The organism is Flavobacterium aquidurense (assembly GCF_001404985.1).
GTDB lineage: Bacteria > Bacteroidota > Bacteroidia > Flavobacteriales > Flavobacteriaceae > Flavobacterium > Flavobacterium aquidurense_B.
This window is the reverse complement of sequence record NZ_JRLF01000010.1, coordinates 57,672-115,342: the sequence shown is the minus strand read 5'-3', so window position 1 is coordinate 115,342 and position 57,671 is coordinate 57,672. Positions and strand designations below refer to the sequence as shown.

The following is a 57,671-nucleotide window of genomic DNA, read 5'->3' as shown; positions in this document are numbered from 1 at the left end:
AATAAAATTGATTTGAATAATCAACTATTGGATTTTGATACTTTCGAATTAAAAAATCTAAAAGGAAACTTACGTTTAGGTGCTAAAGACAAACAAATCAAAACGCCCAGTTTAGATTCAACTGCAATTAAACAAGCAGGATGGAAAGTAAAATTGAATGATGTTAATATAGAAAATATCGCTTTCAAATTTGATGATATGCAATCAAAACCAGTTTTAAAAGGAATTGATTACAGTCACCTGGATTTAAGTAAATTCAATTTTAAAGCAGAGAAATTATATTATGGAAATGATACGATTTATGGAAATATAAAAGCATTGGCTGCAATTGAAAAAAGCGGGTTAAATATTCAGTCCTTAAAAACAAATTTCTTTTATGGGCCTAAAAACGCTTATTTAAATGATTTGTATTTAAAAACACCACAAACATTACTTCAAAATAAGGTTAAAGTTGCTTATTCTTCGATTGCATCAATCTCTAAAGACTTAGGAAACCTTTCTGTAGATGCGAATTTAAATCAGTCGAAAATAGGTTTTAAAGATATTTTGCTTTTTGCTCCTGATTTGCAAAAAACAAACCCGTTTAAGAGTAATCCAAATGCGATTTTATATTTGAATACACGTTTGAGCGGAAAAATAAAAGATCTTGATATTCCGCAGTTCGAAATGAGCGGAATAGGAACTACAAGAGTTTCGCTTTCAGGAAAAATAAAAGGTTTGCCGGATGCCCAAAAAGCATATTACGATCTTGATATCAGAAAAGTTTCGAGTACTTCTAAAGACATTTATTCGTTTATTCCTGCCGGAACAATTCCTAAAAATATTCAGTTGCCATCGCAGTTGAATTTACAGGGAAAATTTAAAGGTTCGGTTCAGAGTTTTAAAACAAATCTGGCTTTAAACAGTAGTTTTGGAAATGCGAAAGTGGATGGATTATTTGATCAGCGCGTTAAGAAAAAAGAAAAATATGACGCGACGGTTTATTTATTAGATTTCGATTTAGGACGTTTGATCAAAAATGATTCTATCGGAAAAATTACACTTAAAGCAAAGGTAAAAGGAAATGGATTAGACCCAAAAACGGCTCAGGCACAATTTGACGGATTGGTTCAAAAAGCAGTTTTTAACAGATATACGTATAAAGATCTGGCTTTAAAAGGAAATATAGAAAACGGATCATTTGCAGTAAAATCAGGAATGAAAGATCCTAATTTGCATTTTGATCTTGTAGCAAGCGGAAATACAAAAGATAAATATCCTTCGGTAAAATTAAAACTGAACCTGGATATTGCTGACTTAGAAAAACTGAATCTTCATGCAGGACCAATGAAAATTCGCGGAAATGTTGATGCAGATGTGGCTAATAGTAATCCTGATTTTCTAAACGGAAAAGTATTTCTTTCAAACATTCAGATTTTACAAGACGCAGAACCAATTGTCTTAGATTCTGTACGCGTAATCGCTTTTGCTGATAATAATCGAAATAACATCAAATTATCATCTCAGTTTTTAAAAGCTGAAGTAGACGGAAAATACAAATTGACGACATTAACTTCGGCAATAAAAAAATCACTATCCAAATATATTGATTTAAAAAATCCAAAAGTAAATGGAGAATCAGATGAACAGCGACTGGCATTTACCTTAAAAATTGATAATGATCCCATACTTTTTAAACTGGTGCCAAAATTAACAGGTTTAGAGCCTATTACCATAACCGGAAAATACAATAATGTAACAGATTCATTAGAAGTAAAAGGAACGATCCCAAGAATTGTTTATGCAGATAATACTATTGCAGATGGGAAAATAAATATCGAAGCCAAAGAAAATGCTTTAGAATATATGGTTTCTGTTGCAACGGTTGAAAGCGGCTCTTTAAAAATTCCGTTTACGAGCTTATCAGGAAAAGTCGAAAATAATATTTTGACTTATGCACTTGAAGTAAAAGATACTAAAGACAAACAACAGTATTTTATTGCGGGTGAATTTAAAGCAGAAGATTCTAAAAACATCTTTAAAATCGATGCTGAAAATTTTGTGCTGAATTATGATAAATGGGCTGTAGATCCTGAAAATGCAATTGAATTTGGAGGGAAAAGACTTTATATCAATAAATTTTATTTATCTAATTCCGGTAATGAATTAAAAATTCAGTCTCAGGGAAATCAGGATAACGCACCATTGCAAGTTGATTTTGTAAACTTCAAAATCGAGACGATTATGAACATTGTTAAAAAAGATAAACTTTTAATGCAAGGTTTGATTAATGGAAATGCTGTTGTAGAAAATGTGATGACGAAACCCACTTTTACATCTGATTTAAAAATTGATCAATTTGCATTTAGAGGCGAGCCTGTTGGTGATATTGCCATAAAAGTAGATAATAAAACCAATAATCTGTTAGCGGCAGATGTTAGACTTAGCGGTGAAGGCAATGATCTGAACCTGACTGGTAATTATAAAATTAATGATGGTAATCTTGATTTTAATCTTGATTTAAACAAATTGAACATTAAGAGTATTCAAGGCTTTAGTATGGGTAATATTACTGAAGGAACAGGTTTTTTAACCGGAAATTTTAAAATTACGGGAAATGCAAGCGCACCAAAAGTAAATGGAGAATTAAATTTTAAAGATACAGGTTTCAGAGTAAAAAAACTGAACTCATTCTTTAAGACCCAAGACGAAAAAATCACGCTTCAAAATGACGTTATTACTTTCGATAAATTTACTTTTCATGATGAGAATGATAATGAGCTGACCATAAACGGAACCATAAAATCTGCTGATTACAGCAATTTTGATTTTGGATTAACTGTCGTGGCAGATGATTTTAGAGCCATACATTCTAAAGAAGCAGACAATGATTTGTTTTATGGAGATTTGATTCTGGATACCAAATTAAATATTAAAGGAACACTTGAGAATCCTGTCATTGGAGGAAATATCAATATAAATAAAGACACTAAGTTTACGGTTGTTTTGCCACAATCTGATCCTTCTATCGCAGACAGGGAAGGTATTGTAGAGTTTGTTGATGAAGATAATATGTATCTCAAACAAACTATTGCAATGGAAAACAAACTCAATCAATCAGAATTGGTTGGTATGGATGTAAGTGTTGAAATCGCGATAGATAAAGAAGCTGAGCTTACATTGGTAATCGACAAAGGAAATGGAGATTATCTAAACCTAAAAGGAGAAGCACAACTTACAGGAGGAATTGATCCGTCAGGAAAAATGACCTTAACCGGTAAATATGAGTTTTCTGAAGGAGCTTATGAAATGAACTTTAATATGATTCGCAGAAAGTTCGATATCCAGAAAGGAAGTTATATTATCTGGAATGGAGAACCTACAATGGCGAGTTTGAATATTACGGCAGTGTATAAAGTAAGTACCGCACCTATTGATTTGCTTGGTAATCAGTTGCCAACAGATAATCCTACGGTGAGAAATACATACAAGCAAAAAATTCCGTTTCAGACATTATTAAAAATGAATGGTGAACTTTTAAAACCGGAAATCACTTTTGATATTGTACTTCCAGATGGGAATTATGATGTTTCTACAGATGTTGTATCGCTTACTCAAACAAAACTGGAACAATTACGACAAGAACCGGCAGAATTAAACAAACAGGTTTTTGCGCTTTTATTGTTGAATAGATTTATTGGTGAAAACCCTTTTGCAAGCGAAAGTGGCGGAACAAGTGCAGAATCTCTTGCCAGACAAAGTGTGAGCAAGATACTATCGCAACAATTAAATGATCTTGCAGGAGAATTAATTACCGGAGTTCAATTAGAATTTGATCTTGAATCTACAGATGATTATACAACGGGAACAAAGGAAAACAGAACAGATTTGAATGTTGGGGTTTCTAAAAAACTGTTAAACGACAGATTAAAAGTAACCGTAGGAAGCAGTTTTGCGGTCGAAGGCCAGGAACGCGCTAACGAAGAAAGTACGAATATTGCAGGTGATGTAGCATTAGATTATCAGCTTACAAAAGACGGGCGTTATATGGTTCGCGCCTATCGAAAAAACGAATATCAGGTCGCAGTAGAAGGACAGGTTGTTGAAACCGGAGTAGCTTTTATTATCACTATGAGTTACAATAAATTCAGAGAGCTTTTTCATCGTAGTGCAGCAGAAAAAGAAATGATAAAAGAAGAAAAAATCCGCAAGGAAAAGAGAAAACTCAAAGAAAAAGAAGAAAAACAAAAAGAAGAAAACGAAGAAAATCAAATTGAAGGAAATGAGCAAAAGACATAGCAATATGAAAATTAGATATGTAAAATATTTTATAGCGCTCTCCTTATTTTTTGTTTTTGGATGCAGCAATACAAAATATTTAGCCGAAGGAGATTTACTGTATACAGGAGGTACTGTGACAGTAAAAGATTCTATTATAAAAAAGAAAGACAGAAAAGAACTGGAGAAAGAACTCGAAGGTTTACTGCGTCCAAAACCGAACAAGCAAATACTAGGATTACGTCCTAAATTATGGATTTATAATCTTGCTGGCGAGCCTAAAAAGAAAAAAGGAATTAGATATTGGCTTCGCAACAAAGTAGGAGAAGAACCGGTACTTTTTAGCAAAGTCGATTTAGATTATAATGCTTCGGTACTTAGAAGTTTTACTGAAAACCGAGGTTATTTCAAAAGCCGTGTCAGTGCTGATTCTACAGTGAGAAACAAAAGAGTAACCGCAGAATATACCGTTATTCCTAAAAAACAATATATTATTAAAAGCGTAACTTTTCCTGATGATTCTCTGGCAATGTCAAGAATAATTGGAAGATCAAGCCGAAGAAGTTTATTAAAAGTAGGAAAACCATATGACCTTGATGTTATAAAAGCCGAAAGGGAAAGGATAGATGCAAGGCTTAAAGAAAAAGGATATTTTTATTTTAATCCGGATTATATTTTAGCTCAGGTAGACAGCAGTAAAGGCGATCATGAAGTAAAAATTAAACTGGTAATAAAAGCGGATGCGCCACCAAAAGCCCTTACGGCATATAAGATTAATAAAATTGTGGTATATCCTAATTTTACAGTTTCTAAAGACAGCGTAAAATACACCCAAAAAGATATTGTCAAGTACAAGGATTTTACAATTATTGATACAGCAAATACTTTTAAGCCAAGAGTTTTTGACAGGGCAATTTATTTTAAAAAAGGAGATTTATATAATAGAAAAGATCATAATCTGACTTTAAATCGTTTTGTGAATTTAGGAACTTTTAGCTTTGTTAAAAATGAATTCAAACCATCAGACAGTTTAAAAAACAGCTTAGACTCCTATTATTATTTAACACTTTTGCCTAAAAAGTTTATTCGTGTAGAGGTTTTAGGAAAGACAAATTCAGCGAGTTATACCGGAACAGAAGTAAATGTAAACTGGAATAACCGAAACTTATTTCGTGGTGCCGAATTGCTGACAGTTTCTGTTTTTGGCGGTGCTGATTTTCAGCTTTCAGGAACCAATAACGGCAAGAATATATACAAGCTGGGAACTGAAACCAGTTTGACATGGCCACGATTTATTATTCCATTTTTTCATGTGGAAGGTTCGAGTGAATATGTTCCAAGAACGAAAGCCACTGTGCGATACGAATTTCAAAACAGAACACAATTGTATGCTTTGAATTCTTTTAAAACCTCTTTTGGTTATCAATGGAAAGAGAATATTAGAAAAGAACATCAATTGAATATTCTTGATGTGACGTATGTAAGTCCAAATAATGTAACAGCAGAATATAAACAGGATATTCTTGAAGATGCTTCGCTGGGAAAAGTGATCGAAAAACAATTGATTTTTGGTCCAACGTATTCGTATACCTATACCAATACGATGCAAAAACGTAAAAAAAACACATTCTATTTTAATGGAGAATTAGACTTGGCTGGAAACATTACAGGTTTGGTTACAGGTGCAAACGTAAAAAAGAACGATACTATTAAAATATTTGATGTTCCGTTTAGCCAATTTGTAAAGTTAAAAGCAGACTTCAGGCATTATTTAAAATTAAGCAAAGAAAGCGAATTAGCCAGCAGAATTATTGTAGGAGCCGGACTTCCATACGGAAATTCAGGTGCATTGCCAACATCAAAACAATTTGTTGTGGGAGGAACTAATAGTATTCGTGCCTTTAGGGCAAGATCTCTTGGTCCAGGAAGTTATTTGAACACGGAAACAACAAATAATTATTTGCCTGATCAATCTGGAGATTTAAAATTAGAATTTAGTACAGAATACAGGGCTAAACTTTTTAGTATTGTTCGTGGAGCTTTATTTGTTGATGCCGGAAATGTCTGGTTGATGAATGCTGACCCCAATAAACCCGGAGGACAGATTACCAAAGATTTTATGAAAGATATCGCCGTTGGTGCGGGAGCAGGATTACGTTTTGATTTGTCATTTCTGGTTTTAAGAACCGATTTAGCTTTTCCGCTTAGAAAACCATATTTACCGCAAGGTGAAAGATGGGTTATCGATGATATTAATTTTGGAAGCGGACCCTGGAGAAAAGACAATTTAATACTTAATATCGCAATTGGATATCCATTTTAGAAAAAGTTTGTCACATTTTTTTGCAACGAATTTCACTAATTTTCACTAATGCTTTGTGTATAATTTATTAATGACGTGAATTTTAAATTTGTGAAATTGATTATTATACGCAAGCATATGTATTATTCTAAATTCGTGACCCGAGCGATAGCGAACTGGCGAAGCAAATTCGTGGCGAAAAACTTCGTAACGAAAAAACTTTTCAGCTCTTAAAAAAAGAAGTAAATTGGTCTAATAAAATAAAGGAATGCAAAATTTAATAAAGAGAATAATAGTTTTAGCCGCGCTCGTACTTGTTATAGTTCTGGCTTTCAAATATTGCGAGTTCAAAAAAGAAGACGATTCTACTATTGATTACAACACCAATCTAATTCAGCAGCAAATTTTAAATGTTGGTAAATTAGTAGTTACAGAGGGGCATTTTTCAGAAGTTATAACCTATAAAAATCAACAGAAATATTTGATGGATATGGTTTCTTTTGAGAAGAAAGCGCTTGTAGTTGTAAATGCAAATGTTACAGTTGCCTACGATTTGCACAAAATGAAATATGATATTGACGAAAAGAATAAAACAATAACGATTTTAAACATTCCAAAAGAAGAAATTACAATCAATCCGGATATTCAGTTTTATGATGTAGAACAAAGTAAACTAAATCCTTTTACCGGAGACGATTACAATAAAATCAATAAATCTGTAAAAGCAAACCTGGCCAAGAAAATCGAAAAATCTACTTTGAAAACGAACGCTCAAAACCGTTTAATAAGCGAATTGTCTAAGATTTTAATTCTGACAAATTCAATGGGCTGGAAATTACAATACGAAGGAAAAACAATAGAATCTGATAAAGATTTTAATGAAGATCTAAAATTGTAGAGGAAAGGTACAGAGGTTCAGAGTGACGGAAGTTCAAAGTTTTTTTGCCGCAATCTTGTGATTTCGACCGAAGGGAGAAATCACACTCGTAAATCGACAAAGATTGAAGGCTTTCTTTGCGGAGTTTCTAGTTTGATTTCTCCCTTCGGTCGAAATGACAGAAAATAAGAAAAAATTTTGCGATTCAGCGACTTTTCGAGATTAAAAAATCTCCGTGCATCGGCTTGAATCTGTCAAATCTGCGTGAAAAAAAATAAAAATTTTAGTGACTTTGTGGCAATGAATTATTAAAAATCAAATCTAAACCACCAGCAATTAAATGTGCCACTTCAAGGCGTTTCACTTTCAACTGATCAAGATAAACAAGCACTTCCTGTAAAAGTTGATCTTCATTTGAATCTTTTAGAAGTTCTGCGATTTCAACAGAAAGCAGCCAATCGTTAGGATGATTTTGTTTTAATTTTTCAAATACAGATTTCAATTCAGATTTAGCATCTTTATTTTCTCTGATCATGCGAACCGTTTGATACAGAATTTCAAGATCATCACGTTCGTCTGTATGTTTTGCTTTTATAGTGGTTGTTTTAGGCACTGAATTAATCAAATCAAAACTGTTTACATCGGCTGGACCGGAAAATGCAGAAACTACTTTTTTACCAATTGCCATGTCATAATTTCCCCATTCAGGCTGAAACAAAACCTGTTCGCCATGTGTCACGGTGCAATTTCTAAAACTAATCAGAATAATTTCTCCGTGTAAGTTTCTTGACCCTGTAATGATTTCTCCTTCAACAATAATATTGCCTTCAAATTCAAGTTTTACGGTTTCATTCTCAACGATGCTGTAAGCTTGTAAATCCTTCGGACTCATATCTTCAATCGCTAAATTGAATCCTTTCAGTTTCCCAATCGGGCTTCCAAAACCTTCCGGATGCGTCAAAGTTCCATGACCTACCAATTCTTTTTCACGATATGATAAAGCTGTTTTTCCTGTGGTTTGAATGTAAACAGGTTTTCCTTCTTCTTCAATCACATTTGTAAAAACACCTGAAATTTGTAAACCCGTACTTAATTCAATTGTTCCTAAAGCATTCGAATGGATCAATTTCTGAATACCTGAAAGTCCTCCCGTACGTAAAGCCATTTTATTGGCAAACTCTTCAAGAATCAAACTTAAATAAGAGAAATTTGGTGTTACGTAAAGTTGAGGTTGCAACTGCGTAATATCAAAATTTTGATTTGCAGCCGAGATATCATAAGGAATTTTCTTCACGTTATCTGTCATGCACCAGGCACTTTCACCAATAGACGAAAGTAATCCTGCGCCGTATATTTTCGGATTTTCAACTGTTCCAATAAGACCATATTCAACCGTCCACCAATGTAGATTTCGAATTTGTGCCATTTCAGATAATTCACCCATATTATTTTGTAAGTCGGCAACCGCTTTTTCAGCTTCGTCTATTTTTTCCTGAGGCGTATCTTCGGCTTCTTTTAAAATAGAAAGCAATCGAATCGCTTCGTACATCTGATAATCTTTATGAGAGGAGATTGCTTTACAGCCAATTTCACCAAAACGGCGTAAATATTCAGCATATTCAGGATTGGCAATAATAGGAGCGTGGCCGGCACCTTCATGAATAATATCCGGTGCGGGTGTATATTCTATGTGTTCTAATTGTCGAATGTCTGAAGCAATAACTAATACATTATACGCTTGAAATTCCATAAATGCATTTGGCGGAATAAACCCGTCAACGGCAACTGCAGCCCAGCCTATTTCGGTTAAAATACGATTCATTCCGTACATACTTGGGATAGAATCAATTTCGATTCCGGTTTTGCGTAAACCTTCCAGATACGAGTGATGTGCAACTTTTGATAAATAATCTACATTTTTGCGCATTACATAGCGCCAAACCGCTTGGTTTATAGGACTGTAGTCGCTATAATCCTGAGGTTTAATAAATTGCTTTAAATGTTTTGGCAATCGCTCTAATAACGGGTTTGTTTCAATACTTGCATTCATTTCGAAAACGTTGTAGATTAAGAATGTAAAATTACGAATTTAGAGTACTAAAATAATTTTTTTTGCCATAGATTTTTAAAAATAAGATCGTTTTATTACACAATCTTTAATTTATTTCTTTTAAACTAAAATTAAATAACAATCTGTTTTCTTTGCTTTAAAAATAAAATACAACTGTTGGATAATAATAAATTTAGTTAGTTTTACAGACAGTATTTTTTGGATCTATATTAGTATGAAAGTTTTTTATATCATTTTAGCAATCGTTATTTTAGTCATTTTAGCGATTAGGTTTTTTCTATTTAAAATAGGAAAACCTGTAAACTTAAAAATTTCAAATTCCTATTTTCATCATTACAGAAAAAAACTAATTGTTTACTCACCATTAGGAAACTGGTTTGAGTTAGGATATTTTGAATCTACTGCAGATGTTGCAACTTTTCAGCCTTTAAATCAAGATTTTGGGAAAGATAAAAATAGTGTTTTTTGGAAAGGAAGAAAACAATTGGTTGATTGTAATACTTTTGAAATTGATGGTTTTATCATAAAAGATAAGAATTATGTCTATAATACTAATGGTAATAAATTTGATGAGCTGGAAATTATTAAGGATGCTGACCCAAAAACATATCAGTTATTAGATTCTTCTATAGAAAATTACCAACGTATTAATTGGTTTAAGGATATTAATGCTGTTTATTATAAAAATAAAAAAATCGAAGGTGATCCTCATACTTTCAAACCTTTAAATGATGCGATTGCTATTGATGCCAATTTTATTTATGCGATTATAAATTATCGTGGTGAAGGAATTGAAATGTTGGAAGTAAATCAGGTTATCAGAAAACATAAAATGATAGATGGTGAAATTCGTCCAATAAATGAAACCTATGTTCAAATTGGCAATTCGGTCGTTTCTGCTTTTACAAAAGCTGAATTTGAACTGCATGTATTCGATTCTATTACAACAGTAAAAACGATTGATTATTGGAGCATAATTGTCGATAATGTTTTAATCTGCAAAGGAATTATATTTCCAGATGTTGATGCACATACATTTGAAGTTTTAGATTATAATTTTTCAAAAGACAAGAGCAGTATTTATTATGATTGCGAAAAAATCAATCACGCTGATTATTCAAGTTTCAAAATCATTTCTGATGAATATTCGAAAGATGCTAAACAAGTTTATTTTAAGAATAATGTCGTAAAAGGAGCAAATCCTGAGACCATCAAATCGAGTTCAGAATATGGTATTTGGGAAGATGAAAATAACAAATATAAAAATGGGGAAGTTTTATCTTCGGATAAAGCTTAGAAATTTATTTTTCTAAATTTCTAAAGTAGTCAATTTTATAATTAAACATATAAGCCATATTTGCAGCACGAACTTTTGCTTCTTCAGCTAATTTACCAACAAATAAACCATCAACTGTTGCTGTGAAAATTTCCATCCAGCGATCAAAATGAAGTTGATTTACAGGAAGTTGTTTATGTGGCGGAAAAGGACTTCCGGAATAAGTATGTTCTTCCAGAAGTAAAGTTTGCCAAAAACGATACATTTTTTCTAAATGCTCCGGCCATCTTCCTAACATTCTTTCATTGAATATAGGACCAATCAAATCGTCTTTTTGTACTTTATCGTAAAAAGTGTTTACCAAAAGTTTAATATCATCTATATTCGAAATGTCTTGAAGTGCCATATTTTAATATTTAAAATCAATTGCAAAAATACAATTTAAAGAACTTTTTATTGGCTGATATTTATCATTTTCACTCCATCTTTTTTATTCCATAATTATAAACAAGGCAATTAGTAAATAATTTTAAAGGCTTTGTGTGGTGTTTTTTATGATCGTAAAAATTAAAGTAAGATTTTTAGTAAGATTTTTATTTTTATGTTGTTGTATGTCAATATGTTGAAATTTTACCAGATAAGTTTTTGTAAAGGTGAAATTTTGATATGATGTGTATTTGTAAAGTTTAAAAATTATAGATTCAGGATAAATTAACATAATATTGATGTGAATTAATAAAATTAATCTTAAAAAATAAGAAAAATTTAATTATTAAAAACTCAATAAAAATGAAAAAAACTACCCAAAATCGAACCAACCAAATGAACTTTACAATAATGATGTACTTCATTGTTATTGTCTCATTTACTATTAAGATGAATGCGCAAACTGTAACGCCGTGGATAACCAGCGCAGATCAAACAAAATTATTACAGCAGCAAGCTACTGTAAGTTTCGGAGCTAATTCCGGAAGCAACTCCTCAACAGTCACTGTGAATGCAGGAACAACTTATCAAACTATGGATGGCTTTGGCTATACTCTTACCGAAGGAAGTTGCGAAGTAATTAGCGGAATGGCTGCTACTCAGCAAAATCAACTATTAAATGATTTATATAATCCTGTTACGGGTTTAAACGCGAGTGTAGTTCGTATTAGTATCGCTGCTTCAGATTTAAGCAGTTCTTCGTATAGTTATAATGAAACTTCCGGTGATGTAAATATGAATAACTTTAGTCTTAACGGACCGGATTTGACGTATTTGATTCCGATTATAAAAAAGATACAAATTATTAATCCAAACATAAAAATTTTAGCAACTCCGTGGTCAGCGCCAAGATGGATGAAAACCAACAATTCTTGGGTTGGCGGAAGTCTACAGACACAATATTATGCTGCATATGCAAGATATTTTGTAAAGTATTTTGCAGCAATGCAGGCACAGGGAATTTCGATCTGGGGAATCACACCTCAAAACGAACCTGAAAATCCAAACAATGAGCCAAGTATGTTAATGAATTCGACAGAGCAAAAGAATTTCATTAATACCCAGCTTGGTCCTCAAATGGCAGCAGCAGGTTATGGAAATATAAAAATTATAGCTTTTGATCATAATTGCGATAATACCGCTTATCCTATAGATGTTTTAAACAATAGCAGTTATGTTGACGGAGCGGCGTTTCATTTGTATTTAGGAAATATTTCAGCGATGTCGACTGTGCGAAATGCAACCAATAAAAATGTTTATTTTACAGAACAATACACAGGATCAGGTGGTAGTTTTGGCGGAGATTTTGGCTGGCACATGCAAAACGTTGTCATTGGAAGTACGAATAACTGGGCAAAAACAGTTCTGGAATGGAATGCGGCAAATAATTCAGGTTTAGGGCCGCGTACTCCAGGCGGATGCAACACTTGTCTGGGTGCAATTACCGTTAATAACAGTACAAGTTATACAAAAAATGTAGCGTATTATATTATTGGACAAATTTCAAAATTTGTTAAACCGGGAGCTTTAAGAATCAATTCTTCCAGTACAAACGGCACTATCCTTTCATCTGCATTTAAAAATCCAGACGGATCGATTGCACTTGTAATTTATAATTCAGGATCATCAAATACAATCAAAATTGTTTCCGGATCATCAGCGTTTAATTACACAGTTCCAGCTTCATCTGCTGTTACTTTTAATTGGTCAGCGGGATCTTCATCTACTTTACCGGGATATTATAACATCATTTCAAGAAATAGCAATAAAGGATTAGATGTTGCCGATAATTCGACTACAAGCGGTGGACGCATTCAGCAATATGATATTACAAATGGAGGAGGAAATAACCAACGCTGGAAGTTCGTTCCTGACGGAAGTGGTAATTATTACATCATTGTAAAATCGACCGGATTGTATTTAGCGACTGAAAATAATAGCACAGCTGATGGAATAAAAGTGCAGCAAAGAACATTTGCATCTTCAAATGAATTTAAGTGGACCGTTGAAAGTCTTGGAGGAGGTTATTATAAAATTATTAATGTAAATAGCGGGAAATCATTAGATGTTGAAAATGTTTCTACCGCTAACGGAGCGAATATCCAGGTTTGGAGTTATACTGGAGGATTGAACCAGCAATGGCAATTAGTACAAGTTGAAGCTTCTGCGGCTAAAAAAGTTGCGGTAGAAGAAGTTACTGGTTCGCAAGATTTCTCTCTTTACATTAATCCGACTAATGAATATTTAAAAATTAATACACCAAATTCAGGTTCCGGTCAAGTTGAAGTTTACAATGCTTCTGGCCAAAGTGTTTTAAAAAGAACCATTGATTTTATAAGTGGAAATGAAGCGGAAATCGAAATTTCGAAATTACCAAAAGGACTTTATGTTGTTAAAGTTAGCGATAGTGAGAGATCCTATTCTAAAAAAGTGCTGAAGCAATAATTATAAATTTTGGGAATTTAATTAGTAATTTTATTTCTCATTTAAAAAGGCTGTCTGATGTAATATCGTGACAGCCTTTTGTTTTTTATCCTATTAATTGTGTAAATAAATCCTGATTATCATTTAGGTATTGAAATTCAAAACCATTTTTTGTCATATTCATCTTAATGGCGAGAATGTCATTTTTGTTTTTCAATTCTAAGCCTACGACTACTGAACCTACTTCACGACTGTTTTTCTTGGCAAATTGAAAATAAGTGATATCATCATCCGGACCTAAAATGTTATTGACGAATTCTTTTAAAGCTCCCGGTCGCTGCGGAAACTGAATCATGAAATAATGCATCAATCCTTCGTAGAGTAAAGAACGTTCTTTTATCTCTGCAGTTCTTTCGATATCATTATTGCTTCCGCTTACTATGCAAACTACATTTTTACCTTTTATTTTGTCTTTATAAAAATCTAAAGCAGCAATTGTCAAAGCTCCGGCAGGTTCAACAACCATTGCTTCTTCATTGTACAAACGTAAGATCGTAGTGCAAACTTTTCCTTCAGGAACCAGAATTATATCTTCAAGATTGTATCGGCAGATTTCAAAAGTCATATCGCCAACTTGTTTTACAGCAGCACCATCTACAAATTTATCGATTGTTTTTAAAGCAGTATTTTTATTTTCTTCGATAGAAGTTTTCATCGATGGGGCACCTTTTGGTTCTACACCAATAATTTTTGTATTTGGGCTCAAATGTTTAAAAACTTCAGATAATCCAGAAGCAAGTCCACCGCCGCCAATTGGTACAAAAACATAATCGATGGGTTCTTTGTAGCTTCCCAGAATTTCTAAACCAACTGTTCCCTGACCTGCAATTACTTTTTCATCATCAAAAGGGTGAATAAATATTTTATGGTTTTTTACCGCATCAGCGGTTGCTGATGCATAAGCGTCATCAAAAGTATCTCCGGTTAAAACAATCTCTACAAACGATTTCCCAAACAATTGAACTTGTTTTACTTTTTGTTTGGGAGTTGTTTTTGGCATATAAATTTTACCCTGAATTTGCAAAAGATGACAAGAATAAGCGACACCTTGCGCATGATTTCCGGCACTTGCACAAACAATCCCTATCGCTTTTTCTTTTTCATTCAACGAAGAAATCTTGTTATAAGCGCCTCTGATTTTATAGGACCGCACAATTTGTAAATCTTCCCGTTTTAATAAAATAGTTGATTCAAATTCTTCAGAAAGATTTAAATTTTGGGTGAGTGGAGTAGCGGCAACTACATTTTCGAGTTGCTTTTTGGCAGCAAGAACTTCGTTAAATAGATCCATAATTTTTGTTTTTTTGTCACGAATTAGCACTAATTTTTATTCTTTAATAGGGTAAAAATAATTCGGGCTAATTCGTGAAATTTGTGACGACTTTAATCCTCGTTAAATAAAAAAACCTCCCGATGTGGGAGGTTTGATAAATTGTATTTTGTTTACTTATTTATATAATACCTCACCATTATTGCTGAATTGCAATAATATTAATAGAGATAATAATGATATTTAAGTTTTTCATTTCAGATATTTGAAAGGCAAATGTATTAATTATTTTGTGAAGTAGTCAATAACTTTTTTTAGTTTTTATAAAAAACTGAGAACTGTGACTGAAAACTATTTTTTAACCGGCGGATATTGCGCTAAAACTTTTGATACAATTTCTTTTACCTTAGCATCTTTTTTATCTACATTTTTGGTTAAAGTTCCAACTCCTTCACCTTGCCAAATCATTTCTTTCTTTTTAGCGTCGATCAAATCAATAAACAAAGTTCCTTCTGTAGAAGTAGATACTGTAGTTTGATTTCCTCCATACATCATGTAAGGATTCCATCCCCAGCCCCAACCGTAACCCCAACCAGCGCTAAATTGGTTCACGTTTACTTGTTCTCTTGATTTAGTAAAAATATTTACTAATAAATCCGGGTTTTCACTTTTTGTAAAACCTTTGGCTTGCATTTCTTCTTCTATAGCATGCAGAATACGTCTTTTATCCAAATCAGAAATTTCGACCTTATCAATTCCGGGCTTAAAGAAAGCATAAGTTTTATAAGGTGCAAAATCTACGTTTTTATCGTAATCAGAATAAACACTTACCGTGCTGCATGAGGCTAGTATTAAAAGCAAAAAAACGGGTACTAATTTGAATGTTTTCATATGTTTAAAATTTTTAATGTTCTCATTTTCTATGTCTAAAAAAGATTTTCATCTACAATATTAGGCAAAGTTACTTTTAATAATGGCTGAACTTCCATTGCTCTTTTTATGGCAAAAATGGCTTCGTCATTTCGGGCCCAGCTTCGTCTTGAAATTCCGTTGTTAACATCCCAAAAAAGCATTGATGCTAAACGTTTTGACGCTTCTTTAGAGCCATCAAGAACCATACCAAATCCACCATTTATAACCTCTCCCCAGCCAACTCCGCCGCCATTATGAATAGAAACCCAGGTTGCACCTCTAAAGCTGTCACCAATCACGTTTTGAATCGCCATATCTGCCGTAAAACGAGATCCGTCATAGATGTTAGACGTTTCTCTGTAAGGAGAATCAGTTCCAGAAACGTCATGATGATCACGCCCTAAAACAACCGTCCCGATTTCGCCTTTAGCAATTGCCTGATTAAAAGCCTCTGCAATCTTGATTCGCCCTTCAGCATCAGCATAAAGAATTCTTGCCTGAGAACCTACAACCAGTTTGTTTTCCTGTGCGCCTTTGATCCATTTAATGTTGTCCTGCATTTGCTGCTGGATTTCATTTGGAGCCGTTTTTGCCAATTCTTCTAAAACCTGACTTGCAATGGTATCTGTTTTTTGCAAATCTTCCGGTTTTCCTGATGTACAAACCCATCTAAAAGGCCCAAAACCGTAATCAAAACACATTGGCCCCATAATATCCTGAACATAACTTGGATATTTAAAATCGATATTATTTTCGGCCATTACATCTGCTCCGGCGCGGGAAGCTTCAAGTAAAAAGGCATTTCCGTAATCAAAAAAGTAAGTTCCTTTTGCGGTATGTTTGTTAATTGCTTTAGCTTGTCTGCGTAAAGATTCCTGAACTTTTTCTTTGAACAATTCAGGATTGTTTGCCATCATTTCATTCGCTTCTTCAAATGAAGTTCCAACCGGATAATAACCTCCAGCCCAAGGATTATGAAGTGAAGTCTGATCTGAACCTAAATCAATTTTGATGTTTTCTTTATCAAAACATTCCCAAACATCAACGATATTTCCTAAATAAGCAATCGAAACGACTTCTTTATTGGCTTTCGCCAAAGTAACTCTTTTGACTAATTCATCAGTCGAAGTTACAATTTCATTAATCCATCCTTGTTCGTGGCGAATTTTGGTGATTTTTGGGTTTACTTCGGCGCAGACCGTAATACAACCCGCAATATTTCCTGCTTTTGGCTGTGCTCCTGACATTCCGCCAAGACCTGAAGTTACAAATAAATTACCTTCAGGATTTAATTTTATTTTTCTAAAACCATTCAAAACTGTAATCGTAGTTCCATGTACAATTCCTTGTGGACCAATATACATATAACTTCCCGCTGTCATTTGTCCGTATTGCGAAACGCCCAAAGCATTCATTTTTTCCCAATCGTCCGGTTTAGAATAATTTGGGATCACCATTCCGTTGGTAACCACAACCCTTGGTGCTTCAGCATGTGAAGGAAATAATCCCATTGGATGTCCTGAATACATTGTTAAGGTCTGCTCATCTGTCATTTCAGACAAATATTGCATAGTCAATAAATATTGTGCCCAGTTCTGGAACACAGCTCCGTTTCCGCCATACGTAATTAATTCATGCGGATGTTGCGCCACAGCATAATCAAGATTGTTTTGGATCATGTGCATAATTGCTTTTGCCTGTATCGATTTTCCGGGATATTCGTCAATTGGTCTTGCGTACATTCTGTAATCAGGACGAAGGCGATACATATATATACGTCCGTATTTTTCTAATTCTTCAGAGAATTCTACAATTAATTCTGCGTGATGTTTAGCTTCAAAATAACGTAATGCATTTTTTAAAGCCAGTTTTTTTTCTTCTGCCGAAAGGATTTCTTTTCGTTTTGGTGCGTGATTAATGGCTAAATCATATGCTGCCTTTGGAGGTAATATTGAAGGAATTCCTTGTTGTATTTGTTCTTGAAAAGTCATTTTTTTTAGAGATACTAAGTTGCTATCCCGAAGCCTCGGGACTAAGTTGCTAAGATAATTTAGCAAGATTAACAACAGATTAATTTTTTGTTTTTTAAATTATGCCGCCCCGCTAGGGCTGAAATTCTGATCGATAAATTCTGTTTCTATAAATATTACAATCCTAAAGGATTTTTTTAGCTATAAATATTACACTCCTACGGAGTTAATCTAAGCCTTGGAAAGGCGATATATTTATAGAAAATAATAATTACCCAATACAAAAGCTCCATAGGAGCGAAATATAAAGTCAGTATCAAAAGAATTATCTAATTATCAAATTGACACATTTTCTAATTTAGATAATTTCCTAATTAAAAACTAGGGATAACGAATATCCGACCTGTGATAGGATTTATGAATCCTAATCCTGAATTTTCTTGAACGGATATCCATATACTTTTAGATTATTGTTTTTAAAATTATCTCATTATCTAAATTGGCATATTCTCTAATTGCCCATTTTTCTAATTAATAAACTTCCTCATTTACACAAAACGGCATTTTTTTATTCTCATAAAGGGCTATTATATTTTGTGCAGCACAAATTGCCATTGCATTTCTAGCTTGGTATGTTGCTGAACCAATATGTGGAAAAATACAACAATTTGGCAATGATAACAGCAGATTGTCATGATTCATTGGTTCCGGATTGGTAACATCAAGTCCGGCGCCCCAGATTATATCATTGGTCAGGGCATAAAACAAATCATCTTCATTATGAAATTTTCCTCTTGCTGTATTGATAAAAATGGCGTTTCGTTTCATTTTAGCAAAAGTGCTTTTATTAAAAAGTTCGTTGTTTTCTTCACTATAATTAGAATGAATACTCAAAACATCACTTTGTGAAAGTAACGTTTCAAAATCTACAAATTTGGCATCAAGTTCCTTTTCAGCATTTTCATTATGAGAACGATTGTGGTAAATTATATTCATTCCAAATGCGGCTTTACATTTCTGTGCCATTTCAAAACCAATTCTTCCCAAACCAAATATTCCAAGTGTTTTACCGTAAAGTTCCTGACCTAAATTTTCTAATGCATTAAAAGTTCCCCATTCTCCGTTTATAATTTTTTTATGATTATAAAATGACTTTCTGGCAACACTTTGCATCAATAAAAATGCAACATCTGATGTCGCTCTGCTTAAAACATCAGGCGTATTTCCAACAGGGATTTTTCGACTATTGGCTGATGCAATATTGACGGAATCAAATCCTACAGAAAATAAGGCGATACCTTTTAAATCAGGACATTGCTGAAAAAAATCTTCATCTAAGTTATTGGCTCCAACATTCAGAAGAACATCATTTTCCTGACAAATTTTTATAAATTCCTTTCTTGATAATACATTCTCTGTTGGATTTATGGTAAGATGTATACCTTTTTCCTGAAGTAATAAAATGCCGGCCTCTGGTATATTTTTATTTATAAAAACGTTCATTTTTGTTTAGATTTCTAGATGTTAGATTGTTAGACTTCTTAGATTTTTTTGAAGTTGAAAATCATATCCATCTTTAATGAGGTTAATTTAATTTAAAGTTCATTTTCAATAATTATCTAATTATCACATTGGCACATTTTCTAATTAGATTATTTCCTAATCCTGCCTGTTTTTTTATCAAAGCCATAAGGACAATGTCGGCAACCACTTTTGCAGCAATAACCGCGTTTAAGGTGGTGTTTTTCAGTAAAGCATTTATAACCTTCGGGAGTATAATAAAAATCTTCGCCTTCGATTAGTTTATTTTCATTACTTTGCTCTTTCATAAATCTGCATTGGTTTTCAGGTTCTCTTTTTAAAATCAAATTGATTGTGATTTTAATGAAATTGAACATTTTTTATCTACAAATTTATAAATTTTACAGCTAATGTTTCTGATTGTTGCTAAATATTTAATTCCGAAAGGATATCGCGGAATGGCTGTTTTTCCGTTTGTGGTTCTAAAATACGATTTTGATAAAAACAATCCTGTTTTTGTCAATCATGAAAAAATTCATTTAAGACAACAACTAGAATTACTTGTTTTACCTTTTTACTTTTTTTATGTTTTAGAATATTTAATCAGATTGTTACAATATAAAAACAAAGACTTGGCGTATCGAAATATAAGTTTTGAAAGAGAAGCTTATGCGAATGAAACGGATTTAAATTATTTGAAAAAACGATCTTACTTTCGGGTTTTTAAATACATAACTTTAAAATAAAATATAGATTTTGAACCAGGAAATTCATATTAACTTTCCAAACGATATTTCCCTTACAATAAAACGCGAAGATTTGATTCATCCGTTTGTTTCGGGTAATAAATTCAGAAAGCTAAAATACAATTTACTTCAGGCAAAAGCCGAAAATAAAGAAACTGTACTGACTTTTGGCGGAGCATTTTCAAATCATATTGCTGCGGTAGCATATGCCGGAAAAGAACAAGGTTTTAAAACTATTGGAATTATTCGCGGAGATGAACTTTTTGATAAAATCGAAGAAAATCCAACCTTGAAATTTGCCCAGGAAAACGGAATGCAGTTTGAGTTTGTTTCCAGGGAAGATTACAGACTTAAAAGTGAAATCTCTTTTATCGAAAAATTAAAAGATAAGTTTGGTGATTTCTATTTAGTTCCCGAAGGCGGAACAAATGAATTAGCGGTAAAAGGCTGCGAAGAGATTTTGACAGAAGAAGATGGTGTTTTTAATTACGTTTGCTGTGCAGTTGGAACTGGCGGAACGATTTCAGGATTAATCAATAGTGCATCACCAAATCAGAAAATTTTAGGGTTTCCGGCGTTAAAAGGTGACTTTTTAACCGATGAAATTCGTATTTTTGCAAAACAAGATAACTGGAATTTAATTTCTGACTATCATTTTGGAGGATATGGTAAGGTAAATTTAGAATTAATTGAATTTATCAATACTTTTTTTGAAGAAACAAAAGTGCCTTTAGATCCAATTTATACAGGAAAGATGGTTTTTGGCGTTATAGATTTAATCCATAAAAACTATTTTCCTGATCATTCAAAAATATTACTCCTTCATACCGGCGGATTGCAGGGTATTGCCGGGATGAATATAAAATTGAAGCAGAAAAAATTACCAATACTTAAAAGCAATGTTTAAAAAAATTATAATAGCTTTCATAATCGCAACATTAGCAAGCTGTTCGTCTAGTAAACCTACTATTGCAACGACCAGAAAAGCGGCTGCGGTTCAGAGGCCCAGAGTAGCAACGACCAAAAAGCAAACTCCGGTTAAACCTATTGGTAAAAACTACCCTTCTACAAACAATACAACTGAGGTAATACAATCGACTTCAAAAACAGTTGTAACCAGCGATTTAATCAACAATTATATTTTACAGTTCAAAGATATTGCAATGGGAAATATGCAGAAATACGGCATTCCCGCAAGTATTATTCTGGCACAGGGAATCTTGGAATCCGGGGCTGGAAGAGGAGATCTGGCTGTAGAAGCAAACAATCATTTTGGAATAAAATGCCATAAAGACTGGTTGGGAGAAAGCGTTCGTCACGATGATGATTCTGCTCAGGAATGTTTTAGAAAATATCCCGAAGCTTCAGAATCATACAGAGATCATGCTTTGTTTTTGGTAGGGAAAAATCGATACGCCACTTTATTTACTTACGAAAAAGATGATTATAAAGCCTGGGCAAAGGGATTGAGAGCAGCAGGTTATGCTACAGATCCTAATTATCCGGATAAATTGATAAGCTATATTGAGCGTTACAATTTACATCAATATGACTGTCAGGTTACAGGAAGAAATTATGTTCCTATTAATAAAACGGTTCCAACAAAAAGTGTGTCGACTCCGTCGAAAAGTTCTTCAAACTCAAATTCAAACGATCCTAATTTATACGAAGTACAACAAGGAGATACGTTGTACTCGATTTCAAAAAAATTCAACGTATTGGTTGATGACTTAAAACGAAAAAATAATCTTTCAGACAATGCCATATCAATTGGACAAAGATTGAAGGTGAAGTAAGTTTTCAGTCTCAGTTTTCAGTTTTGAAATTCATCTAAAATCAAATTTTAAAATAAAGTTCAAGGTTTATAATTTAAAATCGGAACTCAAAAATCTAAAATCTAAATGATCTATAAAAGAAGTAGTCAGCTTTTTGCTGAAGCAGAAAAAGTAATTCCGGGAGGAGTAAATTCACCAGTAAGAGCCTTTAAAGCGGTTGGAGGAACTCCTATTTTTGTAAAAAGTGCCAAAGGTGCTTATTTATATGATGAGGACGGAAATAAATTAATAGATTACATTAATTCATGGGGACCAATGGTTTTGGGCCATGCTTATCAGCCGGTCGTTGATGCCGTAATCGAAAAAGCAAAACTGGGAACTTCATTTGGAATGCCAACAGAACTGGAAACTCAAATTGCTGCTTTGGCGGTTTCTATGGTTCCGAATATTGATAAAATAAGATTTGTAAATTCAGGTACAGAAGCTTGTATGAGCGCCATTCGTTTGGCTCGCGGATTTACGAAAAGAGATAAAATAATAAAATTTGCCGGTTGTTATCACGGACATTCGGATTCATTTTTGATTCAGGCAGGAAGTGGGGCCGTAACTTTTGGATCGCCAAATAGCCCGGGAGTTACAGAAGGAACTGCAAAAGATACTTTGTTGGCAAAATACAATGACTTAGAGAATGTAAAAACTTTAATCGAAGCGAATAAAGGCGAAATTGCAGCAATTATTATTGAAGCAGTTGCCGGAAATATGGGTTGTATTCCGCCTCAAAAAGGTTTTCTGGAAGGATTAAGAGAATTATGTACCGCAAACGGAATTTTATTAATTTTTGATGAGGTTATGACAGGTTTCCGTCTGGCTCGCGGAGGAGTTCAGGAATTGTATAATATCAATGCTGATATTGTAACTTTCGGGAAAGTAATTGGCGGAGGTTTACCGGTTGGGGCTTTTGCTGCACGCGAAGAAATCATGAACTATTTAGCACCGCTTGGTCCTGTTTATCAGGCAGGAACTTTATCAGGAAATCCTTTAGCAATGGCGGCAGGATTAGCAATGTTGCAATCTCTTGATAATGATCGCGAAATCTTTACCCGTTTAGAAGAAAAAACAGCTTATTTAGAAGCGGGAATTGACAGGGTTTTAAAAGGAAATAATGTTGACTTTACCATTAATAGAGTAGGTTCGATGATTTCTGTTCACTTTGATGCAAATCCGGTTACAGATTTTCAAACCGCTGCAAAAGGAGATAATGAAACTTTTAAGAAATTCTTTCACGGTTTATTGCAGGAAGGAATTTATATTGCACCATCTGCATATGAAACATGGTTTATTACAGATGCATTAACGTATGAAGATTTAGATTTTACAATTAATGCAATTGATAAAGTGTCAAAGACGTTTTAAATCTTAAAAACTAAAATATACTTTTCAATTAAGGTTCAGCTTTTTAATTAAAGCTGAACCTTTTTTATTTCGCTAATTTTAATTAGTTAATGAAAAGTTAATAAGGGGGTTTTTCTTCCTATAATTAGAATAAAAATTATTTTTGTTTGTTGAATAACCACTAAACCTACAATAAATGAAGAAATTTTTCATTTTTATTACAATGGCAGTTTTCATGCTGTTTTCTACCAAACAATTTGCGCAATCTAAAAAGAAAGATCCCAAAAAAGGAGAACCCGCAGTTGCCCCGCCAGAGAAAAAATCAGAATCTACAATTAAAGATTACAGTAAAGTGATTACTAAAGATGCTGTTTCTGATCCGGGACTTTTCACTGTTCATAAAGTCGATAAAAAATACTACTTCGAGATTCCAAATAAGTATTTAGATAAGGACATGCTTTTAGTAAGCAGACTTTCAAAATTACCTTCAAATTTAGGCGGAGGATATGTAAATGCCGGTTCTGAAACTAATGAGCAATTAATAGTATGGCAGCGTTTTCAGGATAAAATTCTGATCAAATCAAAATCTTATAATGCGGTTGCAAATGATACTTTGCCAATTAGTATTTCGGTAAAATCAAACAATTATGAACCAACATTGTTCGCTTTTGATATTGTAGCTTTTAGCAAAGATTCAGCAAATACCGTTATTGATGTTACTAAATTTTATAGTACAGATGTTAAGGCAATCAGCGGAATATCTGCAGAAATGCGCGAAACGTATAAAGTAAAAGGACTTGATGATTCGAGAAGTTTTATTAACACGATCAAAAGTTTTCCTATGAATATCGAAGTGATTCAGGATATGACGTATAATGCTTCGAAACCATCAATGTTAGAAGATACAGAATCTATAAGCATACAAATGAATCAATCAATGGTTTTATTGCCGGAAGTGCCAATGAAACCAAGATTAGCAGATCCCAGAGTTGGATGGTTTACTGTAAGTCAATACGATTACGGAAGTAATGAATTAAAATCTGATCTTAAAACATACATTCGCCGCTGGAGATTAGAGCCTAAAGATCCTGAAGCTTATAACAGGGGAGAGTTAGTTGAGCCTATAAAACCAATTGTGTATTATTTAGATCCTGCAACGCCTGAAAAGTTGAGAAAATATATTAAACAAGGAATCGAAGAATGGCAAAAACCTTTTGAAGCTGCTGGTTTCAAAAATGCTATTATTGCAAAAGATGCTCCAACAAAAGAAGAAGATCCAGATTTTAGCCCTGAAGATATCCGTTATTCGGTAATTCGTTACGTTGCAAGTACAACCCGAAATGCCGTTGGACCAAGTGTTTCTGATCCCAGAACCGGAGAAATTATCGAAAGTGATGTTATCTGGTATCACAATCATTTGCGATCGTACAGAAACAGATATTTGTTAGAAACCGGAGCAGCAAACCCGTCAGCAAGAACTTTGCAAACCAGCGATGAAGAAATGGGAGAGATGATGCGAATGGTAATTGCTCATGAAGTAGGTCATGCTTTGGGTTTTCCGCATAATATGGGAGCAAGTTGTGCTTACGATGTCGAGAGCTATAGAAATGGTGATTTTACACAACAAAACGGAATCTCTGCAAGTATTATGGATTATGCGCGTTTTAATTATATCGCACAACCGGGAGATAAAAATATTCGTTTTGTTCGTAAAATGGGAGCGTACGATCAATATGCAGTAAATTGGGGATACAGAGTAATTCCGAATGTGAAATCTCCACAAGATGAAATTTCAACTTTAGACAAATGGATTTTGGAGAAAGCGGGAAATCCGTTATATAAATTCGGAAAACAAAGCAGTGTTTTTGATCCTACAACCCAAACAGAAGACATTGGGAATAATTCGATGAAAGCGAGTTCCTACGGTCTTAAAAATCTGGAATTTGTAGCAAATCATTTAAATGAATGGACCAGCAATGTGACCAATGATTACGGAGATTTAGATGAATTATATAAAGAAATGCTGGAAGCCTGGAGCAGATATGTAGGTCATGTTGTAACCAATGTTGGCGGAGTTTATGAAAATACTAAAAAACCAAATCAAACCGGAAACATTTATGAAGTTGTTCCAAAAGCAAAACAGACAGAAGCAATGAACTGGCTTCAGACAAATGCTTTTGCGTCACCAACCTGGATTGTAAACGTGAATACTTTAAAAAATACAGATGTTGCAGGTTATACAGAAAGGTTTAGGGCTTTGCAGATTAGGCATCTGAATAATTTATTGAGTATTAGCAGAATTGGTCGATTAATGGATAATGAAATCCTTGGTGCAGATACTTATAAAGCTTTGGATTTAATGAGAGATACACGAAAAGGAATCTGGAAGGAAGCTGCTACGCCGGCGAATGTAACGATATACAGAAGAAATTTGCAACGCGGTTATATTGACAGAATGGGCACTTTAATGACCGAAGAAATTAAACCAACAGACAGATCTGTAATTTATTATAATGTAGCACAATCTGATGTAAGAGCTTTGGTTCGTGGAGAATTAACTGCATTAAGAAGTACACTTTTGGCAGCAAAAGCAAAACCGGTAAACACAGAAACAAAATACCATTATGAAGATTGTATTAAAAGAATCGATTTGATTTTAAATCCGAAATAAGATTTCATAAAAATAAAAAAGAGGCTTTTTAAAGCCTCTTTTTTTTTGGATCTCAATTACATTTTATCTTTTCGGTGATCTTTCATTTTGTCTTTGTGCTCTTTTTGAATTGCTGTCCATTTTTTATATTGATCTGCATTCAAAATAGATTTCATTTTAGCGTCAGTTGCTTTGTGATCTTCTTCCATTTGTTTTTTCATGGCAGCTTTTTCGGCATCAGTTGGTTTTGCATCACCTCTGCTTTTTCTAAGCGTTTCCATTTTAGTGCTTCTGTCAGATAAAAGCTAGCTAACTTGTTTTTGCTGATCGGCATTTAAATTTAGCTCAGTTGTTAGCTTTTGTAAATGTGTCTGATCGCGTTCTTGTGGAGATTTCATATCTCTTTTACCTCTGTGATCGCCTTTATGATCTCTATGTTCTTTTTTAAGGGCGGTCCATTTTGTGTACTGATCGGCGTTTAAAATTGCTTTCATTTTAGCATCGTTTGCTGCTTTTTCAGTATCCATTTGTTTTTTAAAAGCTTCTCTCTCTGCGGCAGTAGGTTTCGTTTTACTGTCTTTTTTGGCATCTCTGAACTTTTCTGCTTTGGCACTTCTTTCTGCTAGTAATTGTTTTACTTGCTCTTGTTGTTTTTTATCTAAACTCAATTCAGAAGTTAATTTTTGTAAATGTTTCTCATTACGCTGTTCCGGAGTTAATTTTTCTCTTTGATCACGTGTAGGTTTCTGATTGATGTCTTGTGCAAAACTTACTATTCCAACGAACAATAAAGCTGCGATAAATAATTTTTTCATAATTCGTTTTTTTAAAGGTTTATAGCAATTAGACTTCAAGAAGTTTGCTAAGTTTAATGGCATTGTCGGATTTATCTTTTAATTAACAGAAAGTATTAAGGAAAACATAATAACATTCTAAAATAAAAAAGAGGCCTAAATGACCTCTTTTTGTAAACTATAATTAGTTGTTTTCTTGTTTGTATTCTCTCATTTTTTCTTTTGCTTTATCTCTTTTTTCTTCCTGAATAGCGGTCCATTTTTTATATTGGTCAGCATTTAGAATTGCTTTCATTTTAGCATCATTAGCATCTTTTTCAGCTTTCAATTCATTTTTAAAAGCTTCTTTTTCAGCAGCAGTTGGTTTTGTGTTGCTGTCTTTTCGATTTTTACGTTCTTCTCTTAATTTTTCTGCTTTGGCACTTCGTTCTGCTAAAAGTTGTTTTACTTGTACTTGCTGATTGGCATCAAGATTTAATTCTGACGTAATTTTTTTTAACTGCTTTTCATTGCGTTGTTCCGGAGTTAATTTTTCTCTTGGTTCTCGTGCAGGTTTTTGATCCGCTTCTTGTGCAAAACTCGCTATTCCAACGAATAACAAAGCTGCGATAAATAATTTTTTCATGAGGTACGTTTTTTAATTGTTATAGCAATTAGACTTTATTGAATTCAATAGGTTTAATCTGATAATCAGAATTGTAGTTTATTTAACAAACGAAAAATTGTTTGGCAATATTGTTTATTGATTTTACAAGAGTTTTTTAATTGTTCTAATTGCGTCTGATTATGATGTTTTGCGAGAATAGGTTTTTAAATTTGTATTTTATATTAAAGATTAAAAGATAGAATTACCAAAATATATGGAGCATTTATTTAATAAGAAAAATAAAAATCGCGTTTTAAAGGCAGTAAATAGAGAGATATCTTATCAAAAATTAACTGCAGCCGAATTGCATCAATTTGTTCAGCATTGGTATTATGATGACGGACTGGATCCCTTTGAATGGATTATAAAACAAAAACATCTTGATAAAGGAACGGCGCTTTGTTTGTATTGGATGTTGCAGCCCGATTATTTCTGCAAATTCAAAAATGAAGATGAAATAAAAGAAGATTCTAATTATGAGACTTATTTATTATTAAAAGAAATTGAAGAAAGATATGTTTCCGGTTTTTATGAAGAGGAGAATTTTTCTTTTGATCCAAAGGAGGAGTTTCTTGATGAAAATTCTAACACAAAATGTATTCCTGGGCAAATGCTCGTAAAATCATCAGGAACTGTTTTTGAGCGAATAGATATTGAGTTTGCTTTTTTAAGAAGTCCAAACGAAAAAGAATTAAAAACAATCAATACAAAGATTGCAGACGCCATAAAAACCATTCAAATTTCGAATCCTGATTTTCTGTACAATCAAACAGATGATGCAATAAAAGCCATAATAGAAAGTGTTGAATATTGGAAAGGAAACGAATTAGGGAAAGTAAAAATTAATAATTTATCGTATTTATGGATGGATTGCATTCATAAAGAACACAACTGGAACTGGATTATTTGGGATTGGGAAACGGGAAATAATGTTGGTGTAACTAATACTACAAAAGAGCTCACTTGTTTGTCTGATACCATTATAAATCATACCATAGATGGATTTCAGCAATCGTCGATAATTTCAGATTTATATCAAGATTTGGCAGGAGTAAATAATTTCTATGATTTAAAAAAGGATCCTTACAGCGGAATTGGTTTACTGTTTAGTACTGATTATTTAAAATTTAGAGAATAAGGGAAGAGTTTCGATAAAAGAGTTTCATTTGAGACTCTTTTTTTTATTATCAGAAATTTACTTCAGAATTAATTGCGTAATTTAGTGAAAACTGAATTTAAGAACCCGAAACGAATTATTATGAGTTTAGACATAACATCAAATAACAATAAAATTGCTTTTTTTTCGACGCAGCCTTATGACAAAACTTTTTTTAATAAGTACAATAAGGATTTTGGTTTTGAATTGGATTTTTTTGAAACGCAACTCAATCCTCAAACTGTAATTTTAATAGAAAATGCTGCTATAGTTTGTGTTTTTGTAAATGATATTGTCAACGAAGCGGTGATTAAACAATTGGCAGAGAAGAATGTAAAAATCATTGCTTTGCGTTGTGCTGGTTTTAATAATGTCGATTTAGAAGCAGCAAAAAAGCACAATATAAAAGTATGTCGCGTTCCAGCATATTCGCCTCAGGCGGTTGCAGAACATGCAATGGCAATGATTTTAACCTTAAACAGAAAAACGCATAAAGCATACAATAGAGTACGGGAACAAAATTTTTCGCTAAATGGATTATTGGGGTTTGATTTATTCGGAAAAACAATTGGTATTATAGGAACAGGAAATATCGGAAAAGCGTTTGCAAAAATAGCTTTAGGTTTTGGCTGTAAAGTTTTGGCATATGATATTGTCACGAATACGGAAATGGAAAAAGACGGAGTAAAGTTTGTATCTCTTGAAGAAATATTCAAATCGAGTGATATTATTTCGCCTCATTGCCCTTTAAACGAGCAAACCAAGCATATTATTAATAGGAAGTCTATCGATGAGATGAAAGACAATGTGATGATTATCAATACAAGCAGAGGAGGATTGATACAAACAGCTTGTGTTATTGAAGGTTTAAAAGAAGGTAAAATTGGTTATTTGGGAATTGATGTTTATGAGCAGGAAGAAAAGCTGTTTTTCAGAGATCTCTCTGCAGATATTATTCAGGACGATGCGATTCAGCGTTTAATGAGTTTTCCTAATGTTTTGGTTACAGCACATCAGGCCTTTTTTACTAATGAAGCTTTGACTCAGATTGCTTTGGTTACATTTAATAATATAAAGTCTTTATTGACACAAAATGATATCGAGAATAAAGCAGCTTTGCTGGTTTAAAAAAGACGAATAGGCAATCTTATACTTTTTAGAAACGTAATCGTAAGAATTAAAAAATAGAAATTATGAAAATAAAGATTTTAGTGGCATTTATAATTTTAGGAATGATTTCATGCCAAAATAAAGATAAAACAGAAAAAGAAAATGTCGTAGAGGCAATTGCAACCGATACAATAGTAAAAACAGTAGCCGGAACCGCAGACGTAAGCGATGCTCCTGTAAAAGATGATAAAGGTGTAGAATTAATTAGAAAACAGCTTTTGGTTTTGCTAAAAACGGATTTACCAGCTTTGACCAAAGACGATCGATTTTTTTATTACAGTGCTTTCGATTTAAACAATGACAAAAAAGACGAGTATTTTGTAGGTTTCTCAAACTCTTACTTTTGCGGAAGTGGCGGTTGTTCAGGATTTATTCTGAATAATGACGGAAGTTTAATCAATAAATTTTCGGTAACTGATTTTCCTATTTATGTAACCACTTCAGTAACTGAAAAATTTTATGATCTAATAGTTGTAAGTGGAGGAAAATTTCATCTTCTAAAACTGAAAAACGGAAAATATCCGTCAAATCCATCTGTTCAGGAAGTTGTGAAAGAGGAAGCTTCAAGAGAAAGCGCAAAGGTTTTGGATATTGATGGGAAGAAGTTGGAAAAGTATTCTTTTTAAAACACAAAACCCGACAGGTTTTAAAAAACTGTCGGGTTTGAAATATAATTTAATTTTAGAATTTCTAATTTCCAAAATTGGTTTTTAAAAATTACTCTACCAATTCCACAAATTTAAAATCACCTTCAACAGCGACTTTCGTCAAACCATGTTTAGATAAGTTTTTCATAGACGCATCCCATTTTTTACCGCTTAAATTTGCAGTAATTTTTAATTGTTGAAGATCCATTTTATTTTCATTTCCTTTCAATAAATCTACTATGAATTTCTCTTCATCAGACAATTCAATTTGAGCTTGTTTTTTCTCCGGACGCATTTGCGGGAACAATAAAACTTCCTGAATCGATGCATTATTTGTTAAGTACATAATCAAACGGTCCATTCCAATTCCCATTCCGGATGTTGGAGGCATTCCATATTCTAATGCTCTTAAGAAATCTTCATCGATGATTCCGTTTGCTTCATCGTCACCTTTTTCAGACAAACGCATTTGATCTTCAAAACGCTCACGTTGATCAATTGGATCGTTTAATTCAGAATAAGCATTTGCGATTTCTTTACCACAAACCATTAATTCAAAACGCTCTGTAAGATCTGGATTATCGCGGTGTTCTTTACATAAAGGAGACATTTCTTTAGGATAATCAGTAATGAAAGTTGGCTGAATGTAGTTTCCTTCGCATTTAGCGCCAAAAATTTCATCAATCAATTTTCCTTTCCCCATTGTTTTATCAACGTCGATTCCCATTCCTCTTGCTGCGTCGAACAATTCTTCTTCAGTTTTACCTGAAATATCAAAACCTGTAAAATGTTTGATAGAATCTGTCATTGTAACACGAGCATAAGGCGCTTTAAAATTAATTTGATGTTCACCAAAAGTAACTTCGCTGGTTCCGTTTACAGCAATCGCACAATGCTCAAGTAAACCTTCAGCAAATTCCATCATCCAGTTGTAGTCTTTGTAGGCTACATATATTTCCATTGCAGTAAATTCAGGATTATGCGTTCTGTCCATACCTTCATTTCTAAAGTTTTTAGAGAACTCATAAACACCTTCAAAACCACCAACAATTAATCTTTTCAAATACAATTCGTTCGCAATACGCATATAAAGCGGGATATCAAGCGAATTATGGTGCGTGATAAAAGGTCTTGCAGATGCTCCACCAGCAATTGATTGTAAAACCGGAGTTTCAACTTCAAGATAACCGGCATCGTTAAAATAGTTACGCATAGCGGTAAACAATTTTGTACGCTTAATGAAGTTTTCTTTAACATGCGGATTAACCGTTAAATCTACATAACGCATTCTGTAACGTAACTCAGCATCTGTAAAAGCGTCGTGAACGTTTCCGTCTGTATCAACTCTTGGTAAAGGAAGTGGACGAAGCGTTTTACTTAAGAAAGTAAAACCGCTAACACGAATACATTTTGCACCAACTTGTGTCGTAAACAATTCTCCTTCAATACCAACAAAGTCACCTAAATCAGTTAATTTTTTAAAAACCGTATTGTACAAAGTTTTATCATCACCTTCACACAAAACATCGCGATTCACATACAATTGTATACGCCCTTCGCTATCCTGCAATTCAGCAAAACAAGCTTTTCCCTGATCTCTGATACTCATCAAACGTCCGGCAACGATAACCTTCTTTCCCTCTTCAAAAGATTCCTTAATCTGCTTCGAAGTATGATTTACAGGAAAAAGATTAGCCGGATAAGGATTGATTCCTAAGTTGCGTAAGTTTTGAAGTTTTTCTCTTCGGATGATTTCTTGTTCTGATAATGCCATTTTGTGCTCTTTTTTAAGTGTGCAAAGATAAAGAAAAGAATGTAGATTTCAGAATGGAGTTTTTAGATTTTTTGAAGCACAAATTTTAGAGTATCAATGACCTTTTGTCCCGCTATCCGCTTGTATCTTTTTTGCCGAAAAAGCAAAAAAGGATACCGCTTCTATCGGGGCTATTTTAGAAGTTTTGGTTTTTATAAGATCTTTTAGTTGGTGTGTTTTGTCATTGCGAGTGTTTTTTGTTATCGCTTCGGGAATTTTTTGAGAAGTTCTGCAGGAACAAAATATATTGTAGGGATGGATTTCAATCCATCATTCGCAATTGGAACCCAATCTTGTCATTCCGAGGCACGAGGAATCTTCGCAAGTAGCTCGACAAAGATTGGCGAATTACCAGATGGAGTTTCTTGCGAAGATTCCTCGTGCCTCGGAATGACAAGTAAATGAGAAGATTCTTGTGGAAATGATTGTTTTAGCCCTGATAGAAGTGGAAATCCTTTTGTGGCGGGGTTCGCCACAAAAGATTGTAACGGATAGCAGGATTAGCTCCTGAAAAAAAGAAGCGGAATCATAAATAAAAACAATTTCCGCATAAACAATTAAACAAATCCACGATTAAATAAATAAAAATAGTCTTCGTATCTTTGATAAAAATTAGCCATATGAAATTATATAAACTACTAAGTTTTTCTTTTTTAATAGCAACATTAACAAGTTGCACTTTGACCGAAAATATATATGTAAGCGATAACGGAACCGGAAAATATTCTGTTGATATCGACGGTTCTTCTTTAATGGCAATGGCAGGAGATCAGCTTGGTGATCAAATGGGAGCTGACGCTAAAAAGAATATTGATTCTACTTTTACCTTTAAACAATTATTTGAAGAGAAAAAAGACAGTATCGCAAAATTGTCACCTGAAACTCAAAAAGAGCTTAAAAAACTGGAAAACTTTGTAGTGAATACTAAAATGAATGCAGAGAATAAAGAGTTTTTAATGACGCTTTCTACTGATTTTAAAAAGGTAAACGAATTACAAGATGTGTTGCAATCCTTAAGTGCGCTTCAAAAATTAGAAGGAGCAGGAAGTGCCGCCGCACCTTTTGGAAATGGTTTAGGTGATAATAATAGTACACTAAGCTATACTTATGACGGAAAGAAATTTACGCGTAAAGCTGTAATAGATAAACAAAAATTAGCTGCGAAGGCAAAAGATTCTGCAGCAGATATGTCAAAAATGATTTTTGCTTCTTCTACCTATATTATAAAGTACCATTTTCCTAAACGTATTAAAAAAGTATCTAACCCAAATGCTTTGTTTAGCGACGATCGTAAATCAATTACAATTCAATTTCCTTTTACGGATTATATGGAGAATCCTGACAAACTTAACTTTGATGTAGAGTTTGAAAAATAATAAAAATGAATAAAAAAATTCAACTTCGAGATTTAGGAAGTAAAGACTATAAATCGACCTGGGAATATCAGGAAGATCTTTTTAAGGATATAGTCGACTTAAAAATCAAAAACAGAAGAGAAGAACTGGATCTGGAAACACCAAATTATTTGTTGTTTGTAGAACATCCGCATGTTTATACTTTAGGGAAAAGCGGTGATCTTGAAAACCTTTTATTAAACGAAAAACAGTTAGAAGCTAAAGGAGCTACTTTCTATAAGATTAATCGTGGTGGAGATATTACGTATCATGGACCAGGGCAAATCGTAGGTTATCCTATTTTAGATTTAGAAAATTTCTTTACGGATATTCATAAATATTTACGTTTTTTAGAGGAATCTATTATTCTTACTTTAGAAGAATATGGTTTAAAATGTGGAAGGAGCGAGGGTGAAACGGGAGTTTGGCTGGATGTAGGAACTCCGTTTGCACGAAAAATTTGTGCGTTGGGTGTACGCGCTTCCCGCTGGGTAACTATGCATGGATTTGCCTTGAATGTAAACGTTGATTTAGGGTATTTTGATAATATTATTCCGTGTGGAATTCGTGGTAAAGGTGTTACTTCATTACAAGTAGAACTTGGCGTAGAAAAAGTCGATGAAACCGAAGTAAAAGGCAAAATTGTAAAACATATGACTCAATTGTTTGAAGCTGAGTTTGTCTAGAATTTACTTTTCAAATATAAAATAGTATGAAAAATGCTGAAGAAAATAACAATTACAGAATTGCGGTTCCTTCAGCATTTGAAAATGTTTTCTCTCACTTTTACTTTGCCGAAAATAAAACGGCACATTCAATAACAAAAACATTATTACCAAGTTTTCAAACTATCCTTGTTTTTAATTTTGGATCACGAGCTTTTCTCAAATCTGAACAAAATAATGTTCTTGAAGTAGAAAAGTGCTTGGTTTTAGGCCCTATAAAACAAGCTTTCGATTATACTTTAGAGCCGGGCTCTCAGATTTTAGTGGCTAATTTTAAAGAAGATGCTTTCTATCGGTTTTTTGGCAGTGTACTTTTTGATGCATTGCCTATTCATCCAGATACTTTAATTCAGAAAAATTGTTTTACAACTTTATGGGAGGAATTAAAAGAAATAGCTAATACACAAAATCAGGTAAATTATATTTTAGAGTTTTGTAAGCCTTATTTACGCGAACAAAATGCTATAACATCACTTTTGGCTGATTTTAAAGATGATAATTTAAATCCTATAAAAGCAATTGCTTCAAAAGTAAATCAGAGTGAAAGAAATATTCAGCTTAATCAAAAGAAGTATTTTGGTTATACGATTAAAGAGGTCAATCGTTATGAAAGATTTTTGAAGGCGGTTGAATTAATTCAAAAAAATGCTGTCAGTTCTACAAACACAGATTGGATTACTATAGTGGATCATTGCGGTTTTTATGATCAAAGCCAGTTGATACATGACTTTAAATATTATATGAATATTTCACCAACAAAATTTTTGAAATTTCAAAGTGATATCTGCAGTTCAAAAGCAGATTAAATTTGGTTTTCGTTTTCTTACAATTGTACCCGTACCTTGCTTTCTAAATTTGTCATGTTTAATACTTAAAAGATAAAAATATGAAAAATTTAGTTATTTACGCGCATCCACATTCAGGTAGTTTAAATCATTTCTTCAAACAAACTATAGTTGAAAATCTTCAGGGATCAGATCAGGAAATTGTTATTCGTGATTTGAATGAAATCAATTTTAATCCGGTTTTGTCCCTGGAAGATATGAACGGACAAAGAATGGGAAAAGTTGCAGACGATGTTAAAGCTGAACAGGATTTTATTACATGGGCTGATCGTATTATTTTTATATACCCGATCTGGTGGACAGGAATGCCGGCAGTTATGAAAGGTTATATCGATCGTGTTTTTAGTTATGGATTTGCTTATCGATATGATCAGGGCGTTCAAAAAGGTTTATTAAGCGGAAAAAAAACGATCATTGTCAATTCGCACGGAAAATCAAATGCCGAATACGAAGCAATAGGAATGGATAAGGCCTTAACCTTAACATCTGATACTGGAATTTTTATTTATTCAGGATTAGAGATTCAAAAACACTTTTATTTTGATAAAGCTGACAGGGCTTCTGCTGAAGATATTTCGAAATGGGAATATGAATTAATCTCGATTTTAAAAGAAAATGAAATCCAAAAAATGCACTAGAATTCTAGGGAAAGTTGTTCCGGCAGGAGTCTGAAACTCATTCGGTGGTATTTTGTAGTTCCGTATTTTCTAATAGCTTCCCGATGTTCTTTGGTAGGATAACCTTTATTCTGTTTCCAATTATACATCGGGAATTCTTCATGAATTTGATCCATATATTCATCTCGATAAGTTTTGGCTAAAACAGAAGCTGCTGCAATACTTAAAAATTTTGCATCTCCTTTTATAATACTCTGATTGGGAATAGATTTTAAGAGCTCTATTTCAGTTAAAGAGAATTGTCTTCCAAAGCTGTTTTTCAAACCTAATTTTGCATTTAGGGAACGATTACCATCTACGATAATAAATTCAGGAACCTGATTTAACTTTAAAATGCATTCCTGCATTCCTTTCATCGAAGCATTTAGAATGTTTATTTCGTCTATTTCGTCTGGTAATAAATGCGTAACTGCAAAACAAACAGCATGTTGTTCTATAATTGGTTTTAATAATACTCTTGTTTTTTCAGACAATTGTTTACTGTCATTTAAAAACTGATTTTCAAAATCTGCAGGTAAAATAACTGCCGCTGCTGTTACTGGTCCTGCCAGACAACCACGTCCAGCTTCATCGGTTCCGGTTTCCATAACAAATCCGGAAAAATTTTTTGCAAGCATTTTCTCTTTATTTCTTTTAATTCACAAATATTATAAAATATTATAAAACAAAGTTCTGTATTTTTTTAAACAAAAATACTTGTAATTATCAAAAGTTTAAAAAAGCCACTTATTTTAATGATGTTCATAAAAGACAATATTGTTTTTTATGAGGTTGATTGTTTTATCAGTATAGTTGTTAAAAAAATGTTAACTATTTAATTTGATTAAATTGTAATTTATTCTAAATTAGAAGGAATATTGCTATTAAAAATGACAAAAGTTTGACTTTTTAAGACGTATATTAAAGGATGTTTAATAATTTACATTAAAATTAAGTTAAAATGATTTGTTAATTTAAGAAATATTTAAGATGTTTGCTCCATACTAATTCAAAATAAATTAAAATGAAATTAAAATTACAATGGATTTGTACGCTATTAGTAGCGTTGTCTATGCAGTTTTCTTTCGCTCAGGAGAGAACTGTTACTGGAAAGGTATCTGATAAAACAGGTGTCATTCCGGGAGTAAATGTTGCTGTAAAAGGATCAAAGGCAAATACTCAAACAGATTTTGACGGAAGTTATTCTGTAAAAGCAAAAACAGGAGATGTGTTAGTATTTTCATATGTAGGTATGAATAACAAACAAGTTACTGTTGGTACATCAAACACAGTAAATGTCGAATTGGAATCTGAGGCACAATTAATGAATGAGGTTGTGGTTGTTGGTTACGGTGTACAAAAGAGAAAAGAAGTAACCGGTTCTATCTCTAAAATTGCTGGAAAAGACATTTCTAACCTGGTAACTCCAAGTTTCGAAGGTGTTTTGGCTGGTAGAGCAACAGGGGTTCAGGTATTAACTAATACAGGTCTTCTTGGAGCTGCTCCAAAAATTAGAATTAGAGGTATTGGATCTATTTCAGGAAGTACAGAGCCATTAATTGTTGTAGATGGTATTCCTATTTATTCAGGTGATATTGGTGGTGTGTCAGCTACAAACGGTTTGGCAGATATCAACCCTGAAGATATTGAATCTTTTGATGTTTTGAAAGATGGTGCTGCAACGGCTATTTATGGTTCAAGAGCTGCAAATGGTGTAATCTTAATTACTACTAAAAGTGGAAAAAAAGGAACTTTAAAAGTTTCTTATTCAAGTGTTTTTGGTGTTGCTAGCGCAGCTAAAAAATATGATGTGTTACAAACTCCTGATTTCTTGGTTATTTCTAACGAAAAAAGAACAAATGCAGGACTAACTCCTTGGGCAGCTGGTAACACTTATAATACAGACTGGCAAAGTGCTGTTTTAAGAAATGCTCCTCAAACTACTCATAATCTTAATTTTAGTGGAGGTTCTGATAAAACAAAATACTATTTGTCTTTAGGAATTACGGATTTAGATGGTATCAATTTAGCAAATAGCATGAAAAAATATTCTGTTAGAGCTAATATCGATCAGGATGTAAACAGATGGTTAAGTTTTGGTACAAATTTAAATGTAAACAGAACTGAATACAATGGATTGAATAGTAGTGCAAGTGGTTTGTCAGGTAATATTTTTAATACCATCAGACAGTTACCAAATACACCAATTTATGATGCTCTTGACCCAACAGGATATAACCTTAATGCAAATAATACTGCTGTTGGTCAATGGGATAACTTAGCTGCTGTAGGAGATGCTATTACAAATATTGTATATGTTCTTGATCATAATAAATATAAATCAACAACAACAAGAATTATCGCTAGTGTATTTGCAAATGCAAAAATTACTTCTGACTTAAGTTATAAATTACAAGTTAGTGCTGATAATGCATCAACTGATGGGTATCAATACTGGAATCCTATTCATGGAGACGGACGTTCATTTAACGGATATGTTTACCAGGAAAATAGAAATCTTTTAAGATGGAACTGGCAAAATATTTTGAACTACAAGCATACTTTTGCTGAAGATCATAACCTTGGTTTAACAGGTGTTGCTGAGTATCAAAAATCACAAGATAAAACATTATGGGGTCAGGGAAGTGATATCATCAGTGATTTCTTCGATAAGAATTTAGTAAGTAATAGTTTTAACACTAAAGATACTGGTGGTGGTATTTTAGAAAAAGGAATTATATCATACTTAGGTCGTGCGACATATAACTATAAAGAGAAATATTTTATTCAGGGATCTCTTAGACGTGACGGAATTTCTCAGTTTGAATCAGATGTTAGATACCATAACTTTCCTGGAGTTTCTGCAGGTTGGACAGTTTCTAAAGAAGGATTCATGGAAGGAATTAGCGGTACCGTATCTGATTTGAAATTCAGAGGTTCTTATTCTGAAGTTGGTAACGTTGACGTTTTAAATAGTGCAGCTTACCCTTCAAAAGATCTTACAATTGGTTCTCCATATGCTAGTTCTAATGGTATTGGTTATTACCAATTTGGTAACCCTTTATTGCAATGGGAAACTTCTACAAAAATTGATTATGGTGTAGATTTAGGTTTGTTTAACAACCGTTTGACTTTAGCATTTGATTATTATAAAAATGATATTGATAATTTAGTTTTGGCAGCGCCAACTCCTCCTTCTATCGGTATTCCAAATAATACGATCAATCAAAACGTTGGTAAAATGTACAACCAGGGTTATGAGTTTGCTGCTAGTTTTAAAGCAATTAACAATGCAAACTTCTCTTGGGATGTTTCTTCTAACTTAACGCTTACTAAAAATAAAGTTACGGCTTTATATGGCGGACAACCAATTGTAGGTGGTTCATCTACAGATACTAATATTGCACCTAATATTATTATAAAAGAGGGAGAATCAATCAACTCTTTATATGGATATAGATATTGGGGAGTTAACAAAGCAAATGGTAACCCGGTTTATTACAAAGCTGATGGTAGTTTAGTACAAGGAAATCTTAATACAACAACTTATGCTGTTTATGATCCTGCTGATCCTGCTAATGTGGCAAAAACAGCTTCTTTAGCAACTGCTGATAAAACTATTTTAGGGAATACATTACCAACATATTACGGATCATTTACATCTACAATGAAATACAAAAATCTTGATTTTGGTTTTATGTTTAGATTTAGTGGAGGAAACAAAATTTTTAACTCTACAAGAAGAGAGTTAATGAACCAAAACTTCAATAATAACGGAACTGAAATTTTAGGAAGATGGCAAAGTGCTGATAATCCTGGAGACGGATGGACGCCAAGATTATTTGCAAGTTCAAATACATTTACAAACCTTTCAGGAAGTGCAACTACTCGTTTTGTTGAGAAAGGTGATTTTATCTCTCTTGATAATATTAGTTTAGGTTACACATTGCCTAAAATGTTGATGGATAAAATTGGTGTTGATACTTTTAGACTTTTTGTTCAGGGACAAAATATCTGGTTGATTTCAAACTATAAAGGTATAAATCCTGAAATGGAAACATCTGGAGTAGATGTTAATGGTACACCACGTGCTAAAGTGATATCAGTTGGATTAAATGTAAGTTTATAATAAAGACATATGAAAAATATAATAAAAACAATTCTACTTTCTGTAGTTGTACTCGGGATGAGCTCATGTACAGAAGAAAAAATATTGGATTTAAAACCAGTAAACAATATTCTAAGTCCTGATGCTTTTAAAACGCCTACTTTGATTTCTACCTATATGAATGGTGTTTATAATGCTGCCGCTATCGGACAATATAATGCTGCACCAACGCTCCCTAATGGTGGTAGAGGTTATGTTTGGGGAGCTGCGTTTGTAGAACAAGGTGAAACAAGAGGTGAAGATGTTGTAAATATGCAAACTTTTTACGAGTTAACATATAGAGGAACTTATGATCCAACAACGGCTAATAATGTTTACTACTGGGTTGATGGATACAGATTAATCAACAGATGTAACATTATGATCGAAGGATCAACAGATGCTGTTGCTAAGGGCATAATTACTCAGGCTGTAGCAAATGATTACATAGGACAATGTAAGTTTTTAAGAGCGATCACGCATTTAGAATTACTTACTTATTTTGCTAAACCATATTTTTTCACTCCTGGTGCTACTCATCCTGGTGTTCCTTACAGAGAAGTTGGGGTTAATACAAGTGAAGAAATTGCAACAGAAGCAGTAAAACCAAGAAATACAGTTGCTGAAGTTTATGCAAAAGTTTTGGCAGATTTAAATGATGCAGAAACTTTAATCACAACAGGTAACTCAACTACTTTTTCATCAAGAGTTGTAGGTAGAGCTTCTAAGTGGGCTGCAATTGCTTTCAAAACAAGACTTTATCTTCAAAAAAGAGATTGGGCAAATGTAATAGTTGAAGGAAATAAATTATCTGCAGCTTTTGCACTTACTGCTGATCCTTATGCTCCGTTTCAAAATACTACAGGTTCTGCGCCTAGTAACTCAGAGTCGATTTTTTCTATCCAGCACTCTGCTATATCTAATCCTGGTTCAAATGCTGCATTAGCTAGTATATTAAAAGATAGAGCATTAGTTTGTATTAGTCCAATTCTTTGGAGAGACCCTAAATGGTTAGCTGATGATAAACGTAGAGAAAATGGAAAGTTTATCTATACTCCTACTACCGGTATTAAATATTCTAATAAATATACAGACGTTACCAACAGAACAGATGCTGCTCCGGTTATCAGATATGCTGAGGTAGTATTGAATATGGCTGAAGCTCAGGCTCGTTTGTCTAATCCAACAGCTGCTTTGACTTTGTTAAACTCTGTAAGAAACAGATCTTTGGCTACTCCGGCTACTCAAGCTTATGTTGCTGCTGATTTCCCTACAGACGCTGCTTTGGTTGCAGGGATTCTTAAAGAAAGAAGAATTGAGTTTTTACAAGAAGGACGCAGATGGACAGATATTCATAGATTACAAGGTGACCCAATACAAGCTATTGCTGATGCTAATAAGGGAGTTCCTGCAAAATTTGCTAATGGTGCACCTGCTGCTGCTGCATATGTACTAGGAAATAGTTTTGCCGTTACTACTCCTATTGCTGCTATACCTTATGAGAGCTTTAAATTCTTGTGGCCAATACCACAAATTGAATTGAACACTAATCCAGGTTTAGGACAAAATCCAGACTGGTAGGATAAAAATAAATATTTTGATTTTTTTTGAAAGCCCTCAGCCACTTTTCTGGTTGGGGGTTTTTGCTTGAATAATATCGTTTGAAAAAGTTCTCAATAACAATGATTTGTTTTTTTATACGTTTTTATCTTTTACCTTTGCTTGACAAATTTTATCGAAATAAATTACATATAAAGCCATCAAATGAGAATATTCTTTTTTCTATATCTATTAGTTGTACCAACTTTATTGTTTTCTCAGGAAAAAACTACATCTAAAAATAGTTTGGATATGAATACTAAATATTCAAGTATAACAGATACTGTAAAAAAGAAAAAAGATAAAATTGCAACAATAGATCAATATCAGATTATTACTCTGGAACATGATACGACATATGTAGATACTTCGTTAACATTAAAAAGTGCATACAAACAAAACCACCTTCGAAAAGATGATTTTGGACTTTTGCCTTTTTCAAATATAGGGCAGACCTTTAATACTTTGCAATACAGTCGGACTAATTTTTCTCCATATCCTGAAATTGGTTTTGGTGGTAAACACTTTAATTATTTAGAGGCTGATCAAATCAATTATTATTCTGTAGCAACTCCATTAACAGAATTATTCTTTAATACAACAATAAACAAAGGTCAAAATGTAGATTCATTTATTACATTAAATACGTCTAAAAATCTTAATTTTTCTATTGCTTACAAAGGTTTGCGTTCAGAGGGAGATTATATAAATCAACTGGTTAGTGCGGGAAATTTCAGGTTTACAACAAGTTATGCGACCACAGATAGAAGATATGCTATAAATGCACATTATACCTATCAGGATATTTCTAATGAAGAAAATGGCGGAATAACAACACCTTCGGATTTTGAAAGTGATAATAAAGATTATAAAAATCGTCAAAGATTACAAGTATATCTTACAGATGCAAAGTCATTTTTAAAGGGAAAACGTTTGTTTTTTGATCATGCTTTTAGAATAAATCCAACTGATGGTAATAATAATTTATATGTAACTCATCAATTTAATTACGAGAATAAATTTTTCGAATACAATCAGGCAACAGTACTTTCTACTGTTGGTACAACCCCTGTACAACGTTTTGGTGAATCATATGTTACAAATGGTATAAATGATCAGACCCATTATGAACGATTATATAATAAGGCAGGAGTTGCTTATGAAAATTCTCTTTTAGGGAAATTCAATTTTTTTGTAGATGATTACAGATCTAATTATGAATATGGAAGAATTATAGTAAAAGATAGTGGAAAAACGATTATTCCGGATAATCTATTTCTTCAGATTAATAATGTAGGAGGACAATACGAATATCAGAAAAACAAATGGAATGGACGTTTTTTATATTCAAGATCAATTACAAATCAGTCATTATCTAATTTAGATGCTAAATTAAAATATGACTGGAACGAGAAAATTCAATTTGATTTTAGATATCGTAACATTAATAAATTACCTAATAATAACTACAATTTATATCAAAGTAGCTATGTAGAATATAACTGGTCTAATAATTTTAAAAACGAAAAGATCAATTCTCTTAGTGCCAGCGTTAATACACCTTGGTTAAATGGAGAAGTTCAATATACGGTACTAAAAGATCATTTGTATTTTGCTGATGTTTCATCACCGGCACAAATTGCTGCCAATACGCAAATTATAAATCCTGCGCAGTACGGAAATGCCATAAATTACTTAGAAATAAAAGCTAGTCGTGAATTTAAATTTGGTCGTTTTGCATTAGATAATACATTATTGTATCAAAAAGTAGATCAGTCAGATTTGATCTTAAATGTACCGGATTTTGTAACCAGAAATACATTTTATTACTCAGGTCATTTTTTTAAGAAAGCATTGTTTATGCAAACCGGAGTTGTTTTTAATTATTTTACAAAATATTACGGAAATGACTACAATCCGGTTGTAGGAGAATTTTTTGTTCAAAAAAACAAAGAAATTGGTGGTTATCCATTATTTGATCTTTTTGTGAATGCAAGAATTCGCCAAACCCGATTTTATTTTAAAGCAGAACATATAAATGCACTTTTTTCTAAAAGCGATTATTATTCAGCGCCTAACAATCCTTATCGTGATTTTGTTATCCGATTTGGTTTAGTTTGGAACTTCTTCCAATAAAACAGGCCTTCATTATATTAAAAACCAAATATTAAATTAGATAGAAATGGACTTTTCAAATAACATTTTAGAAACAATTGGTAATACACCATTGGTAAAACTCAACAAAATTGTTGCTGAAATTGATGCGTTAGTATTGGCAAAAGTCGAAACTTTTAATCCTGGAAATTCTGTAAAAGACAGAATGGCCGTAAAGATGATTGAAGATGCGGAGGCAGATGGCCGATTAAAACCCGGAGGGACTATTATTGAAGGAACTTCTGGAAATACCGGAATGGGATTAGCGCTTGTAGCTATCATTAAAGGGTATAAATTAATCTGTGTAATATCAGATAAACAGTCCAAAGAAAAAATGGATATTTTGCGTGCTGTAGGAGCTAAAGTTGTAGTTTGTCCTACTGATGTTGAACCAACAGATCCGCGTTCGTATTATTCGGTTTCAAAACGCTTGGCCGAAGAAACACCGAATTCATGGTATGTAAATCAGTACGATAATATGTCAAATTCTTTGGCACATTATGAACAAACCGGACCGGAAATCTGGAAACAAACTGATGGTAAAATTACTCATTTTGTGGTTGGAGTAGGAACTGGTGGAACTATTTCCGGAGTTGGAAAATACTTGAAAGAAAAAAATCCAAATATTAAGATTTGGGGAATCGATACTTACGGATCTGTTTTTAAAAAATACCATGAAACTGGAATTTTTGATGAAAACGAAATTTACTCCTATATCACAGAAGGAATTGGAGAAGATATCTTACCTAAAAATGTTGATTTTTCTTTAATCGACGGATTCACAAAAGTAACAGATAAAGATGCAGCTGTTTATACCAGAAAAATTGCTCTCGAAGAAGCTATTTTTGTTGGGAATTCTGCCGGTGCTTGTATAAAAGGTTTGCTGCAACTAAAAGAGCATTTTAAACCAGAGGATGTTGTTGTTGTATTATTTCATGATTCTGGAAGTCGCTATGTTGGTAAAATGTTTAATGATGACTGGATGCGCGAACGTGGTTTCCTAGAAGAAAATATTACAAAGGCCGAAGATGTTATTAAAGATCATATCGATAAAGAATTAATTGTTGTTCGTACAGAAGAATTAGTGTCGCACGCAATTGAGCGTATGCGTAAATACAAAATTTCACAAATCCCTGTTGTAGACATCAACGGATTTGTTGGTTCCGTAGATGAGACAGATTTGTTTAGAAGTTATGTTGCGGATAAGAACGTAGCCGAAAAACCAATTAAAGAAGTAATGGGTAAACCTTTCCCAATTGTAAAAATGGGAACTCCAATTGAAGAAGTTTCTAAATTATTTACTAAAGAAAACGATGCTGTATTAGTTGATCTTGGAAATGGTAATCATCATATTATTACGAAATATGATATCATTGGATCAATAAAATAAGATAGCTTTTAATAATTTTACAAAATCCATAAATCTAATTTTAGTGATTAGGTTTATGGATTTTTTAGCTTAATATATTCGAAAATGAATTTTACTGCAATAGATTTTGAAACTGCAACAGGACACCATCCATGCTCGGTTGGAATCGTTACTGTAGAGAACGGAATAATTATAGATGAATATGTTACTTTGATTAAACCTCCAAATAATATATATAATCCATTTACTATTCGTGTTCATGGAATTTATCCAAAGGATACTGTAAATGCAAAATCATTTGTACAAGTTTATCCTGAAATTGAAAAAAGATTAAAAAACAGAGTAGTTGTTGCACATAACGAAAGTTTTGATCGAAATGTTTTAACTAAATCTATGGCACTTTATGGGTTGAATTATGAAGATTTAAATATAGCCGAAAAGTGGGAATGTACCGTTAAGATATATAAAGCTAAAGGGTTTAAACCAACTAAATTAAGTGATTGTTGTCGGGAAATGAAAATTCAGTTGAATCACCACGAAGCATTATCTGATGCACGCGCATGTGCTAAATTATTTATGTTGAGATAATAAAAAACAATTTGTAAGATTAGTATTATTTTTATAAGTAAATTTAGGGTTTTTATAATAATATTAAAAGCCAAAAAAATGAAAGAAGATTTTCTTCATTATCTCTGGAGATTCAAGAAGTTTGACACACTAAATTTAAGAACTACTCAAGAAGAGCAGATTACAATCATTAAGACTGGAGATTATTTAGAACTTGCAGGACCTGATTTTTTTAATGCCCAAATAAAAATTGAAAATCAAAAATGGGCTGGAAATGTTGAAATTCATCTTAAATCATCTGATTGGTATGTTCATGGCCATGAAAATGATGTAGCTTATGAAAATGTGATTTTACATGTGGTTTGGGAACATGACACAGAAATATTTGGTAAAAACAACAGAAGAATTCCTGTTTTGGTATTAAAGAATTATGTTTCTTCAGAAATTCTGTCAAATTATAATTCTTTGGTAACCTCTAAATCCTGGATATTTTGCGAGAAAAGTATTGGGCAAATTGATGATTTTATATTTAAAAATTGGCAGGAAAGATTGTTTTTTGACAGACTGGAACGAAAATCAAAATTTATTTATGATCTATTAGAAGAAACAAATCAAGATTGGGAAGCTGTTTTATTTTTATTACTTGCAAAAAATTTTGGTTTAAATACCAATAGTAATGCCTTTTTGCAAATTGCAAAATCAATACCATTTCCGGTTATTAGAAAAGAAAGTTTTGAAATTGAAAATCTCGAAGCCTTATTTTTAGGTACCTCAGGTTTACTTGATGAAGAAAAAGAAGATGTCTATTTTACAGATTTGAAAATTAGGTATTATTACCTTTTAAATAAATACCAGTTAAAAAAGCATCATGTAGATTCAGTGCAATTTTTTAAGCATCGTCCGGATAATTTTCCAACGATTAGGCTGTCTCAACTGGCGAATTTATATCAGAAACATCAAAATTTATTTTCAAGAATAATAGTACTTAAATCGGTTAAAAGTGTTTATGATTTATTGAGTGTTAGCGCTAGTATATATTGGAAAAATCATTATCAGTTTGACAAAGAGAGCATAAAAAAGCCAAAATCTTTATCAAAATCTTTCTTGGATTTGATCATTATAAATACAATAATTCCTATTAAGTTTGCGTACTCAAATACAAGGGGTGAATCTATTACCGAAGAATTAATAACATTTATGAATGAAGTTACGCCTGAGAAAAATGCAATTATAGATAAGTTTAAATCCTTCGGAATTTCTTCAAAAAATGCTTTTGAAACCCAAACACTATTAGAACTTAAAAATGAATACTGCAATCATAAAGCATGTTTAAAATGTGCGCTTGGTATGGAATTGCTGAAGAGTAATAGGAATTAGAGAATTAGAAAATGAGTCAATGAGATAATTTTGTACTTTTGTTTTTCTTAGAAAATAATATAATCCTGAGCGAATGCGAAGGATAAAATATAAAATCAATTATGTCAGCTATTTTAAAACTCAAATTCTTTTTCGAAAAATACGGTTTTCATGTTTCTTCCAGATTAGCCGATAAGTTGGGTATGAGGGTAACTAGTGTAAGATTGTTTTTTATTTACATTTCGTTCGTTACAGCAGGTTTGGGGTTTGGAGTTTATTTAACTCTCGCTTTTTGGATTAGGCTAAAAGATTTAATTCGTGCAAAACGAACATCAGTTTTCGATTTATAAATCAATTTAGAACATAAAAAAAAGGATCATAAAGTTTATTTACTCTATGATCCTTTTTTATATCTGTTTAGAAAATTATTTCCCCGGATTATTCAGTTTACTGTTTTTCTTTCCATAAAGAAAGTAAATTGCTATACCTAATGCCATCCAGACTATAAGTCTAATCCAGCTTTCGTTAGGTAAAGAATACATTAAAGCCAAGCAAATTACGATACCAGCAATAGGTACAAATGGTACTAAAGGCGTTCTAAAAGATCTTGGAGCATCTGGCATTCTCTTACGCATAACCATTACACCAATACAAACAAGTACAAAGGCTAATAAAGTTCCTATACTTACCATGTGTCCTAAATCGCTTACCGGAACTAATCCAGCAAATAAACTTACAAATACTAAGAAGAAAAGGTTAGTTTTCCACGGAGTGCGAAATTTAGAGTGAATAGAACTGAAGAATGGAGGTAGTAAACCATCTTTACTCATGGTATAAAACACACGGCTTTGACCCAAAAGCATTACTAATATTACAGAAGTATAACCTGCTAAAATAGCTACAATTAAACCAGTTTGTAAAAAGTCGTAACCTGTTTTTGCAAAAGCAGTTGCAGCAGGTTTAGCATCACCGGCAAATTCTTTATAATTAACAAGACCTGTCATTACGTGAGCAAAAAACACATATAATAAGGTACATATAATAAGCGATCCTAAAATACCAATTGGCATTCCTTTTTGAGGGTTTTTAGCCTCTTGTGCAGCTGTAGATACAGCATCAAAACCAATAAAGGCAAAGAATACAGTTCCGGCACCAGCAGCAATACCTGACCATCCAAATTCACCAAAAACACCAGTGTTAGCCGGGATATAAGGAGTATAGTTTGATTGATCAATAAAACTCCATCCTAATACAATAAAAACAAGAACTACGGCAACTTTTACAACAACTAAAAAGTTATTTAAAGATGCAGATTCTTTTGTTCCTCTTATCAATAATAAAGATAACATAGATACAATGAAGATTGCAGGTAAGTTTACAATACCGCCTTCGATAACTGTACCGTCACTTAATTTAAGAGTTTCCCAGGGCGAACATATAAATTGATGAGGGAGGTGAATTCCGTATTTATTTAGTAACTCTAATAAGTAGCGGGACCAACTTACACCAACAGTTGCTGCTCCTAAAGCATATTCTAAAACTAAATCCCAACCAATAATCCAAGCCATAAATTCTCCCATTGTAGCATAAGAATATGTATATGCACTACCCGCAACCGGAATCATAGAAGCAAATTCTGCATAACAAAGTCCTGCGAAAGCACAACCAACTGCTGCTAAAATAAAAGAAAGAGTAACTGCAGGGCCAGCATGTTCTGCGGCAGCAATTCCTGTTAACGAGAATAATCCGGCTCCAATAATGGCTCCAACTCCAAGCGCAACAAGCGAGCGTGAAGACAGAGTCCTTTTTAAGCCTTTTTCAGATTCGGATGCTTCGTCAAGCAATACCGAAAGTGGTTTAGTTTTCCAAATTGACATACTATTATATTGGTTTATTGTTATTAAGCTCCAAATGTATCGTTTTTTGTAAAAAATAAAAACAATTATCTCTTTTTAAGTTATAAAATATTAAAATTTATGATAAAACCAGTGGTGATTATTCTTTAGAACCTGAGATTCATTAAATTAATTAAGCTTTAATAATGAAATGTGCAATTTTACAACTTGTGTTTTATTTAGTAATATTCTTGTTAAATTAATGTTTTTTGCTTTAATTTAGGCTTTCAATTAAGAATGTAAAACTGTATATAAAATGAATTTTAAAGGATTAATAAAAGATTTGAAGTTTACGCATCATCAACGTACAGGAATTTTTTTACTTTTTGCTATTATTATAGTGTTACAGACGATTTATTTTTTTATAGATTTTAGTTTGCCTGAAAAATCTTTTCCTGAAAAAGAAAAATGGATGTCTTTACAATCAGAAATTGATACTATGAAACTTATAAAATCAAAGGAGAAGCCTAAAATATACCTCTTTAACCCTAATTTTATTTCAGATTATAAAGGGTATAAATTAGGAATGTCTGTTTTGGAGATTGATCGTTTGTTAGCTTTTAGAAAAGAGAATAAATATGTAGCTTCTGCAAAAGAATTTCAGGATGTAACAAAAATTTCAGATTCATTGTTAATGGAGATCTCTCCACTTTTTAAATTTCCGGATTGGATTCAGAGCAAATCAAATTTTAAAATCAATAAAAAAGAATTTATTCAAAAGCCATTCTTCAAAAAAGAAAAAATAGTCGTTTTAGATATTAATCAGGCAAGTCAGGAAGATTTGGTTAAAATATATGGCATTGGTGAAGCTTTGTCTTTACGAATATTAAATCAAAAATCAATTTTAGGATGTTTTGTTTCTATGGAACAAATGAATGAAATTTGGGGACTTTCGCCCGAAGTTATAAATGAATTAAATACCCATTTTAAAGTAGTAATACCGGCAGATTTAAAAAAAATCTCCATAAATGAAGCCTCTTTAAAAGAATTATCTCAGTTTTCATATTTCAGATATACATTGGCAAAACAAATCGTAACATACAGAAGTATGAATGGAAATATTAATAATATTGAGGATTTATCAAAAATTAAAGGTTTTCCTGTTGATAAAGCAAAAATAATTAGTTTATATTTGGAGTTCTAAAAAATTAGCAAACAATGAACTTTGATTATAACGAAACGCAGTCAATGATTGCCCAATCTATAAAAGATTTTGCCGAAAAAAATATCAGACCAAACATTATGGAATGGGACGAAGCTCAAATTTTTCCAATTGACCTATTTAAAAAATTAGGCGAAATGGGATTCATGGGAGTTTTAGTTCCTGAAGAATTTGGAGGATCAGGATTAGGGTATCATGAGTATATTACAGTTGTTGAGGAAATTTCAAAAGTAGATCCTTCAATTGGACTTTCTGTTGCGGCTCACAATTCTTTATGTACAAATCATATTCTTACTTTTGGAAATGAAGAACAAAAGAAAAAATGGCTGCCTAAACTTGCTACGGCCGAACATATTGGAGCATGGGGTTTAACAGAGCACAATACGGGGTCTGATGCCGGAGGAATGAATACAACAGCCGTAAAAGATGGTGATGAATGGATTGTAAACGGAGCTAAGAATTTTATCACGCATGCTATTTCTGGGGATATTGCTGTAGTGATTGTGCGTACGGGAGAAAAAGGAGATTCTAAAGGGATGACTGCTTTTGTTTTTGAAAAAGGGATGAAAGGATTTACTTCTGGAAAAAAAGAAAATAAACTTGGAATGCGTGCCAGTGAAACTGCAGAGTTGGTTTTTGATGGCTGTCGTGTTCCTGACGCAAATAGATTAGGAGAAGTAGGTCAGGGATTTGTTCAGGCAATGAAAATACTTGATGGAGGTCGTATTTCAATTGGAGCCTTGTCATTAGGAATTGCAAAAGGGGCCTATGAAGCGGCTCTTAAATACTCTAAAGAAAGACATCAGTTCGGTCAGCCTATTAGTAGTTTTCAGGGAATTTCGTTTAAATTAGCTGATATGGCAACAGAAATCGAAGCTTCTGAATTACTGCTTCATAAAGCTGCTTTCTTAAAACAACAGCATAAACCAGTGACTACACTTGGAGCAATGGCAAAAATGTATGCTTCAGAAGCCTGTGTGAAAATTGCAAACGAAGCCGTTCAAATTCACGGAGGTTATGGTTACACAAAAGATTATCCAGTAGAGAAATTTTATCGAGATTCAAAACTATGTACTATAGGAGAAGGAACTACTGAGATTCAGAAATTAGTTATTTCCAGAAATTTGCTAAAAGAATAAAGAATAAAGAATAAAGAATAAAGAATAATGAATAATGAATAATGAATAATGAATAATGAATAATGAATAATGAATAATTTTTTGCTTAATTGTCTAGTTATAAGTGATATATTTTTAAGTATGTTCTCTTTTTTCTATCTTCTTTTTTCTTTTAAAAAATAATTCGTAATTCATGACTCATAATTCATAATAAATATATACTTTTGCACCCTTAACGAGAGGAGGTGTCAATATTATGTTAATTATACCAATTAAAGACGGAGAAAATATAGATAGAGCATTAAAGCGCTATAAAAGAAAATTTGATAAAACAGGAACTGTTCGTCAATTAAGAGCACGTACTGCTTTTATTAAGCCTTCTGTTATCAAAAGAGCACAAATTCAAAAAGCTGCTTACATCCAAAACATGAGAGATGGTTTAGAGAGTTAGTATTAGCTTTTCAAGAATAATTACCGTTAGTTGTCAAATTTTGATACTAACGGTTTTTTTATGCTTAATTTTGAGATAAATAATATTCTTTTAGAGTTGGAACATGAGTTTGTGTGAAATGAAAAAGTATCTATTCTTATGAAGTCAAATAAAGAGGCGTTTCGTGATTATCTTCAATTAGAGAAAAAATATTCTCCACATACAGTCAATGCGTATTTGAATGATATTCTTTTTTTTGAAACATTCAATAAAATTCATTTTGAGCAGGAGAATATAGAACAGGTAAATTATAGTCAGATTAGGAGTTGGATTGTTTCACTTGTTGATGAGGATATTTCGAATGTTTCTGTAAATCGAAAAATGTCTTCTTTAAAAGCATTTTATAGATTCCTTCTAAAAACAAAACAAATAGAGGTGAGTCCAATGTTGAAGCATAAAGCTTTGAAAACACCTAAAATTGTTCAGATTCCTTTTTCTGAAAAAGAATTAACAGATCTCATGCGTGAAGTTGGTAGTCCTGATGGGTTTGAGGAAATAAGGGATAAGCTTATTGTAGATCTTTTTTATACAACCGGAATGCGTAGGGCAGAGCTGATCCATCTGATGAAGTATAATGTTGATTTGTCTAATAATGTTATTAAGGTTTTGGGTAAGAGAAATAAAGAACGTATAATTCCTGTTTTGCCAATTATTGTTGAGCAGTTTAATTTGTATTTGCAGGAAAGAGCTTCTGTTGAAAATATAGTTAATGAAGATTATTTTTTTATTTCGGCAAAAGGGTTAAAATTGAGTGAATCTTTTGTGTATCGATTAATAAATTCATACTTTAGTAAAGTCTCCGAAAAGGTAAAAAAGAGTCCGCATGTGCTTCGGCATACTTTTGCTACTCATTTATTAAATAACGGAGCAGATTTAAATTCAGTAAAAGAATTATTAGGACATTCAAGTTTGGCATCTACGCAGGTTTATACTCATAATAGTTTATCAGAACTTAAAAAGGTGTATGGAGATGCGCATCCAAGGAATAAATAATGATTCTAAAATGTTTATTAACCCTAAAATTTGTATTATGAAGGTAGATGTTCATGCAGTTAACTTTACTGTTGACAGAAAGTTGGTGGATTTTATTCAGGAAAGAATGGATAAATTAGAAAAATATTACGATCGAGTTGTTTCGGCTGACATTTTTTTAAAAGTCGAACGAACCAGTGATAAGGAGAATAAGGCAGTAGAGATTAAGATTAATGTTCCTGGAGATGAATTTTTGGTTAAAAAGCAATGCAAGACATTTGAAGAGGCAGTCGAACTTTCGGCGGAATCTTTGGAACGTGTATTGGTAAAAAGGAAAGAAAAAATAAGAGCACACATATAATTGAAAATTTTTTTTAAAAAATGTTTTGATTCAAAGATAAAATAGCTACATTTGCAGTCCGTTAGAAATAGCGGACTTTTTTATTGATATTGCCAGCGTAGCTCAGTTGGCTAGAGCAGCTGATTTGTAATCAGCAGGTCGTGGGTTCGAGTCCCTCCGCCGGCTCAAAATATTTCAAATACGATTTGAAATTTGTTCATGCAATTATTGATAAAAAATGGGGAGATACTCAAGCGGCCAACGAGGGCAGACTGTAAATCTGCTGTGTGAACTTCGCAGGTTCGAATCCTGCTCTCCCCACAAAATGAATTTTAGATTATGTTTTTCGGATTTTGGATGAATAAGACAAAATGCTGAATTAGGCTCTTAAATCAAGGATTCTGCCGGTGTAGCTCAGGGGTAGAGTGCTTCCTTGGTAAGGAAGAGGTCTCGGGTTCAATTCCCGACATTGGCTCAAGTAAGTAGGAAATTGAAATTAATATATAACTAAGATTAAAAATTAAGTAAAATGGCAAAGGAGAATTTTAATCGTTCCAAACCGCACTTAAACATAGGTACAATTGGACACGTGGATCACGGAAAAACTACATTAACTGCAGCAATTACAAAAGTATTGTCTGATGCTGGTTACTGTCAAGCAAAATCGTTTGATCAAATCGATAACGCTCCAGAGGAGAAAGAAAGAGGTATTACTATTAATACATCACACGTAGAGTATGAAACAGCTAACCGTCACTACGCTCACGTTGACTGTCCAGGTCACGCGGATTACGTAAAGAACATGGTTACTGGTGCTGCTCAAATGGACGGAGCTATCTTAGTAGTTGCTGCTACAGATGGTCCAATGCCACAAACTCGTGAGCACATCCTTTTAGGTCGTCAGGTAGGTATTCCAAGAATCGTTGTTTTCATGAACAAAGTGGATATGGTTGATGATGCTGAATTGTTAGAGCTTGTTGAAATGGAAATTAGAGATTTATTATCTTTCTACGAATATGATGGAGATAATGGTCCTGTAGTTCAAGGTTCTGCTTTAGGAGGATTAAATAATGATCCTGCTTGGGTACCAAAAATCATTGAATTAATGGAAGCTGTTGATGCTTGGATCGAAGAGCCAGTGCGTGACGTAGCTAAACCATTCTTGATGCCGGTTGAAGATGTATTTACAATTACTGGTCGTGGAACTGTTGCTACAGGTCGTATCGAAACAGGTATTGCTAATACAGGAGATCCAGTTGAAATCATTGGTATGGGAGCTGATAAATTAACTTCTACTATTACAGGAGTTGAGATGTTCCGTAAAATCCTTGATAGAGGTGAAGCTGGAGATAACGTAGGTTTATTGTTAAGAGGTATTGATAAAGAATCTATCAAAAGAGGAATGGTTATCATTAAGCCAGGATCAGTAAAACCACACGCTACTTTCAAAGCTGAGGTTTATATCTTGAAAAAAGAAGAAGGTGGACGTCATACTCCATTCCATAATAACTACCGTCCACAGTTCTACGTACGTACAACTGACGTAACAGGAGTTATTACTTTACCAGAAGGAGTAGAGATGGTAATGCCAGGAGATAACTTGACTATCAATGTTGCTTTGTTAAGCCCAATCGCAATGAGCGTAGGTTTACGTTTTGCTATCCGTGAAGGTGGTAGAACTGTAGGTGCAGGTCAGGTAACTGAAATCGTAGGATAATCCTATAAAATTATAAAAAGCCAGTTGATTTTCTTAATTGATATCACTGGCTTTAATTACGGGCGTAGTTCAAGGGTAGAATAGCGGTCTCCAAAACCGTTGATGGGGGTTCGAATCCCTCCGCCCGTGCAATAAAAAATATATCAAATGACAAAAGTTACGAATTATTTATCAGAGGCTTTCGAAGAGTTAAAGTCAAATGTTACTTGGCCAGCTTGGGCTGAGGTTCAAAAATTGACAATTGTTGTGGCTGTATTTTCGGTTTTATTCGCCTTGGCAACATGGGGAGTAGACGAATTTTTTGCAAAAGCTTTGGCTGGATTTTTTAACTGGTTAAAAGGATAATTTTTTTGTGATGGCAGATAATAATGTGAAAAAATGGTACGTAGTTAGAGCTGTAAGCGGACAAGAAAATAAAGTCAAAGCTTATATCGAAACTGAGATTGCCAGATTAGGTATGGGTGATTATGTTTCCCAAGTTTTAGTACCTACGGAAAAAGTAGTTACTGTAAAAGAAGGAAAGAAAATGTCTAAGGATAAAGTTTATTTCCCTGGATATGTTATGATCGAAGCCAATTTAGTTGGTGAGATACCTCATATTATTAAGTCTATTACTAGTGTAATTGGATTTTTAGGTGAGATCAAAGGCGGAGAACCTGTTCCTTTGAGACTTTCTGAAGTAAATAGAATGTTAGGTAAAGTAGATGAGTTAGCTGTAAATACAGATACTCGTGCTATTCCTTTCAACTTAGGAGAAACTGTTAAAGTGATCGATGGTCCTTTCAATGGCTTCAACGGAACGGTTGAAAAAATCAATGAAGAAAAGCGTAAACTTGAAGTTATGGTGAAGATTTTCGGAAGAAAAACTCCATTAGAATTGAGTTTTATGCAAGTTGAAAAAGTATAATTTTTGTTACATCTATAATAACCACTGTAATCGCTTCCAATGATTATGGTGTTAAATTTTTTAAAAAATGGCTAAAGAAATTAGTAAGGTAGTTAAACTACAAGTTAAGGGAGGTGCTGCGAATCCGTCGCCACCGGTTGGACCTGCTTTAGGAGCTGCTGGGGTTAATATCATGGAGTTCTGTAAGCAGTTCAATGCTAGAACACAAGATAAACCTGGCAAAATATGCCCAGTACAAATTACTGTGTATAAAGACAAATCATTTGATTTTGTTGTTAAGACTCCTCCAGCTGCTGTCCAATTATTGGAAGCTGCAAAGCTAAAGTCTGGATCAGGTGAACCAAATCGTAAAAAAGTAGCTAGTGTTACTTGGGACGTTATCAAAGCTATCGCTGAAGATAAAATGGTAGATCTAAATGCATTCACAATCGAATCTGCAATGAGCATGATCGCTGGAACTGCTAGATCTATGGGTATAACTGTATCAGGAGATGCTCCTTTTTAATTAAGAGAAAGAAATGGCAAAATTAACAAAAAAGCAAAAAGAGGCTGCTTCAAAAATTGAAAAGAACAAACTATACTCTTTAAAAGATGCAGCTGCATTAATTAAAGTTATAGCTTCTGCAAAATTTGATGAGTCTGTTGATATCGCAGTTCGTTTGGGTGTAGATCCAAGAAAAGCGAATCAAATGGTTAGAGGTGTAGTTACATTACCTCACGGAACAGGTAAAGACGTTAAAGTATTAGCATTGGTTACTCCAGATAAAGAAGCGGAAGCTAAAGAAGCTGGGGCTGATTATGTAGGTCTTGACGATTATTTACAAAAAATTAAAGATGGTTGGACAGATGTTGATGTTATCATCACTATGCCAGCTGTAATGGGTAAATTAGGTCCATTAGGTCGTATTTTAGGACCTAGAGGTTTAATGCCAAACCCTAAAACAGGTACTGTAACTATGGATGTTGCAAAAGCTGTTCAAGAGGTAAAAGCTGGTAAAATTGACTTTAAAGTTGATAAAACTGGTATCGTACATGCAGGAATTGGTAAAGTTTCTTTTGGAGCTGAGCAAATTTATGACAATGCACACGAAATTATTCAAACATTAATCAAACTTAAACCAACTGCTGCTAAAGGTACCTATATTAAAGGTATTCACCTTACAAGCACTATGAGTCCTGCAATTGCATTGGACCCTAAAGCAGTATAATTGGTAGTTAATAATTTTTAGTATGACTAGAGAAGAAAAATCAATCGCGATTGAAGATTTAACTGCACAGTTAGCTGGTACAAATATTATTTATGTATCTGATATTTCTGGATTAAACGCAGAAACAACTTCAAACTTGAGAAGAGCTTGCTTTAAAGCAGGTATTAAATTAGAGGTTGTAAAAAATACTTTGCTTGCAAAAGCAATGGAAGCTTCTGCTAATGACTATGGTGATTTACCTTCAGTATTGACAGGTAACAGTGCTATATTTATTTCAGATGTTGCAAATGCACCTGGAAAAATAATTAAAGATTTCAGAAAAAAATCAGCTAAACCTGTATTAAAAGGAGCTTATATTAATTCTGAAATTTATATTGGAGATGATCAATTAGATGCATTAGCAACTATCAAATCTAAAGAAGAACTTCTTGGAGAACTTATTGGATTATTGCAATCACCAGCACAAAGAATTATTTCAGCTTTACAAAACAAATTCGCTGGTAGCGAAGAAGAAGCTGAAGCATAATAATTCGTACGAGGAATTTAATTTCCTTGTAGCTTAATTAGCGCACAATAAATAAATTATATTTTACAAATCATTTTAAACGATAGAAAAAATGGCAGATTTGAAACAATTCGCAGAACAATTAGTTAACTTAACAGTTAAAGAAGTTAACGAATTAGCAACAATATTAAAAGACGAGTATGGTATCGAGCCTGCTGCTGCAGCTGTAGTAGTTGCTGCTGGTGGTGGAGAAGGTGCTGCTGAAGAAGCACAAACTGAATTTACAGTTGTATTAAAAGAAGCTGGAGCTTCTAAATTAGCAGTTGTGAA

Annotated in this window: 49 protein-coding genes and 4 tRNA genes (2 of these 53 cut by a window edge); 40 read left to right on the top strand and 13 right to left on the bottom strand. The window is 33.1% G+C overall.

The window, feature by feature from the left end; translation table 11 throughout:
* The 3 genes from RC62_RS08995 to RC62_RS08985 all read left to right on the top strand — a co-directional run.
* Positions 1 to 4,278 carry the 3' portion of a translocation/assembly module TamB gene (locus RC62_RS08995; protein ID WP_055094695.1) on the top strand. 822 nt of this gene lie to the left of the window's left edge, so only the last 4,278 of its 5,100 coding nucleotides appear in the window; its start codon lies beyond the left edge, outside the window; its stop codon occupies positions 4,276 to 4,278.
* Positions 4,262 to 6,580, top strand: coding sequence for a BamA/TamA family outer membrane protein (locus tag RC62_RS08990; protein WP_209435097.1), 2,319 nt, complete (start codon positions 4,262 to 4,264; stop codon positions 6,578 to 6,580). The genes RC62_RS08995 and RC62_RS08990 overlap by 17 nt, the downstream gene beginning before the upstream one ends.
* Positions 6,581 to 6,827: 247 nt before the next feature.
* The gene (locus tag RC62_RS08985) at positions 6,828 to 7,457 is read left to right on the top strand and encodes a DUF4230 domain-containing protein (RefSeq protein ID WP_055094690.1); all 630 of its coding nucleotides are present in this window, start codon (positions 6,828 to 6,830) and stop codon (positions 7,455 to 7,457) included.
* Between the two features lie 262 nt (positions 7,458 to 7,719).
* Here RC62_RS08985 and RC62_RS08980 read toward each other — a convergent pair whose 3' ends face one another.
* The gene (locus tag RC62_RS08980; RefSeq protein WP_055094688.1) at positions 7,720 to 9,486 is read right to left on the bottom strand and encodes an aromatic amino acid hydroxylase; all 1,767 of its coding nucleotides are present in this window, start codon (positions 9,484 to 9,486) and stop codon (positions 7,720 to 7,722) included.
* 235 nt (positions 9,487 to 9,721) lie between these two features.
* Between RC62_RS08980 and RC62_RS08975 the strand changes: the two genes are divergently transcribed.
* Positions 9,722 to 10,804 carry a DKNYY domain-containing protein gene (locus RC62_RS08975; protein WP_055094686.1) on the top strand — a complete coding sequence of 361 codons (1,083 nt, stop codon included), beginning with the start codon at positions 9,722 to 9,724 and terminating at the stop codon, positions 10,802 to 10,804.
* A gap of 4 nt (positions 10,805 to 10,808) precedes the next feature.
* Here RC62_RS08975 and RC62_RS08970 read toward each other — a convergent pair whose 3' ends face one another.
* Positions 10,809 to 11,189, bottom strand: a complete 381-nt coding sequence (locus RC62_RS08970; RefSeq protein ID WP_055094684.1) for a group III truncated hemoglobin — start codon at positions 11,187 to 11,189, stop codon at positions 10,809 to 10,811.
* Between the two features lie 383 nt (positions 11,190 to 11,572).
* Here RC62_RS08970 and RC62_RS08960 point away from each other — a divergent pair, with 383 nt between their 5' ends.
* Positions 11,573 to 13,714, top strand: coding sequence for an RICIN domain-containing protein (locus RC62_RS08960; protein WP_055094680.1), 2,142 nt, complete (start codon positions 11,573 to 11,575; stop codon positions 13,712 to 13,714).
* A gap of 85 nt (positions 13,715 to 13,799) precedes the next feature.
* Here the strand turns inward: RC62_RS08960 and ilvA are convergent, their stop codons facing one another.
* The 5 genes from ilvA to RC62_RS08935 all read right to left on the bottom strand — a co-directional run bounded on the left by ilvA (position 13,800) and on the right by RC62_RS08935 (position 19,734).
* Positions 13,800 to 15,044, bottom strand: coding sequence for a threonine ammonia-lyase IlvA (gene ilvA / locus RC62_RS08955; RefSeq protein ID WP_055095164.1), 1,245 nt, complete (start codon positions 15,042 to 15,044; stop codon positions 13,800 to 13,802).
* Between the two features lie 330 nt (positions 15,045 to 15,374).
* Positions 15,375 to 15,914: a DUF4136 domain-containing protein gene (locus RC62_RS08950; protein ID WP_055094678.1), complete on the bottom strand. Its 540-nt coding sequence runs from the start codon at positions 15,912 to 15,914 to the stop codon at positions 15,375 to 15,377.
* A gap of 35 nt (positions 15,915 to 15,949) precedes the next feature.
* Positions 15,950 to 17,926, bottom strand: coding sequence for a urocanate hydratase (locus tag RC62_RS08945; RefSeq protein WP_055094676.1), 1,977 nt, complete (start codon positions 17,924 to 17,926; stop codon positions 15,950 to 15,952).
* Positions 17,927 to 18,436: 510 nt separating this feature from the next.
* Positions 18,437 to 19,408: a 2-hydroxyacid dehydrogenase gene (locus RC62_RS08940; RefSeq protein ID WP_055094674.1), complete on the bottom strand. Its 972-nt coding sequence runs from the start codon at positions 19,406 to 19,408 to the stop codon at positions 18,437 to 18,439.
* 149 nt (positions 19,409 to 19,557) lie between these two features.
* The gene (locus RC62_RS08935) at positions 19,558 to 19,734 is read right to left on the bottom strand and encodes a DUF5522 domain-containing protein (protein WP_162789336.1); all 177 of its coding nucleotides are present in this window, start codon (positions 19,732 to 19,734) and stop codon (positions 19,558 to 19,560) included.
* Between the two features lie 102 nt (positions 19,735 to 19,836).
* Between RC62_RS08935 and RC62_RS08930 the strand changes: the two genes are divergently transcribed.
* The 5 genes from RC62_RS08930 (at position 19,837) to RC62_RS08910 (ending at position 26,010) form a co-directional block, all read left to right on the top strand.
* Positions 19,837 to 20,172, top strand: coding sequence for a hypothetical protein (locus tag RC62_RS08930; RefSeq protein ID WP_055094670.1), 336 nt, complete (start codon positions 19,837 to 19,839; stop codon positions 20,170 to 20,172).
* Positions 20,173 to 20,182: 10 nt separating this feature from the next.
* Complete coding sequence (locus RC62_RS08925) at positions 20,183 to 21,079, top strand: 1-aminocyclopropane-1-carboxylate deaminase/D-cysteine desulfhydrase (protein WP_157472442.1); 897 nt, start codon at positions 20,183 to 20,185, stop codon at positions 21,077 to 21,079.
* Positions 21,072 to 21,968: a glucosaminidase domain-containing protein gene (locus RC62_RS08920; RefSeq protein ID WP_055094666.1), complete on the top strand. Its 897-nt coding sequence runs from the start codon at positions 21,072 to 21,074 to the stop codon at positions 21,966 to 21,968. Before RC62_RS08925 ends, RC62_RS08920 begins: the two co-directional genes overlap by 8 nt.
* 105 nt (positions 21,969 to 22,073) lie before the next feature.
* Entirely contained in the window at positions 22,074 to 23,360 is a 1,287-nt protein-coding gene (gene hemL / locus RC62_RS08915) for a glutamate-1-semialdehyde 2,1-aminomutase (RefSeq protein WP_055094664.1), read from the top strand.
* A 175-nt stretch (positions 23,361 to 23,535) separates the two neighbouring features.
* Positions 23,536 to 26,010 carry a zinc-dependent metalloprotease gene (locus tag RC62_RS08910; RefSeq protein WP_055094662.1) on the top strand — a complete coding sequence of 825 codons (2,475 nt, stop codon included), beginning with the start codon at positions 23,536 to 23,538 and terminating at the stop codon, positions 26,008 to 26,010.
* 56 nt (positions 26,011 to 26,066) lie between these two features.
* Here RC62_RS08910 and RC62_RS08905 read toward each other — a convergent pair whose 3' ends face one another.
* From RC62_RS08905 to RC62_RS08895, 3 genes are all read right to left on the bottom strand, one after another.
* Entirely contained in the window at positions 26,067 to 26,270 is a 204-nt protein-coding gene (locus RC62_RS08905) for a hypothetical protein (protein ID WP_055094660.1), read from the bottom strand.
* Positions 26,271 to 26,294: 24 nt separating this feature from the next.
* Complete coding sequence (locus tag RC62_RS08900) at positions 26,295 to 26,804, bottom strand: hypothetical protein (protein ID WP_245176802.1); 510 nt, start codon at positions 26,802 to 26,804, stop codon at positions 26,295 to 26,297.
* Positions 26,805 to 26,967: 163 nt separating this feature from the next.
* A complete protein-coding gene (locus RC62_RS08895) occupies positions 26,968 to 27,408 on the bottom strand; it encodes a hypothetical protein (RefSeq protein WP_055094658.1) in 441 nt (146 codons plus the stop codon).
* A 235-nt stretch (positions 27,409 to 27,643) separates the two neighbouring features.
* On the opposite strand from RC62_RS08895, the gene RC62_RS08890 reads away from it, so the two are divergent.
* The 3 genes from RC62_RS08890 to RC62_RS08880 all read left to right on the top strand — a co-directional run bounded on the left by RC62_RS08890 (position 27,644) and on the right by RC62_RS08880 (position 30,381).
* Positions 27,644 to 28,567 carry a DUF4274 domain-containing protein gene (locus RC62_RS08890; protein WP_055094656.1) on the top strand — a complete coding sequence of 308 codons (924 nt, stop codon included), beginning with the start codon at positions 27,644 to 27,646 and terminating at the stop codon, positions 28,565 to 28,567.
* Between the two features lie 120 nt (positions 28,568 to 28,687).
* A complete protein-coding gene (locus tag RC62_RS08885) occupies positions 28,688 to 29,713 on the top strand; it encodes a 2-hydroxyacid dehydrogenase (RefSeq protein ID WP_055094654.1) in 1,026 nt (341 codons plus the stop codon).
* A 65-nt stretch (positions 29,714 to 29,778) separates the two neighbouring features.
* Positions 29,779 to 30,381, top strand: coding sequence for a hypothetical protein (locus RC62_RS08880; protein ID WP_055094653.1), 603 nt, complete (start codon positions 29,779 to 29,781; stop codon positions 30,379 to 30,381).
* Between the two features lie 91 nt (positions 30,382 to 30,472).
* Here RC62_RS08880 and lysS read toward each other — a convergent pair whose 3' ends face one another.
* Positions 30,473 to 32,176, bottom strand: coding sequence for a lysine--tRNA ligase (lysS, locus tag RC62_RS08875; RefSeq protein ID WP_055094651.1), 1,704 nt, complete (start codon positions 32,174 to 32,176; stop codon positions 30,473 to 30,475).
* A gap of 659 nt (positions 32,177 to 32,835) precedes the next feature.
* Between lysS and RC62_RS08870 the strand changes: the two genes are divergently transcribed.
* The 4 genes from RC62_RS08870 (at position 32,836) to RC62_RS08855 (ending at position 35,817) form a co-directional block, all read left to right on the top strand.
* Positions 32,836 to 33,591 (top strand): hypothetical protein, encoded by a 756-nt coding sequence (locus RC62_RS08870; protein ID WP_055094649.1) that lies wholly within the window; start codon positions 32,836 to 32,838, stop codon positions 33,589 to 33,591.
* A 5-nt stretch (positions 33,592 to 33,596) separates the two neighbouring features.
* Complete coding sequence (lipB, locus tag RC62_RS08865) at positions 33,597 to 34,295, top strand: lipoyl(octanoyl) transferase LipB (RefSeq protein ID WP_055094648.1); 699 nt, start codon at positions 33,597 to 33,599, stop codon at positions 34,293 to 34,295.
* 26 nt (positions 34,296 to 34,321) lie between these two features.
* Positions 34,322 to 35,140: a helix-turn-helix domain-containing protein gene (locus tag RC62_RS08860; RefSeq protein WP_055094646.1), complete on the top strand. Its 819-nt coding sequence runs from the start codon at positions 34,322 to 34,324 to the stop codon at positions 35,138 to 35,140.
* An 80-nt stretch (positions 35,141 to 35,220) separates the two neighbouring features.
* Positions 35,221 to 35,817 (top strand): NAD(P)H-dependent oxidoreductase, encoded by a 597-nt coding sequence (locus RC62_RS08855; RefSeq protein WP_055094644.1) that lies wholly within the window; start codon positions 35,221 to 35,223, stop codon positions 35,815 to 35,817.
* Here the strand turns inward: RC62_RS08855 and RC62_RS08850 are convergent.
* A complete protein-coding gene (locus RC62_RS08850; RefSeq protein WP_055094642.1) occupies positions 35,814 to 36,473 on the bottom strand; it encodes a ribonuclease HII in 660 nt (219 codons plus the stop codon). The genes RC62_RS08855 and RC62_RS08850 overlap by 4 nt on opposite strands.
* Positions 36,474 to 36,859: 386 nt before the next feature.
* On the opposite strand from RC62_RS08850, the gene RC62_RS08845 reads away from it, so the two are divergent.
* The 7 genes from RC62_RS08845 to RC62_RS22740 all read left to right on the top strand — a co-directional run bounded on the left by RC62_RS08845 (position 36,860) and on the right by RC62_RS22740 (position 47,377).
* Entirely contained in the window at positions 36,860 to 39,964 is a 3,105-nt protein-coding gene (locus RC62_RS08845; protein ID WP_055094640.1) for a SusC/RagA family TonB-linked outer membrane protein, read from the top strand.
* 9 nt (positions 39,965 to 39,973) lie between these two features.
* A complete protein-coding gene (locus tag RC62_RS08840) occupies positions 39,974 to 41,563 on the top strand; it encodes a RagB/SusD family nutrient uptake outer membrane protein (protein ID WP_055094638.1) in 1,590 nt (529 codons plus the stop codon).
* Positions 41,564 to 41,746: 183 nt separating this feature from the next.
* The gene (locus tag RC62_RS08835) at positions 41,747 to 43,717 is read left to right on the top strand and encodes a putative porin (protein WP_055094636.1); all 1,971 of its coding nucleotides are present in this window, start codon (positions 41,747 to 41,749) and stop codon (positions 43,715 to 43,717) included.
* Positions 43,718 to 43,763: 46 nt separating this feature from the next.
* Entirely contained in the window at positions 43,764 to 45,125 is a 1,362-nt protein-coding gene (locus tag RC62_RS08830; protein ID WP_055094634.1) for a pyridoxal-phosphate dependent enzyme, read from the top strand.
* An 84-nt stretch (positions 45,126 to 45,209) separates the two neighbouring features.
* A complete protein-coding gene (locus RC62_RS08825) occupies positions 45,210 to 45,692 on the top strand; it encodes a 3'-5' exonuclease (protein WP_055094632.1) in 483 nt (160 codons plus the stop codon).
* Between the two features lie 78 nt (positions 45,693 to 45,770).
* Complete coding sequence (locus tag RC62_RS08820) at positions 45,771 to 47,048, top strand: DUF2851 family protein (RefSeq protein WP_055094630.1); 1,278 nt, start codon at positions 45,771 to 45,773, stop codon at positions 47,046 to 47,048.
* 101 nt (positions 47,049 to 47,149) lie between these two features.
* Positions 47,150 to 47,377 carry a PspC family transcriptional regulator gene (locus RC62_RS22740; RefSeq protein ID WP_007810860.1) on the top strand — a complete coding sequence of 76 codons (228 nt, stop codon included), beginning with the start codon at positions 47,150 to 47,152 and terminating at the stop codon, positions 47,375 to 47,377.
* Positions 47,378 to 47,452: 75 nt separating this feature from the next.
* Here the strand turns inward: RC62_RS22740 and RC62_RS08815 are convergent, their stop codons facing one another.
* Positions 47,453 to 48,904: an amino acid permease gene (locus RC62_RS08815; RefSeq protein WP_055094628.1), complete on the bottom strand. Its 1,452-nt coding sequence runs from the start codon at positions 48,902 to 48,904 to the stop codon at positions 47,453 to 47,455.
* A gap of 274 nt (positions 48,905 to 49,178) precedes the next feature.
* Here RC62_RS08815 and RC62_RS08810 point away from each other — a divergent pair, with 274 nt between their 5' ends.
* The 16 genes from RC62_RS08810 to rplL form a co-directional block, all read left to right on the top strand.
* Positions 49,179 to 50,066 (top strand): ComEA family DNA-binding protein, encoded by an 888-nt coding sequence (locus RC62_RS08810; RefSeq protein WP_055094626.1) that lies wholly within the window; start codon positions 49,179 to 49,181, stop codon positions 50,064 to 50,066.
* Positions 50,067 to 50,080: 14 nt separating this feature from the next.
* Positions 50,081 to 51,223: an acyl-CoA dehydrogenase family protein gene (locus tag RC62_RS08805; RefSeq protein ID WP_055094624.1), complete on the top strand. Its 1,143-nt coding sequence runs from the start codon at positions 50,081 to 50,083 to the stop codon at positions 51,221 to 51,223.
* A 235-nt stretch (positions 51,224 to 51,458) separates the two neighbouring features.
* Positions 51,459 to 51,653, top strand: a complete 195-nt coding sequence (rpsU, locus tag RC62_RS08800) for a 30S ribosomal protein S21 (RefSeq protein WP_026985791.1) — start codon at positions 51,459 to 51,461, stop codon at positions 51,651 to 51,653.
* Between the two features lie 138 nt (positions 51,654 to 51,791).
* The gene (locus RC62_RS08795; RefSeq protein WP_055094622.1) at positions 51,792 to 52,685 is read left to right on the top strand and encodes a tyrosine-type recombinase/integrase; all 894 of its coding nucleotides are present in this window, start codon (positions 51,792 to 51,794) and stop codon (positions 52,683 to 52,685) included.
* A 37-nt stretch (positions 52,686 to 52,722) separates the two neighbouring features.
* A complete protein-coding gene (gene hpf / locus RC62_RS08790) occupies positions 52,723 to 53,025 on the top strand; it encodes a ribosome hibernation-promoting factor, HPF/YfiA family (RefSeq protein WP_055095163.1) in 303 nt (100 codons plus the stop codon).
* A gap of 91 nt (positions 53,026 to 53,116) precedes the next feature.
* Positions 53,117 to 53,190: transfer RNA gene (locus RC62_RS08785), tRNA-Thr, on the top strand.
* 54 nt (positions 53,191 to 53,244) lie between these two features.
* A tRNA-Tyr gene (locus tag RC62_RS08780) sits at positions 53,245 to 53,325 on the top strand.
* 82 nt (positions 53,326 to 53,407) lie between these two features.
* Positions 53,408 to 53,479 (top strand) — tRNA-Thr (locus RC62_RS08775).
* Positions 53,480 to 53,533: 54 nt separating this feature from the next.
* A complete protein-coding gene (gene tuf / locus RC62_RS08770; RefSeq protein WP_031456758.1) occupies positions 53,534 to 54,721 on the top strand; it encodes an elongation factor Tu in 1,188 nt (395 codons plus the stop codon).
* A 58-nt stretch (positions 54,722 to 54,779) separates the two neighbouring features.
* A tRNA-Trp gene (locus RC62_RS08765) sits at positions 54,780 to 54,850 on the top strand.
* An 18-nt stretch (positions 54,851 to 54,868) separates the two neighbouring features.
* Positions 54,869 to 55,066 (top strand): preprotein translocase subunit SecE, encoded by a 198-nt coding sequence (gene secE, locus RC62_RS08760; protein ID WP_041517377.1) that lies wholly within the window; start codon positions 54,869 to 54,871, stop codon positions 55,064 to 55,066.
* Positions 55,067 to 55,076: 10 nt separating this feature from the next.
* Positions 55,077 to 55,628 carry a transcription termination/antitermination protein NusG gene (gene nusG / locus RC62_RS08755; protein WP_029273444.1) on the top strand — a complete coding sequence of 184 codons (552 nt, stop codon included), beginning with the start codon at positions 55,077 to 55,079 and terminating at the stop codon, positions 55,626 to 55,628.
* A gap of 67 nt (positions 55,629 to 55,695) precedes the next feature.
* Positions 55,696 to 56,133: a 50S ribosomal protein L11 gene (gene rplK / locus RC62_RS08750; RefSeq protein WP_007807442.1), complete on the top strand. Its 438-nt coding sequence runs from the start codon at positions 55,696 to 55,698 to the stop codon at positions 56,131 to 56,133.
* 13 nt (positions 56,134 to 56,146) lie between these two features.
* Positions 56,147 to 56,836 carry a 50S ribosomal protein L1 gene (rplA, locus tag RC62_RS08745; RefSeq protein WP_055094620.1) on the top strand — a complete coding sequence of 230 codons (690 nt, stop codon included), beginning with the start codon at positions 56,147 to 56,149 and terminating at the stop codon, positions 56,834 to 56,836.
* A 22-nt stretch (positions 56,837 to 56,858) separates the two neighbouring features.
* Positions 56,859 to 57,362 carry a 50S ribosomal protein L10 gene (rplJ, locus tag RC62_RS08740; RefSeq protein ID WP_026985794.1) on the top strand — a complete coding sequence of 168 codons (504 nt, stop codon included), beginning with the start codon at positions 56,859 to 56,861 and terminating at the stop codon, positions 57,360 to 57,362.
* A 91-nt stretch (positions 57,363 to 57,453) separates the two neighbouring features.
* On the top strand, positions 57,454 to 57,671 hold the 5' portion of the coding sequence (gene rplL, locus RC62_RS08735) for a 50S ribosomal protein L7/L12 (protein ID WP_007807437.1). Its footprint extends 154 nt past the window's final position; the window shows 218 of its 372 coding nt (coding positions 1-218); it begins with the start codon at positions 57,454 to 57,456; its stop codon lies off the right edge, out of view.

What these genes read in the sequence shown, in the direction of transcription:
- RC62_RS08905 (WP_055094660.1), bottom strand. Translation starts at nt 26,270, where the DNA reads ATGGAAACGCTTAGAAAAAGCAGAGGTGATGCAAAACCAACTGATGCC.
- lipB (WP_055094648.1), top strand. Translation starts at nt 33,597, where the DNA reads ATGAATAAAAAAATTCAACTTCGAGATTTAGGAAGTAAAGACTATAAA.
- RC62_RS08970 (WP_055094684.1), bottom strand. Translation starts at nt 11,189, where the DNA reads ATGGCACTTCAAGACATTTCGAATATAGATGATATTAAACTTTTGGTA.
- secE (WP_041517377.1), top strand. Translation starts at nt 54,869, where the DNA reads ATGACAAAAGTTACGAATTATTTATCAGAGGCTTTCGAAGAGTTAAAG.
- RC62_RS22740 (WP_007810860.1), top strand. Translation starts at nt 47,150, where the DNA reads ATGTCAGCTATTTTAAAACTCAAATTCTTTTTCGAAAAATACGGTTTT.
- RC62_RS08840 (WP_055094638.1), top strand. Translation starts at nt 39,974, where the DNA reads ATGAAAAATATAATAAAAACAATTCTACTTTCTGTAGTTGTACTCGGG.
- RC62_RS08855 (WP_055094644.1), top strand. Translation starts at nt 35,221, where the DNA reads ATGAAAAATTTAGTTATTTACGCGCATCCACATTCAGGTAGTTTAAAT.
- RC62_RS08830 (WP_055094634.1), top strand. Translation starts at nt 43,764, where the DNA reads ATGGACTTTTCAAATAACATTTTAGAAACAATTGGTAATACACCATTG.
- rplJ (WP_026985794.1), top strand. Translation starts at nt 56,859, where the DNA reads ATGACTAGAGAAGAAAAATCAATCGCGATTGAAGATTTAACTGCACAG.
- RC62_RS08795 (WP_055094622.1), top strand. Translation starts at nt 51,792, where the DNA reads ATGAAGTCAAATAAAGAGGCGTTTCGTGATTATCTTCAATTAGAGAAA.
- tuf (WP_031456758.1), top strand. Translation starts at nt 53,534, where the DNA reads ATGGCAAAGGAGAATTTTAATCGTTCCAAACCGCACTTAAACATAGGT.
- RC62_RS08895 (WP_055094658.1), bottom strand. Translation starts at nt 27,408, where the DNA reads ATGAAAAAATTATTTATCGCAGCTTTGTTATTCGTTGGAATAGCGAGT.
- RC62_RS08950 (WP_055094678.1), bottom strand. Translation starts at nt 15,914, where the DNA reads ATGAAAACATTCAAATTAGTACCCGTTTTTTTGCTTTTAATACTAGCC.
- RC62_RS08945 (WP_055094676.1), bottom strand. Translation starts at nt 17,926, where the DNA reads ATGACTTTTCAAGAACAAATACAACAAGGAATTCCTTCAATATTACCT.
- RC62_RS08900 (WP_245176802.1), bottom strand. Translation starts at nt 26,804, where the DNA reads ATGAAAAAATTATTTATCGCAGCTTTATTGTTCGTTGGAATAGTAAGT.
- RC62_RS08815 (WP_055094628.1), bottom strand. Translation starts at nt 48,904, where the DNA reads ATGTCAATTTGGAAAACTAAACCACTTTCGGTATTGCTTGACGAAGCA.
- nusG (WP_029273444.1), top strand. Translation starts at nt 55,077, where the DNA reads ATGGCAGATAATAATGTGAAAAAATGGTACGTAGTTAGAGCTGTAAGC.
- RC62_RS08920 (WP_055094666.1), top strand. Translation starts at nt 21,072, where the DNA reads ATGTTTAAAAAAATTATAATAGCTTTCATAATCGCAACATTAGCAAGC.
- RC62_RS08910 (WP_055094662.1), top strand. Translation starts at nt 23,536, where the DNA reads ATGAAGAAATTTTTCATTTTTATTACAATGGCAGTTTTCATGCTGTTT.
- RC62_RS08960 (WP_055094680.1), top strand. Translation starts at nt 11,573, where the DNA reads ATGAAAAAAACTACCCAAAATCGAACCAACCAAATGAACTTTACAATA.
- RC62_RS08940 (WP_055094674.1), bottom strand. Translation starts at nt 19,408, where the DNA reads ATGAACGTTTTTATAAATAAAAATATACCAGAGGCCGGCATTTTATTA.
- RC62_RS08810 (WP_055094626.1), top strand. Translation starts at nt 49,179, where the DNA reads ATGAATTTTAAAGGATTAATAAAAGATTTGAAGTTTACGCATCATCAA.
- RC62_RS08885 (WP_055094654.1), top strand. Translation starts at nt 28,688, where the DNA reads ATGAGTTTAGACATAACATCAAATAACAATAAAATTGCTTTTTTTTCG.
- RC62_RS08870 (WP_055094649.1), top strand. Translation starts at nt 32,836, where the DNA reads ATGAAATTATATAAACTACTAAGTTTTTCTTTTTTAATAGCAACATTA.
- hemL (WP_055094664.1), top strand. Translation starts at nt 22,074, where the DNA reads ATGATCTATAAAAGAAGTAGTCAGCTTTTTGCTGAAGCAGAAAAAGTA.
- RC62_RS08820 (WP_055094630.1), top strand. Translation starts at nt 45,771, where the DNA reads ATGAAAGAAGATTTTCTTCATTATCTCTGGAGATTCAAGAAGTTTGAC.
- RC62_RS08880 (WP_055094653.1), top strand. Translation starts at nt 29,779, where the DNA reads ATGAAAATAAAGATTTTAGTGGCATTTATAATTTTAGGAATGATTTCA.
- rpsU (WP_026985791.1), top strand. Translation starts at nt 51,459, where the DNA reads ATGTTAATTATACCAATTAAAGACGGAGAAAATATAGATAGAGCATTA.
- RC62_RS08850 (WP_055094642.1), bottom strand. Translation starts at nt 36,473, where the DNA reads ATGCTTGCAAAAAATTTTTCCGGATTTGTTATGGAAACCGGAACCGAT.
- RC62_RS08825 (WP_055094632.1), top strand. Translation starts at nt 45,210, where the DNA reads ATGAATTTTACTGCAATAGATTTTGAAACTGCAACAGGACACCATCCA.
- rplA (WP_055094620.1), top strand. Translation starts at nt 56,147, where the DNA reads ATGGCAAAATTAACAAAAAAGCAAAAAGAGGCTGCTTCAAAAATTGAA.
- RC62_RS08845 (WP_055094640.1), top strand. Translation starts at nt 36,860, where the DNA reads ATGAAATTAAAATTACAATGGATTTGTACGCTATTAGTAGCGTTGTCT.
- lysS (WP_055094651.1), bottom strand. Translation starts at nt 32,176, where the DNA reads ATGGCATTATCAGAACAAGAAATCATCCGAAGAGAAAAACTTCAAAAC.
- RC62_RS08990 (WP_209435097.1), top strand. Translation starts at nt 4,262, where the DNA reads ATGAGCAAAAGACATAGCAATATGAAAATTAGATATGTAAAATATTTT.
- RC62_RS08975 (WP_055094686.1), top strand. Translation starts at nt 9,722, where the DNA reads ATGAAAGTTTTTTATATCATTTTAGCAATCGTTATTTTAGTCATTTTA.
- RC62_RS08805 (WP_055094624.1), top strand. Translation starts at nt 50,081, where the DNA reads ATGAACTTTGATTATAACGAAACGCAGTCAATGATTGCCCAATCTATA.
- RC62_RS08935 (WP_162789336.1), bottom strand. Translation starts at nt 19,734, where the DNA reads ATGAAAGAGCAAAGTAATGAAAATAAACTAATCGAAGGCGAAGATTTT.
- rplK (WP_007807442.1), top strand. Translation starts at nt 55,696, where the DNA reads ATGGCTAAAGAAATTAGTAAGGTAGTTAAACTACAAGTTAAGGGAGGT.
- RC62_RS08930 (WP_055094670.1), top strand. Translation starts at nt 19,837, where the DNA reads ATGTTTCTGATTGTTGCTAAATATTTAATTCCGAAAGGATATCGCGGA.
- ilvA (WP_055095164.1), bottom strand. Translation starts at nt 15,044, where the DNA reads ATGGATCTATTTAACGAAGTTCTTGCTGCCAAAAAGCAACTCGAAAAT.
- RC62_RS08835 (WP_055094636.1), top strand. Translation starts at nt 41,747, where the DNA reads ATGAGAATATTCTTTTTTCTATATCTATTAGTTGTACCAACTTTATTG.
- hpf (WP_055095163.1), top strand. Translation starts at nt 52,723, where the DNA reads ATGAAGGTAGATGTTCATGCAGTTAACTTTACTGTTGACAGAAAGTTG.
- RC62_RS08980 (WP_055094688.1), bottom strand. Translation starts at nt 9,486, where the DNA reads ATGAATGCAAGTATTGAAACAAACCCGTTATTAGAGCGATTGCCAAAA.
- RC62_RS08985 (WP_055094690.1), top strand. Translation starts at nt 6,828, where the DNA reads ATGCAAAATTTAATAAAGAGAATAATAGTTTTAGCCGCGCTCGTACTT.
- RC62_RS08890 (WP_055094656.1), top strand. Translation starts at nt 27,644, where the DNA reads ATGGAGCATTTATTTAATAAGAAAAATAAAAATCGCGTTTTAAAGGCA.
- RC62_RS08860 (WP_055094646.1), top strand. Translation starts at nt 34,322, where the DNA reads ATGAAAAATGCTGAAGAAAATAACAATTACAGAATTGCGGTTCCTTCA.